The sequence below is a fragment of the Buchnera aphidicola (Schlechtendalia chinensis) genome, assembly GCF_001648115.1.
Taxonomy (GTDB): Bacteria; Pseudomonadota; Gammaproteobacteria; order Enterobacterales; family Enterobacteriaceae; genus Buchnera_B; species Buchnera_B aphidicola_N.
Genome location: NZ_CP011299.1, coordinates 230,687 through 288,357, shown reverse-complemented (window position 1 = coordinate 288,357; position 57,671 = coordinate 230,687). Strand labels below are relative to the sequence as shown.

50 protein-coding genes, 3 tRNA genes, 1 rRNA gene and 2 pseudogenes (2 of these 56 running past the window's edge) are annotated in these 57,671 nt (G+C 25.9%); 26 read left to right on the top strand and 30 right to left on the bottom strand.

The genetic code is table 11. The features are described 5' to 3' along the window. A protein-coding gene (gene cls, locus XW81_RS01290) for a cardiolipin synthase (RefSeq protein WP_075474152.1) crosses the window boundary here: on the top strand, nucleotides 1-289 show its 3' portion. It extends 1,172 nt beyond the left edge of the window; 289 of the gene's 1,461 nt are visible here — the last part of the coding sequence; its start codon lies off the left edge, out of view; the stop codon is at nucleotides 287-289. A 612-nt stretch (nucleotides 290-901) separates the two neighbouring features. Here the strand turns inward: cls and ribA are convergent. Then, nucleotides 902-1,492, bottom strand: a complete 591-nt coding sequence (ribA, locus tag XW81_RS01285; protein WP_075474150.1) for a GTP cyclohydrolase II — start codon at nucleotides 1,490-1,492, stop codon at nucleotides 902-904. Nucleotides 1,493-1,969: 477 nt separating this feature from the next. Between ribA and pyrF the strand changes: the two genes are divergently transcribed. Beyond that, nucleotides 1,970-2,692: an orotidine-5'-phosphate decarboxylase gene (pyrF, locus tag XW81_RS01280; protein ID WP_075474148.1), complete on the top strand. Its 723-nt coding sequence runs from the start codon at nucleotides 1,970-1,972 to the stop codon at nucleotides 2,690-2,692. Here the strand turns inward: pyrF and lipA are convergent. From lipA to mnmA, 9 genes are all read right to left on the bottom strand, one after another. Beyond that, on the bottom strand, nucleotides 2,684-3,658 hold the full coding sequence (lipA, locus tag XW81_RS01275) for a lipoyl synthase (protein ID WP_075474145.1): 975 nt from the start codon (nucleotides 3,656-3,658) through the stop codon (nucleotides 2,684-2,686). The two genes, pyrF and lipA, sit on opposite strands and share 9 nt — an antisense overlap. Nucleotides 3,659-3,773: 115 nt before the next feature. Beyond that, on the bottom strand, nucleotides 3,774-4,412 hold the full coding sequence (gene lipB / locus XW81_RS01270) for a lipoyl(octanoyl) transferase LipB (protein ID WP_075474143.1): 639 nt from the start codon (nucleotides 4,410-4,412) through the stop codon (nucleotides 3,774-3,776). A 128-nt stretch (nucleotides 4,413-4,540) separates the two neighbouring features. After that, nucleotides 4,541-5,188, bottom strand: a complete 648-nt coding sequence (locus tag XW81_RS01265; RefSeq protein WP_075474141.1) for a YchE family NAAT transporter — start codon at nucleotides 5,186-5,188, stop codon at nucleotides 4,541-4,543. Between the two features lie 246 nt (nucleotides 5,189-5,434). After that, entirely contained in the window at nucleotides 5,435-7,378 is a 1,944-nt protein-coding gene (locus tag XW81_RS01260; RefSeq protein ID WP_075474139.1) for an exoribonuclease II, read from the bottom strand. Between the two features lie 239 nt (nucleotides 7,379-7,617). Further along, nucleotides 7,618-8,391, bottom strand: coding sequence for an enoyl-ACP reductase FabI (locus XW81_RS01255; protein ID WP_075474137.1), 774 nt, complete (start codon nucleotides 8,389-8,391; stop codon nucleotides 7,618-7,620). 120 nt (nucleotides 8,392-8,511) lie between these two features. Next, on the bottom strand, nucleotides 8,512-8,985 hold the full coding sequence (locus tag XW81_RS01250) for a transglycosylase SLT domain-containing protein (protein WP_075474135.1): 474 nt from the start codon (nucleotides 8,983-8,985) through the stop codon (nucleotides 8,512-8,514). Nucleotides 8,986-9,238: 253 nt separating this feature from the next. Next, entirely contained in the window at nucleotides 9,239-10,627 is a 1,389-nt protein-coding gene (gene purB, locus XW81_RS01245) for an adenylosuccinate lyase (protein ID WP_075474133.1), read from the bottom strand. Nucleotides 10,628-10,672: 45 nt separating this feature from the next. Then, nucleotides 10,673-11,314 carry a high frequency lysogenization protein HflD gene (gene hflD / locus XW81_RS01240; RefSeq protein ID WP_075474131.1) on the bottom strand — a complete coding sequence of 214 codons (642 nt, stop codon included), beginning with the start codon at nucleotides 11,312-11,314 and terminating at the stop codon, nucleotides 10,673-10,675. Between the two features lie 38 nt (nucleotides 11,315-11,352). After that, complete coding sequence (gene mnmA, locus XW81_RS01235; RefSeq protein WP_075474129.1) at nucleotides 11,353-12,462, bottom strand: tRNA 2-thiouridine(34) synthase MnmA; 1,110 nt, start codon at nucleotides 12,460-12,462, stop codon at nucleotides 11,353-11,355. Between the two features lie 298 nt (nucleotides 12,463-12,760). On the opposite strand from mnmA, the gene lepA reads away from it, so the two are divergent. From lepA to acpS, 5 genes are all read left to right on the top strand, one after another. Next, complete coding sequence (gene lepA, locus XW81_RS01230; protein WP_075474429.1) at nucleotides 12,761-14,557, top strand: translation elongation factor 4; 1,797 nt, start codon at nucleotides 12,761-12,763, stop codon at nucleotides 14,555-14,557. An 83-nt stretch (nucleotides 14,558-14,640) separates the two neighbouring features. Continuing rightward, entirely contained in the window at nucleotides 14,641-15,525 is an 885-nt protein-coding gene (gene lepB, locus XW81_RS01225; protein WP_228860892.1) for a signal peptidase I, read from the top strand. A gap of 94 nt (nucleotides 15,526-15,619) precedes the next feature. Then, nucleotides 15,620-16,300, top strand: coding sequence for a ribonuclease III (gene rnc / locus XW81_RS01220; protein WP_075474128.1), 681 nt, complete (start codon nucleotides 15,620-15,622; stop codon nucleotides 16,298-16,300). After that, nucleotides 16,297-17,193 (top strand): GTPase Era, encoded by an 897-nt coding sequence (gene era, locus XW81_RS01215; protein WP_195182288.1) that lies wholly within the window; start codon nucleotides 16,297-16,299, stop codon nucleotides 17,191-17,193. The genes rnc and era overlap by 4 nt, the downstream gene beginning before the upstream one ends. Nucleotides 17,194-17,274: 81 nt before the next feature. Further along, complete coding sequence (gene acpS, locus XW81_RS01210) at nucleotides 17,275-17,655, top strand: holo-ACP synthase (RefSeq protein ID WP_075474124.1); 381 nt, start codon at nucleotides 17,275-17,277, stop codon at nucleotides 17,653-17,655. A gap of 28 nt (nucleotides 17,656-17,683) precedes the next feature. Here acpS and tadA read toward each other — a convergent pair whose 3' ends face one another. Both tadA and smpB read right to left on the bottom strand, forming a co-directional pair. Beyond that, entirely contained in the window at nucleotides 17,684-18,139 is a 456-nt protein-coding gene (gene tadA, locus XW81_RS01205) for a tRNA adenosine(34) deaminase TadA (RefSeq protein ID WP_075474121.1), read from the bottom strand. 47 nt (nucleotides 18,140-18,186) lie between these two features. After that, nucleotides 18,187-18,666, bottom strand: coding sequence for an SsrA-binding protein SmpB (gene smpB, locus XW81_RS01200; RefSeq protein ID WP_075474119.1), 480 nt, complete (start codon nucleotides 18,664-18,666; stop codon nucleotides 18,187-18,189). Between the two features lie 142 nt (nucleotides 18,667-18,808). Here smpB and XW81_RS01195 point away from each other — a divergent pair, with 142 nt between their 5' ends. After that, on the top strand, nucleotides 18,809-19,090 hold the full coding sequence (locus XW81_RS01195) for an RnfH family protein (protein WP_075474117.1): 282 nt from the start codon (nucleotides 18,809-18,811) through the stop codon (nucleotides 19,088-19,090). An 87-nt stretch (nucleotides 19,091-19,177) separates the two neighbouring features. On the opposite strand, the gene grpE is transcribed toward XW81_RS01195, so the two are convergent. The 4 genes from grpE to dnaQ all read right to left on the bottom strand — a co-directional run bounded on the left by grpE (nucleotide 19,178) and on the right by dnaQ (nucleotide 21,416). Next, complete coding sequence (gene grpE, locus XW81_RS01190; protein WP_075474115.1) at nucleotides 19,178-19,744, bottom strand: nucleotide exchange factor GrpE; 567 nt, start codon at nucleotides 19,742-19,744, stop codon at nucleotides 19,178-19,180. 112 nt (nucleotides 19,745-19,856) lie between these two features. Then, nucleotides 19,857-20,327: a xanthine phosphoribosyltransferase gene (gpt, locus tag XW81_RS01185; RefSeq protein ID WP_075474113.1), complete on the bottom strand. Its 471-nt coding sequence runs from the start codon at nucleotides 20,325-20,327 to the stop codon at nucleotides 19,857-19,859. Nucleotides 20,328-20,556: 229 nt separating this feature from the next. Then, nucleotides 20,557-20,630, bottom strand: a tRNA-Asp gene (locus XW81_RS01180). Nucleotides 20,631-20,699: 69 nt separating this feature from the next. Beyond that, nucleotides 20,700-21,416 (bottom strand): DNA polymerase III subunit epsilon, encoded by a 717-nt coding sequence (dnaQ, locus tag XW81_RS01175; protein ID WP_075474111.1) that lies wholly within the window; start codon nucleotides 21,414-21,416, stop codon nucleotides 20,700-20,702. A 36-nt stretch (nucleotides 21,417-21,452) separates the two neighbouring features. Between dnaQ and rnhA the strand changes: the two genes are divergently transcribed. Both rnhA and gloB read left to right on the top strand, forming a co-directional pair. Then, complete coding sequence (gene rnhA, locus XW81_RS01170) at nucleotides 21,453-21,917, top strand: ribonuclease HI (RefSeq protein ID WP_075474109.1); 465 nt, start codon at nucleotides 21,453-21,455, stop codon at nucleotides 21,915-21,917. Between the two features lie 87 nt (nucleotides 21,918-22,004). Beyond that, nucleotides 22,005-22,766 (top strand): hydroxyacylglutathione hydrolase, encoded by a 762-nt coding sequence (gene gloB, locus XW81_RS01165; protein ID WP_075474107.1) that lies wholly within the window; start codon nucleotides 22,005-22,007, stop codon nucleotides 22,764-22,766. Between the two features lie 4 nt (nucleotides 22,767-22,770). On the opposite strand, the gene XW81_RS01160 is transcribed toward gloB, so the two are convergent. The 3 genes from XW81_RS01160 to XW81_RS01150 form a co-directional block, all read right to left on the bottom strand. After that, nucleotides 22,771-22,843 (bottom strand) — tRNA-Ala (locus XW81_RS01160). Nucleotides 22,844-22,869: 26 nt separating this feature from the next. Then, nucleotides 22,870-22,947: transfer RNA gene (locus tag XW81_RS01155), tRNA-Ile, on the bottom strand. Between the two features lie 57 nt (nucleotides 22,948-23,004). Next, nucleotides 23,005-24,558: ribosomal RNA gene (locus XW81_RS01150) — 16S ribosomal RNA — on the bottom strand. Nucleotides 24,559-24,890: 332 nt separating this feature from the next. Between XW81_RS01150 and argS the strand changes: the two genes are divergently transcribed. Continuing rightward, on the top strand, nucleotides 24,891-26,618 hold the full coding sequence (argS, locus tag XW81_RS01145) for an arginine--tRNA ligase (RefSeq protein ID WP_075474105.1): 1,728 nt from the start codon (nucleotides 24,891-24,893) through the stop codon (nucleotides 26,616-26,618). A gap of 192 nt (nucleotides 26,619-26,810) precedes the next feature. On the opposite strand, the gene flhA is transcribed toward argS, so the two are convergent. After that, nucleotides 26,811-28,907, bottom strand: coding sequence for a flagellar biosynthesis protein FlhA (flhA, locus tag XW81_RS01140; protein WP_075474103.1), 2,097 nt, complete (start codon nucleotides 28,905-28,907; stop codon nucleotides 26,811-26,813). Then, nucleotides 28,904-30,052, bottom strand: a complete 1,149-nt coding sequence (gene flhB, locus XW81_RS01135; protein WP_075474101.1) for a flagellar biosynthesis protein FlhB — start codon at nucleotides 30,050-30,052, stop codon at nucleotides 28,904-28,906. The genes flhA and flhB overlap by 4 nt, the downstream gene beginning before the upstream one ends. Before the next feature lie 226 nt (nucleotides 30,053-30,278). On the opposite strand from flhB, the gene XW81_RS01130 reads away from it, so the two are divergent. After that, nucleotides 30,279-31,988, top strand: coding sequence for a proline--tRNA ligase (locus XW81_RS01130; protein WP_075474099.1), 1,710 nt, complete (start codon nucleotides 30,279-30,281; stop codon nucleotides 31,986-31,988). Between the two features lie 119 nt (nucleotides 31,989-32,107). On the opposite strand, the gene dnaE is transcribed toward XW81_RS01130, so the two are convergent. From dnaE to rpsB, 8 genes are all read right to left on the bottom strand, one after another. Continuing rightward, the gene (gene dnaE / locus XW81_RS01125; RefSeq protein WP_075474098.1) at nucleotides 32,108-35,347 is read right to left on the bottom strand and encodes a DNA polymerase III subunit alpha; all 3,240 of its coding nucleotides are present in this window, start codon (nucleotides 35,345-35,347) and stop codon (nucleotides 32,108-32,110) included. A gap of 55 nt (nucleotides 35,348-35,402) precedes the next feature. Further along, nucleotides 35,403-35,732, bottom strand: a complete 330-nt coding sequence (locus XW81_RS01120; RefSeq protein ID WP_228860890.1) for a hypothetical protein — start codon at nucleotides 35,730-35,732, stop codon at nucleotides 35,403-35,405. A gap of 263 nt (nucleotides 35,733-35,995) precedes the next feature. Then, nucleotides 35,996-36,739: a polyprenyl diphosphate synthase gene (uppS, locus tag XW81_RS01115; RefSeq protein ID WP_075474096.1), complete on the bottom strand. Its 744-nt coding sequence runs from the start codon at nucleotides 36,737-36,739 to the stop codon at nucleotides 35,996-35,998. Nucleotides 36,740-36,785: 46 nt separating this feature from the next. After that, on the bottom strand, nucleotides 36,786-37,982 hold the full coding sequence (ispC, locus tag XW81_RS01110; RefSeq protein ID WP_075474094.1) for a 1-deoxy-D-xylulose-5-phosphate reductoisomerase: 1,197 nt from the start codon (nucleotides 37,980-37,982) through the stop codon (nucleotides 36,786-36,788). Between the two features lie 127 nt (nucleotides 37,983-38,109). Next, complete coding sequence (frr, locus tag XW81_RS01105; RefSeq protein ID WP_075474092.1) at nucleotides 38,110-38,667, bottom strand: ribosome recycling factor; 558 nt, start codon at nucleotides 38,665-38,667, stop codon at nucleotides 38,110-38,112. Between the two features lie 99 nt (nucleotides 38,668-38,766). After that, on the bottom strand, nucleotides 38,767-39,504 hold the full coding sequence (gene pyrH / locus XW81_RS01100) for a UMP kinase (protein WP_075474090.1): 738 nt from the start codon (nucleotides 39,502-39,504) through the stop codon (nucleotides 38,767-38,769). 170 nt (nucleotides 39,505-39,674) lie between these two features. Continuing rightward, a complete protein-coding gene (gene tsf, locus XW81_RS01095) occupies nucleotides 39,675-40,469 on the bottom strand; it encodes a translation elongation factor Ts (RefSeq protein ID WP_075474088.1) in 795 nt (264 codons plus the stop codon). 28 nt (nucleotides 40,470-40,497) lie between these two features. Then, nucleotides 40,498-41,211 carry a 30S ribosomal protein S2 gene (rpsB, locus tag XW81_RS01090; RefSeq protein ID WP_075474086.1) on the bottom strand — a complete coding sequence of 238 codons (714 nt, stop codon included), beginning with the start codon at nucleotides 41,209-41,211 and terminating at the stop codon, nucleotides 40,498-40,500. Nucleotides 41,212-41,534: 323 nt separating this feature from the next. Here rpsB and map point away from each other — a divergent pair, with 323 nt between their 5' ends. Together map and dapD are read left to right on the top strand one after the other, a co-directional pair. Continuing rightward, entirely contained in the window at nucleotides 41,535-42,332 is a 798-nt protein-coding gene (map, locus tag XW81_RS01085; RefSeq protein WP_075474428.1) for a type I methionyl aminopeptidase, read from the top strand. 97 nt (nucleotides 42,333-42,429) lie between these two features. Further along, nucleotides 42,430-43,254, top strand: coding sequence for a 2,3,4,5-tetrahydropyridine-2,6-dicarboxylate N-succinyltransferase (dapD, locus tag XW81_RS01080; protein WP_075474084.1), 825 nt, complete (start codon nucleotides 42,430-42,432; stop codon nucleotides 43,252-43,254). A gap of 104 nt (nucleotides 43,255-43,358) precedes the next feature. On the opposite strand, the gene XW81_RS01075 is transcribed toward dapD, so the two are convergent. After that, the gene (locus XW81_RS01075; protein ID WP_075474082.1) at nucleotides 43,359-44,789 is read right to left on the bottom strand and encodes a Do family serine endopeptidase; all 1,431 of its coding nucleotides are present in this window, start codon (nucleotides 44,787-44,789) and stop codon (nucleotides 43,359-43,361) included. A gap of 486 nt (nucleotides 44,790-45,275) precedes the next feature. On the opposite strand from XW81_RS01075, the gene XW81_RS01070 reads away from it, so the two are divergent. The 12 genes and pseudogenes from XW81_RS01070 to ftsW form a co-directional block, all read left to right on the top strand. Beyond that, nucleotides 45,276-46,298, top strand: coding sequence for an FAD:protein FMN transferase (locus XW81_RS01070; protein ID WP_195182287.1), 1,023 nt, complete (start codon nucleotides 45,276-45,278; stop codon nucleotides 46,296-46,298). A gap of 244 nt (nucleotides 46,299-46,542) precedes the next feature. Then, nucleotides 46,543-48,267 (top strand): biosynthetic-type acetolactate synthase large subunit, encoded by a 1,725-nt coding sequence (gene ilvB, locus XW81_RS01065; protein WP_075474080.1) that lies wholly within the window; start codon nucleotides 46,543-46,545, stop codon nucleotides 48,265-48,267. A 1-nt stretch (nucleotide 48,268) separates the two neighbouring features. After that, nucleotides 48,269-48,748 (top strand): acetolactate synthase small subunit, encoded by a 480-nt coding sequence (gene ilvN / locus XW81_RS01060; protein ID WP_075474426.1) that lies wholly within the window; start codon nucleotides 48,269-48,271, stop codon nucleotides 48,746-48,748. 168 nt (nucleotides 48,749-48,916) lie between these two features. Further along, complete coding sequence (gene rsmH / locus XW81_RS01055) at nucleotides 48,917-49,873, top strand: 16S rRNA (cytosine(1402)-N(4))-methyltransferase RsmH (RefSeq protein WP_075474078.1); 957 nt, start codon at nucleotides 48,917-48,919, stop codon at nucleotides 49,871-49,873. Next, nucleotides 49,854-50,168, top strand: a complete 315-nt coding sequence (gene ftsL, locus XW81_RS01050; RefSeq protein WP_075474076.1) for a cell division protein FtsL — start codon at nucleotides 49,854-49,856, stop codon at nucleotides 50,166-50,168. Before rsmH ends, ftsL begins: the two co-directional genes overlap by 20 nt. A gap of 49 nt (nucleotides 50,169-50,217) precedes the next feature. Further along, nucleotides 50,218-51,935, top strand: a pseudogene (locus XW81_RS01045) (penicillin-binding transpeptidase domain-containing protein). Nucleotides 51,936-52,208: 273 nt separating this feature from the next. Then, nucleotides 52,209-53,387 carry a UDP-N-acetylmuramoyl-L-alanyl-D-glutamate--2,6-diaminopimelate ligase gene (locus XW81_RS01040; RefSeq protein ID WP_075474074.1) on the top strand — a complete coding sequence of 393 codons (1,179 nt, stop codon included), beginning with the start codon at nucleotides 52,209-52,211 and terminating at the stop codon, nucleotides 53,385-53,387. After that, nucleotides 53,384-54,148 (top strand): UDP-N-acetylmuramoyl-tripeptide--D-alanyl-D-alanine ligase, encoded by a 765-nt coding sequence (locus tag XW81_RS02895; protein WP_228860889.1) that lies wholly within the window; start codon nucleotides 53,384-53,386, stop codon nucleotides 54,146-54,148. Before XW81_RS01040 ends, XW81_RS02895 begins: the two co-directional genes overlap by 4 nt. Then, nucleotides 54,138-54,770, top strand: a complete 633-nt coding sequence (locus tag XW81_RS02890; protein WP_228860888.1) for a glutamate ligase domain-containing protein — start codon at nucleotides 54,138-54,140, stop codon at nucleotides 54,768-54,770. Before XW81_RS02895 ends, XW81_RS02890 begins: the two co-directional genes overlap by 11 nt. Further along, nucleotides 54,751-55,828: pseudogene (mraY, locus tag XW81_RS01030) on the top strand (phospho-N-acetylmuramoyl-pentapeptide-transferase). Before XW81_RS02890 ends, mraY begins: the two are co-directional and overlap by 20 nt. A gap of 23 nt (nucleotides 55,829-55,851) precedes the next feature. Next, the gene (murD, locus tag XW81_RS01025) at nucleotides 55,852-57,159 is read left to right on the top strand and encodes a UDP-N-acetylmuramoyl-L-alanine--D-glutamate ligase (protein WP_267471149.1); all 1,308 of its coding nucleotides are present in this window, start codon (nucleotides 55,852-55,854) and stop codon (nucleotides 57,157-57,159) included. Then, nucleotides 57,156-57,671, top strand: partial view of a cell division protein FtsW gene (gene ftsW, locus XW81_RS01020; RefSeq protein ID WP_075474071.1) — the start only. The gene runs 666 nt beyond the window's last position; the window shows 516 of its 1,182 coding nt (coding positions 1-516); its start codon is at nucleotides 57,156-57,158; its stop codon lies off the right edge, out of view. The genes murD and ftsW overlap by 4 nt, the downstream gene beginning before the upstream one ends.

The window sequence follows — 57,671 nt, the reverse complement described above, 5'->3', positions numbered from 1 at the left end:
TGGTGTAAAAATTTACCAATTTAAAAAAGGATTATTGCATAGTAAAAGTGTACTGATAGATATGCAATTAAGTTTAATTGGTACAGCAAATTTAGATATGAGAAGTTTATGGTTAAATTTTGAAATAACATTAGTGGTAGATGATAGTAAATTTGGAAAAAATTTGTTTGTACTACAAAACGAATATATATCTAATTCTACATTGGTAGATCCAAAAATTTGGGCTATTAGATCATTTTGGAAAAAAATTTTAGAAAAAATTTTCTATTTTTTAAGTCCTATACTGTAAAATTATACTAATGAAAATACTTTTATTTAAAAAGACTTTGAAATTATGCTAAAGTATAATTTACATATTATGTAAAAATGTTAGCTTATTATTAAAAAAAGTTTTATATATTATGATTATTAAAATAAAAACATTAAAATTGTACAAATTCGAATTTTAAAAAATTATTTATATAGTTTAAAATTTTTTTTATTATTATAAATAGCAATTTTTTATAGAAAATACTTTATTTCGCGTTCAACGAACAAACATATACATTGAAATTAAAAAATTCCTCTTAATTTTGAGATAATTGAAATATAAAAACAAATCTAATAATTATAATATAATATGACACATATATTTTAAAAATATGAAAATACTAAAATAATAAATTCTGTATCGCTAATATTTTGATTGTTATGTAGGCATTTAAAATAACTGATGTGCATATAAATGCCTACAAGTAATCGTAATTATTCATTATTCATAGTATTTTTTGTTAACTAACTTTATATTTTGAAATTTTGAAAATAAAATGCTATCTTAAAAAAATAGAATACAAACTTTAAATTTTTTACAATAATATTTAATTTATATTCCAATTATTAAATTCTTAATGATAATTTAAATTTAAACTGAGAAAATATGTCCCATTTTTTTTTCTTTAGCATTTAAATATTTAGAATTATTAATGTTCTTTCCTACAATTAACGATATTCTTTCTATAATTTTAATGCCATTTCTGTTTAATACCTTTACTTTTAAAGGATTATTAGTTAATAGTCGTATTTTTTTTATATCTAGTAGTTTAAATATATCAGCACAAAATGTAAAATCTCTTTCATCTTCAGAAAATCCTAAATAATGATTTGCTTCAACAGTATCTAAACCTAAGTCTTGCAATGCATAAGCTCGAACTTTATTGGATAATCCAATATTTCTACCTTCTTGACGATGATATATTAAAATACCACTTCCAGCTTTTACAATTTTCATTAATGCTGATTGCAATTGAAAACCACAATCACAACGCAAACTGAAAAATGCGTCACCAGAAAGGCATTCAGAGTGAATTCTTGACAAAACCGGATTACGATTTTTTATATTTCCATAAACTAAAGCAATATGATTTTTTCCTCCTTTTTTTTCTTCAAAAACAATCATTGAAAATTCACCGAATAAAGTAGGTAATTTAGTTTCTGCTATCCTTTTGAGTTGCATATGTTCTCCGTTTTTATTATTCTATAATTCTTTGTTTACTTATTTTTTCATATTACAAATAACATTAATTACAATTATAAAGTTTAAAAATGTAAACACATATTGCGACTTATAATTTCTAAAAAATTTACTTTTTATGTTTAAAACTATTAACATTTAACATATTGAGCTTAATAAACATAATACTTTTTTTAAATTTTAATCATAGTCATAATTTAATATATCTGTAAAACTAATAAAATACGTTATAATATTATGAAACCTTATAAAAAATTACAATTTTTTATAAAAATAAAGAATATTACATGTAATTTTTCTATTTTTGAGAAATATAAAGATTTTTAAAATAGTAATAATATTCATAATGTCATATTTCTATTTTAAAATCATTAAATGTTTTTAAGATTAATAATTACAATATAAGAAATTTTAATTATCAAAATTTTTAAAATGTAAATTTTGTAAGAGGTTAACGATATGATTACAAAAATTTCAAAAAAAAATCCTAAGATTATTATTGCTTTAGATTATTCCAATAAAAAAAAAGCTATGAAATTAATTAATAATATCGATCCAAACGTCTACGCGTTAAAAATAGGAATAATAATGTTTTATGAATTTGGAAAAATTTTTATAAAAAAATTGCAAAAATTAGGATTTAATATTTTCTTAGATTTAAAATTTCATGATATTCCTAATACTGTATTTAAAGCGATACAATCTATATCTGAATTAAACGTGTGGATGATCAGTGTTCATATTTGTGGTGGCTTAGAAATGTTAAAATCAGCTAAATTAGCATTAAATTATCATAGTTGCAATAATAAAACATTGTTAATGGGTGTAACAACTCTAACGAGTCTTGATATTTCTGATACTGCTGATATAGGAATAAATATGTCAATTAGTAATTATATATTAAAATTATCAAAATTAGCACAAACATGTAGTTTAGATGGTATTATTTGTCCTGGAAAATTCGTTTTAAAAATTAAAAAACACTTAGGAAAAAATTTAAAAATTTTAACTCCCGGTATTCGATTAGAAAGCAAACTTAATGATGATCAAAAAAACATTATTACTCCTAACCTTGCAAAAGAGTATAAAATCAACTATATTGTTATTGGAAGAGCAATCACATCTTTAAAAAGTCCTATTAAAGAATTAGAAAAAATCCAAAGAGAATTAAATTCATTTTAGAAAAATTTCTGAACTAACCGTGTTATATTGTAATTCTGCATGATAAGATGAACGAACAAATGGACCACAAAAAGCTTTTGTGAACCCTATTGATAACGCCTTTTTTTTTAGTTTAGAAAATTCTACAGGATGAACATATCTCTGTACAGGAATATGATTTTTGCTAGGTTGTAAATATTGTCCTAATGTTAGTATATTAACGCCACTATTGAATAAATCTTTCATTACTTGTATTATTTCACTATTTGTCTCTCCTAATCCTAACATTAGTCCAGATTTTGTTGGAATACTTGGATTTTTTATTTTAAATAGTTCTAATAATTTCAATGATTTTTTATAATTTGCACCAGGTCTAACTGACTTATATAATCTTGGCACATTTTCTAAATTATGATTAAATATATCTGGTGGAGATAAACTAATTGTTTGAACTGCACGATTTAATGCACCTCTAAAATCCGGAACTAAAATCTCAATAACAATACTTTTCTTTTTACGAATCTCTCGAATACAATTTAAAAAATGTTGTGCTCCTCTATCTTCTAAATCGTCTCGAACTACAGAAGTAATAACAATATGATTTATATTTAAATCTATAGCAGCTTTTAACAATTGTTTTGGTTCTTTCAGATTAATATCTCTTGGTCTTCCGTGATTTACTGCACAAAATGGGCACCTTCTAGTACAGATTGTACCAAGAATCATAAATGTAGCTGTACCTTGATTAAAGCACTCAAATAAATTTGGACATAGTGCTTGTTCGCAAACAGTACTGAGTCTATTGCTTCTTAATGAAAGTTTTGTATGTCGTATTTCGCATGCGTTAGAAGGATATTTAACTTTAATCCAATCTGGTTTTTTTAAAATTTTTTCAGAAAAATTTGGTAAAACTTTTATTAATATTTTTTTATTATATGACTTTTTTAAATTTGTTTTATTTAAAAAATCTTCTTTATTTTCATACATATATTTAATCTTCTTTCAAACTTTTTTTATAAATAAATGTTTTAGATTAAGAAATTATATTATTTTTTTGTATTAAAAATTTTTTTAAACATGTCACTGATTAAAAATTGATATTTTAAATTTTATGTAATGTCTGAATATAAAACATTGAAAAATATTTTTTAATATTATTAATTAATACTAACTGAATTAGTCTAAAATTCAAATTAGGTTTGATATCAATTACTTGAGTCACATTAATATTGTTGCCACAAGGATTAATATAACTAAAAGGAGATAAATCCATATCAACATTTAACGACGTCCCATAAAAAGAACAACCTTTTTTGATTCTTAATCCAAAAGAGCATATTTTTTTATTATCAACATATATTCCAGGAAACTCTTTCAATACGTATGCTGTAATAGAAAAATACTTTAAAGTAGATAATATTGTTTCTTGTATTAAATAAATGAGTGTACTAATACTTATCTTAAGACGTATTAAATCTAACAAAAAATATACTATTATTTGTCCTGGGCCATGATATGTTGTTTTTCCACCTCTATCACTAAATATAATCGGAATATTTTTAGGAACTTTCCAACTATATTTTCTTTCATTAACTCCAAAAGTATAAACAGGGTAATGCTGAACTAGCCATATTTCGTCTAACATACATTCATTTCGTATGCTAGTAAAATGTTGCATATAATGAGATATAATTTTAAATTGTCTTAATCCAAAATTACGAATTTTAATGTTAACTTTCAAAAAATTTAAGTATCCTAAAAAATAATTTAAAAACTATGTATTCGTTATACAAATATTAATTTATAATTTAAAACAATTTTACATATAAAATAGTTTACAAAATAGTTGAAAAAGTAATGTGACATGATTTAAATATAACCCAAAAAAATAGATTTTAACCCTAATATTATAAGTTCAACACCTATTGCCATTAGTAACAAACCCATGATTCGTGTCATCACATTAATTCCATTTTCTCCAATGATTTCTACAATTAAAGGTGAAATTTTGAATAAACACCAACAAAAACATGAAAAAATAATAATTGTAATTGTACATCCTAATATATTAACCCAACTAGAATAATGAGTACTCCAAATTATAGTAGAACTAATAGCACCAGGACCTGCTATTAAAGGCATGGCTAACGGAACAACAGCAATGTTTCCAGTTACATTTTTGTTTCTATTTTTATTTATATCTTTCTTTATATTTGATATTAATTTTCCATTTACCATAGCAAACGCAAGAGAAATAATTAACATACCTCCAGCAATTCTAAAAGAACTCAGAGAAATATTGAATAAATCTAAAACAACACTTCCAAACAGCAATGAAAAAAATAAAATAAAAGTTACTGCTATATTTGTAGTAAAATTTGTTTGGTTTCTTTCAATCTCAGATTGAGAATTAGTCATGCTCATAAAAATAGGAATCATTCCAATAGGATTAATTAAAGCAAACAAACTGAAAAAAAAACTTACATATGTAGACATATCAAAAATGAAACTATTCATATTTCACCTCAAAATTATCATGTAATAGATATAATATCAATAAATGTAAGAATAGATAAAATACGTAATATTAAATGCAAAATTATAGTAACACGTCAAAATATTTAAATATATTTCAATGTCTTTAATTAAATGTCACAATATAATATTAAATTTTCTAAAAACGTTTTAAAACATATTGTATTTAAAACATATTTGTAAAAATAGGAATTCTCGCTATTACTAAAATTTTAAGAAGAGTTTACATTAAATAACAGGCTTACCTATGATACTTCTTGCATCTAATTTTATATCTATTAATGTAACTTTAATAATACTAGAAATAACATAATATTCTTTTCCCATAATATATACAATTCCTTTTTCTCTATTACATAAAATTTCACTCTTATCAGAGTGCAATAATGTAGAAGGTAAAAAAACATTAGCTCCATTTTCCAAAAGTTTTACTTTTATTCCAGAACGACATATGTCAATAATTTTAGCACTAAAAACTTTATTGCTATGATTTTTTGATTTTAAGAAAATTACATATAACCAATTTTCAACATCTCGTTCTGCCATTTTCATACAACGTCTTCTATTATTTATTTTCATCAAAACTTTATTGTTAGGTATAAGTGCTTCTCCTTCTCCTGTAATAATAACTTTTAAAAGGCGATGATTAATCATATCTCCATATTTTCTAATTGGCGAAGTCCAAGTAGCATAAAATGGAAATCCTAAAGCAAAATGAGGTCCAGGTACGTTATCAATTCCTCCAAAAGACAAAAATCTTTGAATGCGATTTCTAAGATATTCATTAGGAACACTGTCTAATAAACGTTTTAATTTACAAAATCCGTTTAGTGTCATAATTTCATTAACGTCAAATGAAATATTATATTTGGATAACAATTTAACAATACGTTTTGCATTAATAAAATCGAATCCAGAATGTATATTATATATTCCAAATCCTAATTTATCTGACAAAAATTTTGCTGCACAAAAATTGGCTGCTATCATTGATTCTTCAACAATTTTATTAGCTATTCTTTTAGATTCAGAACATATATCTAATATTTCAAAAGAATTTGATAATTTGAAGACATATTCTGGACGCTCGTTGAACAATAACGCATGTTTTTTTCTCCATTGAATTCTAACATGACATAACTCGTTCAACAGCAGTAATTGATTTGCAACTAAATCGGATTCTGGAAACCATTCTCCTTTGTTTTCTAGCCAATCCGAAACAGATTTATACGATAATTGAGATTTAGACATTACCCATGTTAAAAAAAAGTTAGTTTTCTGATGCAATATTGTGCCATCACAATTAAAAAAAATTTTACAAGCAATAGCAGGACGACGTTTATTAATTTTTAGTGAGCATTTGTTTTCAGATAAAATACGGGGAAGCATTGGAACATTAAAACCAGGTAAGTAATGAGTAAATGCTCTATTTAATGCTATCTTGTCTAATTTACTTCCTAAATCTACATATGAAGTAGGATCGGAAATAGCAACAGTTAAAACAAAATTTCCAGACAAATCTCTTTCAATAAATAATGCATCATCAATATCTTTAGTAGAATGATGGTCAATAGTAATAAAATTTAAATTAGTACAATCTGTTCTTGGAAAATCATTATTAAAAACAATGTTCTGTACTTTTGAATTAGGTTCTGAAATTTCTAATTGGTGCTTCTCAAGAGTTGCTAACCATGGAACTAACGGATCATTAGATTTTGCTATAAATTTAATTAATTTAGCACAAAATTTAAAATTACCTCTTAATTTATGATTTGTTAATACAGCTAAAACCCAATCTCCAGTTTTAACATCTTTTGGAAGTATACAGGAAACTGTACATGAAATTAGCTCTTTATAATATGGATAATCAGGTTTTACGTAAAAATTTTCTTGAATTATTTGAATTTTACCAATGAAATTAGACAAAAATGGTTCTATTAATTTTTCTGGATAAACAACTTCTCTGTTATTTTCAATTTTTAATTGTGCTATAACACGATCTCCATGCATTACTAATTTCATTTCTTGAGGAGGTACAAAATAGCTAGTATGTGAATTTATTTCTAAAAATCCAAATCCTTTTCTAGTACTTTTAATTGTTCCTTCAATTCTAGGAATTTTAGAGTGTAGTTTTTTTTTTAATTTTGAAAGTAATGGATGATTATGAAACATAATGATACAACCTATATATACATAAAATGAAATGAAAATATTAATTGTAACGTAATATATAAACTAGATTTGCAATTTTTATTCAATATAGGTATTAAAACGATAATAGTTAATTGAATGTAAAAAATTAATTTATAATTTTTTCTTTATTATGCTTTTTTTAAAACAAAAAATTTATTTTGATATAATACGTATAATAATATATCATACAAAAATTATACGTTTATTAATTGTACAATTTATTTCATAGCAGAAATATTAAATCCACCGTCAACATAAATTATTTGTCCAGTAATACCTTTAGATAAATTAGAACATAAAAATGCTGCAGTGTTTCCAATGTCTTGAACAGTAACTGAATTATTGCAAAGAGATATAGAATTACTGAAATTTAATATATTTTTAAAATTTTTAATTCCATATGAAGATAAAGTTCTAATTGGAGCAGATGATATTGCGTTAACTCGAATACTATCATTTCCCATACTACTTGCCATATATCTTATATTTGACTCTAATGAAGCTTTTGCAACACCCATAACATTATAGTTAGGCACTACTTCTTGAGAACCTATATAACTTAATGTCAAAAGAGCTGAATTTTTTTTTAACATAGATCTACATTCTTTAGCCATGCCTACAAAACTATAAGAACTAATATCATGAACATGTAAAAAATCTTTTCTAGTTATATTATTAATATAATCTCCAGACATTTGATGTTTTGGAGAATACGCTATAGAATGAACAAATCCATCGAATTTTTTCCATCTTTTAGATATTTTAAAAAATAACATTCTAATACTTTCATCACTAGATACATCACATGGAAAAACAATACTAATTCCTAATTCTTTCGCTAAAGAAAGCACTTTTTCTCTCATCTTGTCAAGATGATATGTTAACGCTAGAGTAGCACTTTGTGCTCGCATCGCTCTAGCTATACCGAAAGCAAGAGAACATCGATTTGCTATTCCTGTAATTAAAATTTTTTTTCCTTTCATAAAACCCATAAAATAATCCTATAAAACACTTCAAAACTAATCGAATATAATAAAAATTTAAAATAATAATATTAAAAATTTCTAAAGCATAATATTACTGCATTAAATAATAAATCATTATGATTTTTTTTAAATATTTCCATGCTTGTAATGCTGGATGTTTTTTTTTATGTGATTAAAAAAACCTATTTTTTTCATTTTATTTAGTTTTTTAATTGCCTGATTTCTATCATTAGATAAAGTTTTTAAAAGTGCGCTTGAACCATTTACATATGATACAATCGTCGCATATTGTAATATTTCTTTATTATGCAATCCTGCTAAATACTGATGTTGTAAAACATAAATGTAAGCTGTTCCTATATCAATATTAATTTTAGGATCATACAAATCGCTAATAGATGGTTGACCAATTTTACCTTGAAATTGATACACTTCTTTACCAGCACCGAATGGTTTTACTTGCATTAATCCAATTGCTTTGGAACGACTTACAGCTCTTTGATTTCCTGATGATTCAACACAAATAATAGATTTTATTAATCTTTGATCAACATTATATTTTTTTGAAATTTTTTGAACAATTTTAGACCAAGTTCGCATAATTTTAATTGAACAAACATGATTATAAGTTAACTTTTTATTATTAATTTCATGTTTTTTTTTAAGTTACTAAATCCAAAACTCAATGTTATAAAAAAAATAATATGCATTATTATAGTTGTTTTTTTAATTAATAATTGATATTTATACATAAATGTTAATTTTTTAAAATTTAATTTAATTAAACTATATTTATTTTAAAATTATATTACTATTTAAAATATACAAATTTTGTTTACATAAATTTACAATATTACTCATTATGTTTATAATTTTTAAAATTTTTAGCTAATTTTGTTGATAAACCCAAATAACTCATAGGAGTTAATTGAATTAGCTGTATTTTTTCTTCCTCTGGAATTGTCAAACTGTTAATGTAACTATGAATTATAGCTGAATTAATTTTTTTTCCTCTAGTTAATAACTTTAATTTATCATAAGCATCTCTTATCCCATATTTACACATTACAGTGTGAATTGGTTCTGCTAATATTTCCCAATGCTTGTCTAAATCTTCTAAAAGTTGTACTTCATTAACTTTTAATTTCTGAATTCCTGATATCATAGAATCATATGCTATCATCGAATAAGCTATAACTGAACCCATATTTCTTAATACTGTAGAATCACTTAAGTCTCTTTGCCAACGCGAAATAGGTAATTTTCGTGTAAAATAACTTATTATAGCATTTGCAAGCCCAAGATTCCCTTCAGAATTTTCAAAATTTATAGGATTTATTTTATGTGGCATAATAGAAGAACCAATTTCATTAACGTTATTCTTTTGAACAAAATAGTTTAACGAAATGTATCCCCACATATCTTGATTAAAATTAATTAAAATAGTATTAACTCTCGCTATACAACTAAAAAACTCAGAAATATAATCATGAGGTTCAATTTGAGTAGTATAAGGATTCCATTCTAATCCAAGAGATAAAACAAAATCTTGACTAATTTTATGCCAGTTAATATTAGGATATGCTGAAAAATGCGCGTTATAATTACCAGTAGAGCCATTAATTTTCCCTAATAAATTTATATTTTTAAATTGTATCAATTGACGTTCTATTCTATAAGAAAAATTAACCATTTCTTTTCCTATTGTCGATGGAGTAGCTGGTTGACCATGGGTTCGAGATAAAATAGGAAAATTATAATAATTAGATATAATTTTTTTGAGTTCTTTAATAATATTTTCCCAAATAGGAATAATAAATTTGTCTTTAGCAGCTTTTAACATTAAAGAATATGCTAAGTTATTTATATCTTCTGAAGTGCAAAAGCAATGTACAAAGTTCACAACTCGATGTGCACCTAACATCTTAAACAATTTGTCTTTTAAAAAATATTCTATTGACTTTACATCATGATTAATTGTCTTCTCTAATTTTTTTATATTTTGAGCATCATGTTCATTAAAATTGTTCATAATTTCATCGATTCGACAATTAATACTCTCATTTTCTTTTATAAATACATTTATTTCTTTTAATGTTAATAACTTTTTTAACCAAAGTAATTCAACTTTTACACGAAATTTTAAAAATGCGTATTCACTAAAAATATCTCGTAATTTAACAGTACGATTGCCATAACGACCATCTATCGGTGAAATAGCAGTAAGAGATGATAGCATCATTATTTATTTGTTTCCTTAAAATATAATAAAATCTTAAACCTATCATTAATGGTCAAAAAAAAACTTTTTAAATACATTATTAGCCTGATTATATATTTGATTTCTACAAAAAATAAGTTGAAAAAAATTACCACCAACTTGTCTCCATAAGACTGCCGAACGAATTCCTGCAAGTAATGTACAACGAATTTTATTTTGAACTGATATATTTTTTAATATTTTTTGTGATCCAAAAATTTGAATACGTGATCCTAATTTACTAATAACATCTAAATATATTACTGATAGTAAATCAACTAATGTATCATGAGAATATGAAAAATTTACATTTCTTTCTATTAGCATAGAAATCTTTTTAAATAATATTTTTCGGTAAAAAACGTTTTTTTTTAACTTTTTTTCTAAAATAATGATGTGAAATATATAACGTAACATTACGTGTGATATATTATAATTATTAGAATATTTTAATAAAGATAATAACGTTTCTACTCCTGATTTTAAATTTTTTTCTGAATTTCCATATACAGATAATGTAGTTTCTGGATTAATTTTTAATATACTATTAACACTTACTTTTAACCCATCTTCATTACAAGTTCCTGTTTGAGATAATTGATGCACAAAAAAAACTGATTGACATATTCCAGACAGAGACAACATAATTGAATAAAAATTTTTAATCACAATTATATTTTCCTAATACTTATAATACTATAATGCATTTACAATGTTAGTATGGGTAACCGTGATTTAATTATACCCCCTCCTAAACATAACTCTGATAAGTAAAAAACTACAGATTGTCCAGGAGTTATTGATGAAATTGGATATTTAAATAATACTTTTACCATTTTTTCTTTATATATAGATATTTTACATTCAACGTCTTTTTGACAATATCTTACTTTCACTGAACATAAATAACAATCATTTATCTCTATTTCATTTATCCAATGTAAACGATACGCTATTAATCCTATAGACATTAAATAATGATTATTAACTCCTTGAGCAACAATTAAAGAATTACAAATAATATCTTTTTCTATGACATACCACGGAATATTTTTAACACCGTCCATTCCTCCTATACCTAATCCTTTCCTTTGGCCTAAAGTATAATATGCCAGTCCTTTATGTAATCCTATTATTTTACCGGAAGTAGTAATAATGTTTCCTTTTTTTTGCGGAATATATGTATTCAAAAAATTATTAAAATTTTTGGGATTTATAAAGCAAATTCCAGTAGAATCTTTTTTGTTAAAAACAACTAAATTTAAACGTTTTGCTATTTTTCTTACAACATCTTTCGTCATTTTTCCTAATGGGAACAAACACTTTTTAAGAATATGCTTATTAATAGTATATAAAAAATAACTTTGATCTTTTTTAAAATCAACACCTCGCAATAAAAATGACAATTTTTTAAAATCTTTTCTTCGAACATAATGTCCAGTAGCAATAAAATCAGCACCGAGATTATTAATAGCAAACTCATAAAATGCTTTAAATTTTATTTCTTTGTTACATAATACATCAGGGTTAGGTGTTTTTCCTAATTTATATTCTTTTAAAAATTTTTTAAATACGTATTCCCAATATTCAAAAGAAAAATTAACTTTATTTAAATGGATGCCTAACTGATCACAAACACATTCAGCATCTTCTAAATCTTTTTTCGAAGAACAATAAGTATTGTTATCATTTTCCTCCCAATTTTTCATAAATAATCCCTCTACATGATAATTTTTATTTTTTAAAATCCATGCAGATACAGATGAATCTACGCCTCCAGACATAGCTAACACAACTTTTTTTTTAAATTTTAACATATAATTTTCTTTCTAAAAGTAAAAACATTTTGTAAAATGCTTACAGGTTAGTTTGTTATATGAATTAGAATGAAATTTCTTAACAACATTATTAATAGTAAAATATAGTTATTGAAAACTAATTTAATTATTAAATTATATAAACTTTAAATACATATTTATATTTTTAACATAATAAACACAATTTATGTAAAAATATATATAAAAAAAAATTATAAAGTTATATTAATAATGTTTGATATAAAACCGATTAAATTACGAGAATAATTTGATTATATAAATGGTAATTTTAAATTCAATGAAAAGAATAAGAAATTTTTGTATTATTGCTCATATTGACCATGGAAAATCAACTATTTCTGATAGGTTCATTCAACTTTGCGGAGGATTATCAGAAAGAGAAATGAGTTCGCAAGTTTTAGATTCTATGGATTTAGAAAAAGAAAGAGGCATTACTATTAAAGCACAAAGCGTTACAATTAATTATATTTCAAATAAAAATAAAGAATACCAACTAAATTTTATCGATACTCCAGGACATGTAGATTTTTCATATGAAGTATCACGTTCTTTATCTGCTTGTGAAGGTGCTCTACTAATTGTAGATTCAGTACAAGGAGTAGAAGCACAAACTGTATCTAATTGTCATAAAGCTTTAGATATGAATCTAACAATTATACCTGTTTTAAACAAAATAGATTTACCTAATTCTAATCCTAAAAAAGTAGAAAAAGACATAGAGAAACTTGTAGGAATTTCTGTAAAAAATTCAATACATTGTTCAGCTAAGACAGGAAAGGGTATTAAAAATGTATTAGAACAAATTATACGTGATATTTCTGCTCCAAATGGAAACATAAATAATGATTTTCAAGCACTAATAATTGATTCTTGGTTTGATAATTATTTAGGAGTAGTATCTCTGATTTGCGTAAAGAATGGAATTCTTAAAGAAAAGTCTAAAATAAAAGTAATGAGTACAAATAAAACATATTATGTAGAAAAAATAGGAATATTTACTCCAAAAAGAGTATATAAAAACAGTTTAAAATGTGGTGAAATAGGCTGGATCATTTGTGGAATTAGAAATATAATTGGTGCACCCGTTGGTGATACCTTAGCATCAGTAAATAGCGTTTCAGAGTATGCACTGCCTGGATTTAAAAAAATTAAACCAAACATTTATGCAGGTTTGTTCACTATTAATACAAATCAATTTGACATTTTTAGAAACGCATTAGAAAAATTAAGTTTAAATGATTCATCTTTGTTTTATGAACCTGAATCTTCTATGTCATTAGGTTTTGGTTTTAGATGTGGGTTTTTAGGAATATTGCATATGGAAATTATACAAGCTAGGTTAGAACGCGAATATAATATTGAGATAATATCAACGCAACCTACCGTTGTATATAAAATTATAAAAACTAATAATGATATTTTATTTCTTGATACCCCATCTCAATTTCCGACGGCAAATTTAATTAAAGAAATTCAAGAACCGATAGCTAAATGCAAAATTTTACTACCTAAAAAATATTTAGGAAATATATTATCATTATGTTCGGAAAAAAGAGGAGTGCAAACCGATGTAACATATTATGGCAATCAAATCATGTTACATTATAGCATTCCAATGTCAGAAATTATATTAAATTTTTTCGATCAGTTAAAATCTCAATCTAGTGGATATGCTTCATTAGAGTACAACTTTGAGTCATATAAAACTTCTAATATGAAATTATTAGATATATTGATAAACTATAAAAAAATTGATTCTTTATCATTAATAATTCATAAAACACAAGTAATGATTCAAGCACGCATAATAATAGAAAAAATGAAAAAGTTAATTCCAAGGCATCAATTTGACATTGTCATTCAAGCAATTATAGAAAAAAAAATAGTTGCAAAATCCACTATTAAGCAGTTGAGAAAAAATGTATTAGCAAAATGTTACGGAGGAGATGTAACTAGGAAAAAAAAATTATTAAAAAAACAAAAACTTGGAAAAAAGAAAATGAAAAAAATTGGAAATATAAATATACCAAAAGAAGTATTTTTATCTATTTTAAAAAAATCCAATTCGTCTTAATAATCATTTATAAAAAAGGAAATGTTAATGAATAGCAATCAATTGATTATACTTTTATTAATTTCGATACTAATTACTGGAGTGTGTTGGATTATAATAAAAAGAGAAAACATGCTAAAAAAAAAATGAAAATCAACTTTTCTAATAAATTTGAAACTACGATTTTTCAAAATTGTATACAATTTTTAGCTTCTCTTTTTCCTATATTTTTTATAATTTTTTTAATTCGATCTTTTTTGTTTGAACCATTTAAAATTCCGTCTGAATCTATGATGCCTACATTGTTAGTAGGAGATTATATATTAGTCAAAAAATTTTCTTATGGAATTAGAAATCCGATTACTAATAATATATTAATCAATATTAGTCATCCTGAACGCGGTGATGTAGTAGTTTTTAAATATCCAAAAAATACAAGTTTAAATTATATTAAAAGAGTTATAGGACTACCTGGCGACGAAATTACTTATAATACATTTTCTAAAAATTTTATCGTAAAATTTAAAAGCACTAAATTCAAAAATTGTAAACAAAAATTTATAATTCCCCATATAAATATACAGCCAAGCAATTTTTTTCAAATATTTAAAAAAACTATATACTTTTCACAGAGTAAGAAAAGCCCTAAAAATAAAAAAATATTAAGGAGTATAATTTTCCGTTTAAATATATGTACAGAACAATTAGACAAATTAGCATATAAAATACTATTTTCTAATAATATAGTAGATCAAAAATCAATGTATTTTCAACAAAAAAGTCAAAAAAGAGGAACCTGGATTGTTCCAAAAAATATGTATTTTGTAATAGGCGATAACCGAGATAATAGTTTGGACAGTCGATATTGGGGTTTTGTTCCAGAAAATAATCTAATAGGAAAAGCAACTACTATATGGATGAGTCTCAAAAAAATAGAAAATGGTTGGCCAATCGGAATACGAATAAATCGCATTGGAAGTATATATTAAAATGGATTAAAATATTTTAATGTTTATTACGATAAAATTCATATAAAAAACTAATTTAATATATAATTACCAAATTAGTACAATTGGCAATGATATGAACCATAATGTAGTGAGCAAATTACAAAAAACTCTAGGATATATTTTTACTAAAAAAGATTTGTTAATTCAAGCATTAACTCATAGAAGTGCAAATAGTAAGCATAACGAAAGACTTGAGTTTTTAGGAGATTCTATTCTAAGTTTTGTTATAGCTAATGCTCTATATCATTTTTTTCCTAACGTTAATGAAGGAGATATGAGCAGAATGAGAGCAACTTTAGTTAAAGGAAACACTTTAGCTAAAATAGCATCTGAATTCAATTTAGGTAATTATTTACAATTAGGGCAAGGAGAACTTAAAAGTGGTGGATTCAGAAGAGAATCAATATTAGCAAATACGATAGAAGCACTTATTGGTAGTATATTTTTAGATAGTAATTTAAAAACAGTAGAAAAATTAATCTTAAAATGGTATAAAAAAAGATTAGAAAAAATTAGTCCTGGAGATACTCAAAAAGATCCTAAGACTAGATTACAAGAATATTTACAATCAAAACATTTGCCTCTACCTTCATATCTAGTAGAACAAGTTTATGGAGAAGCACATAACCAATTATTTACTATTTATTGCGAAATTAGTGGAGTAAATGAGAAACTAATTGGAATTGGATCTAGCCGAAGAAAAGCAGAACAAGAAGCAGCGCAAAACGCATTAACAAAACTAGGATTAGAGTGAAACAAAAATATTATTGTGGAACAATTGTTATCGTTGGAAAACCTAATGCAGGAAAATCAACAATAATTAATAGTCTAGTAAAAACTAAAGTATCTATCGTTTCTAAACGACCACATACAACTCAATGCGACATTATTGGAATTCAAAACGATGGATTATTTCAAGCAATTTACATCGATACGCCTGGAATATCATATAAACATTTTAATGTTAATAATGTAATCGAAAAATGCTATATTAACAAATTATGTAATAATGCAACATTAATATTATTTGTATTAGATGGAATAACATGGACATCAGAAGATAATTTAATATTAAATCTTGTAAAACATAATACTATTCCAGTAATAGCAGTAATTAATAAAAACGATAAAATACTACAAAAAAATAATTTATTACCATATATAGAGTCTTTGAGAAAAAAAAAGTTATTTGAAGAAATTGTGCCAATTTCTGGAAAAACAGGAGAAAATATTCATTTACTATCAAAACTAGTTCAAGCATTACTTCCTATATCTAAAATACGTTTTCCAACTACGCAAAAAACCAGTTATAATTTGTATTTTAAAGTTCAGGAAATTATTAGAGAGAAGTTTATATTTTATTTAGGAGAAGAAGTTTCCTACTCAATAAGAATAATTGTTGAAAGTATATGTTTCAAAGAAAAAAAAATGTACGTCATAAAAGCATTGATTGTTGTAAAAAATAATCAACATAAGCAAATAATTGTTGGAAAAAAAGGAACTAAAATAAAATTTTGTGGAACTCTTGCTAGACAAGAGTTAGAAAAATACTTCAAACATAAAGTATACCTTTCATTATTTGTTAAAAAAGATAACAAAAAATATCAAGTTTATAATGTTCATCAAAAAAAGTTTTTACAAAAATAAATTATTGAAATATAAGAAATTTTTAACACTTATTAAAAATATTGCCAATAAAATTTTAAATAATAAAAAATATTAAAATACATGAGCATTTTTGGAATAGGAATAGATATTTTATCTATAATTAGAATAAAAAGTATAATTCGAACGTTAGGAAAAAAATTTGCAAAACGTATATTATCTAGATTTGAATTAAAAGAATATCAAAGAAGTACTAATCCTGTTTATTTTTTAGCGAAGCACTTTTCTGTTAAAGAATCAGCTTCTAAAGCATTAGGAACAGGAATACGAAATGGAATAAAATTTAATAATTTTGAATTACGCCATAATAAGTTAGGGAAGCCATATTTAAGGTTTTTAAAAAAAGCTAAAATAATTACAAAAAATTTAGGTGTACATTGTGCGCATGTTAGCATAAGTGATGAAAAATTATACATTTTAACTATTGTGATTTTCGAAAAATAAATTAAATACATGATTCTTTTAAAAATAATTATTTTCTTTTATTTCTAAAAAAAACTCGTAATATTTTTTTACATTCTTCATTTAAAACATTTTTCGTAATTAATATTTTATTTTTTCGTATTCTTGTTCTAATATTATCTCCAAAAAAAGTACAATGATTTGTTTTGTTATAACATGTTCCAAATACTAGTCTAGAAATCCTACTATTAATAATTGCTCCGTAACACATAAAACAAGGTTCCAAAGTTACATATAATGTTGTACTTAATAAACGATAGTTTTTCAAAAATTTTCCTCCTTTGCGTAATGCTATTATTTCAGCATGAGCGGTGGGATCATGCTTAGAAATAGAACTATTTGAACCTTTTCCAATAATAACATCATTTAATACTAACACTGCACCTACAGGAACCTCTTGCTTTATTTCAGCTAACCGAGCAAATTTAAGAGCTGATTTCATAAAATATTGATCGTCTAAGTTCATTAGTTAATTCCAAATAAAATTTTATTTTCTAAAATAATTTTAATCTGTTATACTAAATTTACTTTTTTCATAATTCTACTTTTCTCGAGATTCCACATAGATTTTTTTTCTTCATCTCGTTTATCACGTTGTGTTTTCCCTTTTGCAATAGCAATTTTTATTTTACACCAACTATTTTTTAAAAAAAATGATAAAACTATAGCAGTATATCCATTTTTATATATTTTATTATGTAAAGAAATAATTTCGTTTTTTTTAAGTAATACTTTTATTTTTCTTTTTAAGTGATGAAACGTATGAAGACTAGTAGTATGAAGAGGATTAAATTGCACACCAAACAAATATACTTCACCTAAATGAAATGAAACATAACTATTTACTATATTTACATTACCCAATTTTAACGCTTTTACTTCCCAACCTAGTAAGACTAAACCGGCATCTAAAGTTGATTCTACAAAATAATTATATTTTGCTTTTCTATTAACAACAATGTTTGTAACTGAATCGTTAACTTTATGTTTCATCTATTTCACATCCAATTCTAATATTTATATTTTACTATAGCTAGTTGAAAAGAACATTTCTGGAAAATGTACGTTTTGAATTTTTTATAATGATTGTTAAAATATTTTTTTACATTAAAAACATAAATAATAATATATGAAAATGAAACTTATTGAAGTCACTATTGTATACGCTTTGAAAAAAACGCAATACTTAAAAAAAATAAAATTAAAAAATCAAATTTCCGTCAAAAAAGCAATATTGTTATCTAATATAATTAAAAATAAAAATATTGATATACATAATAACAACGTAGGAATTTATGGGAAAATAGTAAATTTAAGTGATCTCGTTAATCATGGAGATCGAATTGAAATTTATCGGCCATTATTGACAGACCCAAAAGAGTTAAGACGAAAAAAGTATTATTCAATAAAAAAATAAAATACCAAAAATTTAACTTTAAACATAGTTTAAATACTAAAATTTTTTTACTTTTATTCAGTAAAACGTAAATTTTCAAAAAATTTATCATGGTTGAAATTTAGAAACTACTACCAATGCTGGTCGTAACAATCTTTCATTTATTAAATAACCTTTTTGCATAATGGAAATTACATAATTTTCCTTTTTATTGTCGTTACAAGGTTTTGTAACCATAGCTTGGTGCATTTCGGGGTTAAATGGAACATTAAATTCATCTATTACTTTTATTCCAAACTTTTCCAAAAATTTCAAAAAAGACTGAAAAATATTTTCCAATTCACAAAATATTGGTGTTAAATTCTTATCATTTTTGTCAAATAAATGCAATGCACGCTCAACGTTATCAATAATAGGAAGCAATGAACTGATAAAATTACTTAAAGAAAATTTATGAGTATTACTTATATCCTTTTCTATTCTATTACGAAACAAACGTATCCTTTCTGATCTTAAAATTTTTTTTTTCAAAAGATCTGAATTAAGATCTTCAATATTTTTATTAAGAATATCAATTTTTTCTGAAAGTAAATTACTATCGATTATTGATGAATTTTCGTTTTGATTAATGTTTTCAATATTATCCTTTCTTAAATTTTTTTCTTCTTTTTCCATAACTTTAAACTCCTAAACTCAAAATAATTATTCGAGAAACTCGATATATAAAATTTTATTTTTTTTAAAGAACTTTTTAACAGTTAAAATTTATAAAACTAACTAAAATTTATTAAAAATCTTTAATTAAGGGTTTTTGATAAGAAATCCCCATGTCCCATGGTTGTTCAATCCATACTTTTTGAGGTATATCTACAATATACTCGTCTACTAAAGATTTCCCCATTGGTTTTGCAAAAATAGTAACAAATATTGCTTTCGGATATATATGACGGATAGTTTGAACTGTACCTCCAGTATCAACTAAATCATCTACTATAATAATATCAGAATTATTTTTACCATGTACAGATGCGTGTTTTAAGATTTTTAAATCTCGTAATCTATTATGATCATAACTAGATACACAAATAGTATCAACAAATCTAATATTTAATTCTCTTGCTAATAATGCTGATGGAATTAGACCTCCTCTACTGACTGCGATAATACTTTTCCATCGTGTTACTGGAAGCAATCTGTAAGCTAATCTTCTAGCATAAATTTGTAACATATCCCAAGTAACAATATATTTCCTACTCATAAAAAACCTAAAAATACAATCTCAAAATTAGCTTAATTAAATTAGATAATACAAAATCTATGCTAAAATTATTTCTAAAGTTTTAATTCGATTTTTTTTAAAATAAATAATTTAAAAAACATATTTATATGAATTACATAATTTTCCGATGCTATCCTCATTATACCAGATCAAAATTAAACATGATTTATGAGAAAAAATTACAGTAAAATACTTGAATTTAAATATACGGTGCGGACGGGACTTGAACCCGCGACCCCCGGCGTGACAGGCCGATATTCTAACCAACTGAACTACCGCACCAATTACTGAATTTTTCATTTCAAGTATATAATTTAATATTATTACTGTCAACATAGTTTCATACACATTTTATTCTGTTAACCAAATACATTTTCCTGATATATTCATCATGTATTTTAAATAGTTTTTATGACTAATACTTTCATGCTCTGTTGCTAACAAAATTTTAGATCGCGCATGTTTTGAGTATGCTTTCTTTGACAAATAATTTTCAAAAACGTTATTATCAAATATTGGCAAAGACTTTTGAAAATTAGTCATAAATATGTATACTTTAGCTAATAGTTTAGCATCATAGATTGCGCTATGTATTGTTCTATTAGTAATATCAATTTTATAACGGGTACATAAAGAATCTAAAGTGTTCTTCTTTCCTGGAAATATTTTTCGTGCCATTGACAATGTATCGATAATATTGCAATTTTCTGAAATATTTTTAACATTTAATTTCAGCATACTTAATTCATAATTAATAAAACCAATATCAAATTTAGCATTATGAATAATTAAATCAGAATTATCAAGATATGTTAAAAATGGTACAATGATTTCTGAAAATTTAGGCTTACATGACAAAAAATTACTAGAAATTCCATGAATTTTAAAAGCATTTTTATCTATTGATCTTTCAGGAAAAATATATGAGTGAAAATTATTACCAGTAATATGATTATTAATAATTTCTACTGCTCCAATTTCAATTATTCTATGATTTTCGTAAAAACAACCGGTAAAATTCATACCTGTAGTTTCAGTATCTAAAACAACTTTTCTATCTTTTTTCATATTTTATATATCAAAATCTTTGAGGAAAATGTAATTATGTCAAATGTCGTAAAAATATTTTCAGATGGTTCTTGCTTCGGAAATCCAGGACCAGGAGGATATTGTTCAATAATTCAATGCAATAATCAAGAAATTATCATTAGCTCAGGATTTTATTATACTACAAACAATCGTATGGAACTTATGGGAGTTATAAAAGCATTAGAAAAAATAAAAAAACCATGTATTATCGAAGTAACACTTGATAGTCAATATGTTCAAAAGGGAATTTCACTATGGATCAAAAAATGGAAATTAAATAATTGGAAAACCGCAAAAAACACAAAAGTTAAAAATATTGATCTTTGGGTTCATTTAAATAAAAGATTATGTCATCACAAAGTAAATTGGAAATGGATAAAAGGACATTCAGGACATAGTGAAAATGAACGATGCAATGATAAAGCAAAAGATTCTGCAAAATATCCTACATTTCAGGATTTTGGATATGTTACATACTAATATTACATAGTATTAAATATTTAAAATTACATTAATAATACTTCTCAAAAAATAATCTAATCATCGAAAAAATAAAATAGTTAACACATGAAAATAATATATATACCAATACTAAACGATAATTACGTATGGATAATGATAAACCATAAAAATTTTTGTATTATTGTTGATCCAGGAGGAAACGATGCATTAATTTTGAATTCAATAAAAAAACTCAACATTCATCCTGTAGCTATTCTAGTTACGCATTTTCATAGTGATCACGTTATGGGAATTAAAAAATTAATCAAAATGTATCCCAAATTATTTGTCTACGGTCCAAAGGAAGCAAAAAAATTTGGAGTAAACAAAATATGTAAAAACAATACCTTTATTAAAATTTTAAATTATAAATTCCAAGTGATATTTACTCCAGGTCATACTGAAGGACACGTATCATATTATAAAAATCCTTATTTATTTTGTGGAGACACACTTTTTTCAGGAGGATGTGGGAAAATAGCAGATGGCATGTTATTAAAAGCATACAACTCACTTAATAAACTTAAACGTCTTCCCAATGAAACTTTAATTTATTGTACACATGAATATACATTACAAAACTTAAAATTTTCTAAATCTATTTTTAAAAATAATGCAATTTTATCTAAATTATATAAAAAAACTTATAATATGCGTTTAGAAAATAAATGTTCGTTACCTAGTACATTAAAAATTGAAAAAAAAATAAATCCATTTTTAAATTTAAATACATTAGAAGTAAAAAATTACACTAAAATTCATAAAGACTTAATGTTTGGATCCAATATTTTATATAAATTAAGAAAAATGAAAGAAGAATACAAATAAAATCTGGAGCTAAGCGGGGTCGAACCGCTGACCTCCTGCGTGCAAAGCAGGCGCTCTCCCAACTGAGCTACAGCCCCATTAATTTAAATATTTAAATTTATAGTGGTAGGCCTGAGTGGAATTGAACCACCGACCTCACCCTTATCAGGGGTGTGCTCTAACCAAGCTGAGCTACAAGCCTGTTTTTATGTTAATTAGAAAATTTGTGTGGGTACAACCTAAAATTAAGAATTATTTATAAGGAGGTGATCCAACCGCAGGTTCCCCTACGGTTACCTTGTTACGACTTCACCCCAGTCATGAATCACAAAGTGGTAAGCGCCATCCAGATAAAACTTGGTTAAGCTACTTGCTTCTTTTGCAACCCACTCCCATGGTGTGACGGGCGGTGTGTACAAGGCCCGGGAACGTATTCACCGTGGCATTCTGATCCACGATTACTAGCGATTCCGACTTCGTGGAGTCGAGTTGCAGACTCCAGTCCGAACTACGACATACTTTATGAGGTTTGCTTATCTTTGCAGAGCTGCATCTCTTTGTATATGCCATTGTAGCACGTGTGTAGCCCTGGTCGTAAGGGCCATGATGACTTGACGTCATCCCCACCTTCCTCCGGTTTATAACCGGCAGTCTCCTCTGAGTTCCCGGCCGAACCGATGGCAACAAAGGATAGGGGTTGCGCTCGTTGCGGGACTTAACCCAACATTTCACAACACGAGCTGACGACAGCCATGCAGCACCTGTCTCATAGTTCCCTAAGGCACTCTTCTATCTCTAAAAAATTCTATGGATGTCAAGACCAGGTAAGGTTCTTCGCGTTGCATCGAATTAAACCACATGCTCCACCGCTTGTGCGGGCCCCCGTCAATTCATTTGAGTTTTAGCCTTGCGACCGTACTCCCCAGGCGGTCGACTTAATGCGTTAGCTTCGGAAGACACTTCTCAAGGAAGCAACCTCCAAGTCGACATCGTTTACAGCATGGACTACCAGGGTATCTAATCCTGTTTGCTCCCCACGCTTTCGCACCTCAGCGTCAGTATTCATTTAGGAGGTCGCTTTCGCCACTGGTATTCCTCTAGATATCTACGCATTTCACCGCTACACCTAGAATTCTACCTCCCTCTATGATACTCTAGCCTATCAGTTTCAAATGCAGTTCCTAAGTTAAGCCTAGGGATTTCACATCTGACTTAAAAAACCGCCTACGTGCTCTTTACGCCCAGTAATTCCGATTAACGCTTGCACCCTCCGTATTACCGCGGCTGCTGGCACGGAGTTAGCCGGTGCTTCTTTTTCGGGTAACGTCATAAGAACTAATGTATTATAAAAGTTCTCTTTCTTCCCCGCTGAAAGTACTTTACAACCCGAAGGCCTTCTTCATACACGCGGCATAGCTGCATCAGGCTTTCGCCCATTGTGCAATATTCCCCACTGCTGCCTCCCGTAGGAGTCTGGACCGTATCTCAGTTCCAGTGTGGCTGGTTATCCTCTCAGACCAGCTAGAGATCGTAGCATTGGTAAGCCATTACCTCACCATCAAGCTAATCTCGTCTGGGTTCATCTAAAAGCGTAAGGCCAAAAGGTCCCCTACTTTGGTTTTCCAACATTATGCGGTATTAGCCATCGTTTCCAATAGTTGTCCCCCTCTTTTAGGTAGATCCCCAGATATTACTCACCCGTTTGCCGCTTGCCGACAAGAAAAAAAAATATTTTCTTTCGATGCCGCTCGACTTGCATGTGTTAGGCTTGCCGCCAGCGTTCAATCTGAGCCATGATCAAACTCTTCAATTGAAAATTCTTTTATAAAAAATAAAAAAATTATTTTTTAATAAATAAAACACTAAATAATTTTATTCTTTAATTTTAGCGTACCCACACAAATTTTCTAATATTTTTTTAAAGAACATAACTCCTAAACTTTTTATATAATTACACTTTTTATTTGTCTTGTCAACAATTTTAAAAACAATTTTTTTTATAAAAAATAAAAAATAAAAATTTACAAAAATTTATCGAATACGATATATAATTATTATCTAAAACTATATAATTTTACATTATACAATTAAATAATTATTACAAAAACATTTATTTTAAAGAATGTATATACAAATATATAAAAAATGAATATAAAATCAATTTTAAAAAAACATATAATTCAATCTCTAACAAATAATGGAATAAAAAAATCAAGTGATATTCTAGTTTATAATACTTATGATAAAAAACCATGGAATTATCAAATTAATGGAATAATTAATATAGCAAAACATACAAACCAAGATTCTTACACACTTGCTAAAAAAATTGCTATTAAAATGCAAATTCATGAAATGTATAAAAGTATTCAAGTATCTCAACCTGGATTTATTAACATTTTTTTAAACGAAACATGGATGTTTAAGAAATTAGAAAAAAAAATAAATTCGATACGACTAGATGTTAAACTTCAAAAACCTAAAAATATTGTTATAGACTATTCATCTCCGAACATTGCAAAAGATATGCATGTAGGACATTTACGTTCAACAGTTATAGGAGACGCTACAGCTAGAATTATGGAGTTTCTTGGACATAACGTTATTAGAATGAACCATATTGGAGACTGGGGTATGCAATTTGGAATGATAATAGCCTATTTACAAGAAAATAAAAAAAAATTAGAACTTTTAAAATTTTTAAATTTTAATGCAATATATCAAAAAGCTAAAAAATTATGTGAAAAAAACGAAAAATTTTTAAAAAAAACACAAGAATGCACAATAAAGTTGCAATCTGATGATAAATGCTACAAAAAAATTTGGCAAGAAATTGTTAATATCACTATTCATAGAAATGAAAAAATTTATAAAAAATTAGATGTAACTCTTTCTAAAAAGCACATTTTAGGAGAGAGTTTTTACAAAGATATGTTACCAGAAATAGTAAAAGATCTAAAAAATAAAAGAATTGCAATAGAACATAACGGTGCAATAATAGTTTTTTTGAATACATTTAAAAATAGGAACGGAGATCCAATGGGTGTAACTATTAAGAACGAAGATGGAAGATTTCTTTACGCTGCTACTGATTTAGCATGTTTAAAATATCGGTATGAAGTACTTCATGCTGATCAAATACTGTATTATACTGATAGCAGACAACACCGACATCTTATGCAAATAATAGAAATAGGAAAAAAAGCTGGTTATATTCCTAACGATTTTCAAATAGAACACCATATGTTTGGAATGATATTATCTAAGAATAATCGTCCATTTAAAACTAGATCCGGAGAAAATATAAAATTATCGTTTTTACTTAATGAAGCAATAAATCGTGCTAAAACCATTGCAAAACAAAAAAATCCAGCTATTTCTAATAAAAAACTTAACTTATTAGCTAAAAAAATAGGAATCGGAGCTATAAAATATTTCGATCTTTCTAAAAACAGATCTACTAATTATACTTTTAATTGGAAAAATATATTGTCTTTTAATGGGAATACTGCACCTTACATACAATATGCATACACTAGAATACTATCTATATTTAAAAAACTTGAGATTTCAATGATAAAAATAAAAGGAAAAATACAATTAACAGAATTATGTGAAATAAAATTAGGATTCAAATTATTACAATTTGAAGAAATAATTGTTGAAACTTCTAAAAAAGGTATGCCACACATATTGTGTGGATATCTATATGATCTTGCAACACTTTTTTCACATTTCTATGAAAATTGCTCTATTTTATTTTCTAAAAATATAAAAACTCATAATAGTAGATTAATTTTATCGTTTTTAACCGCAAGAACGATAAAACAAGGATTAAAAATTATAGGAATTTCGACGATTAACTATATGTAAAAAAAGATTATTTAAATTTTATAACATAGAACTATTTCTAATGCCAAACTTTAATATAACATTATTATATATATAATTTGTCTTATATATAAAAGTGATACATACACTCATGTACCACTCAAAATTATTCTAAAATTACAAAAATTATGCAGAGTAAATACAATATAAAAAAAAATACAAAGATATTTGTTATTAAGACCCGACAACACTAGTAACATGTATTGGTTTTTCTGTCTCTTCTAATTCTAAATTAGAAAGAATAGTTAAATTTGAAAACACTTTTAATAATATTTGCGATAAATGCATTCTCAATTTATGACTTACTAAAAGTACTATTGGATTATTAAGTAATATTTGACGATCGATAGCTGTTTTTAATTCTTGTAAAAAATAGTTATATAGTCCTGGTTCTATAACATTGTTACCGTTTGCACCATTTTTAAAAGTTTGTAACAAAATACCTTCTAACTTTACACCTAATCCTATAACTTTTAGTTCATCGTTGTCAAAAAATTTTTGGATTATTAATTTTTGTAAACGTAATCTTACTAAACTAGTTAACATCAACGAATCGTTTTTATGAATAGCAGAATTAGTTATTAAAGTCTCTAAAATAGTTTGCATATCACGAATAGGAACATGCTCAAATAACAAATTTTGAATAACTTTGTGAAAAATTGTTAAGTTTATTGAATTTGGAATTAAATCTTCTACTAATTTCGGAAAATATTTGTTGACATGATCTAACAATTGTTGGGCTTCCTGTCTTCCAAATAATTTACTAGAATTACGTAAAATAATCTGATTTAGATGAGTAGGAATTATAGAATTGTCTTGAATAATATTGTATCCTTTTCGTTTCGCTTGATCTATTAAAGATCGATCAATCCAAAACGATTTAAAATTAAAAACAGGTTCAAGAATTTCTTCTGCTGTTAATGCATCTAACATATTTTTTGAATCAATAGCTAAAAATTTACCACATCTTATAAAACCTCTACCTATTTCAATTCCTTTAATTAATATTCTATAATCTTCTTGAGATAAATTAAAATTATTTCTAACATGAACTAACGGAGGTAAAAACCCAATTTCCTTAGCACATTTTTTCCTTACATTTCGAATTTTGTGAAAGAAATCGTCTTTTACATTATCATTATTCTTAATTATAGTTACGAGTTTACTACCTAACTCAATTCCTAATGAATCTTCCAATTGTACATCGTTCCAAGTAGCATCTTTATCATCAGAAATATTTACTGTGTCATGATTTAAAATAGATTTTTTAAACTTTGGAGGATTGTTATATAACAACCAAGATAATGCAAATAATAAACTTGTAAATAATAAAAATATAAGATTTGGCATACCAGGAACTAATCCAAGAATACCTAGAACAATACCACTTAACAATATAACTTTATGATTGTTAAATAATTGACCAATCATTTGCTCACTAACATTTTGTTTAGTACTAACACGAGTAACGATAACTCCAGAAGCGGTAGAAATGACTAAAGCAGGAATTTGAGCTACTAATCCATCTCCGATAGTTAATATAGTATAAAACTCTGCAGCTTTGGTAAATAACATTTTATGCTGAAATATACCAACAATTAATCCTCCTATAATGTTTATCACCATAATTAGTATTCCTGCTATAGCATCCCCTCTAACAAATTTGCTCGCTCCGTCCATAGAACCGTAAAAATCAGCTTCTTGCGTAATTTCCAGCCTACGATTTTTAGCTTGTGTTTCTCCAATTAATCCTGCGTTTAAATCAGCATCAATTGCCATTTGCTTGCCCGGCATTCCATCTAATATAAATCTAGCTCCTACCTCTGCAATGCGGCCGGCTCCTTTAGTAATTACCATAAAGTTTATAATAACTAAAATAACAAATACAACAATTCCAATTGCAAAATTTCCACCAACTAAAAAATGACCAAAAGCTTGTATCACATTTCCAGCAGAATAAGAACCCATATGTCCATATAATAAAATAATTCTTGTAGATGCAATATTTAAAGCTAATCGCAATAAAGTAGAAAATAACAAAATAATAGGAAATGCAGTAAATTCTAATGTGTGAGTAGTAAACATTGAAACTAATAATATTATAATTGACAAGGCTATGTTAAAAGTAAAAAGTAAATCTAGTATAAACGGAGCTAATGGCAAAACCATCATTGATAAAATAATTAAAATCAAGAAAGGACCAGCTAATATTTGCCATTGAACCAATTTTAACTTTTTTAAAACATTTGACAATGATAAAATATTAATCATAAATCTTTGTCCTCTTTTAAAGTACGTAATTCTAAAGGAATAAAAAAATTGTGAGGTTGTTCAGGGAAAATTCCACCTTCTTTTTTCCAAATTCTAATTTTCCAAACCCACGCTAATACTTCTGCAACAGCTGCATATAGTGTACTAGGTACATATTGACCAATATCTGTGTAAAGATACAAAGTACGTGCTAATGAAGATGAAAAAAGAACAGGAATAGAATGTTCATTGCCTATCTTACGAATTTTTAATGCTAATTTACCAGATCCTTTTGCTAATATTTTTGGAGCACTCATACTATTCTCTTTATATTGAAGAGCAACTGCATAGTGAGAAGGATTTACAATAATTACATCAGATTCTGATACATTGGATATCATACGCCGACGCATTACTTCTCGCATAGTTCTACGAATACGAGATTTAACGTTAGGATCCCCTTCTGTTGTTTTAAATTCATCACGAACTTCTTTTCGAGTCATTCGTAGCTTTTTATAATAGTTAAATCTTTCCCAAAATATATCAAAAAGCACAATAGGAATTATTGTAATTAAAATAGTTAGAACACATGAAAAAATTGCAAAAAAATTTTTTTTTAATACAAAAGAAATACTACTTCCTATAAGTTTTAAAGAAGTTGAAAAACTTTGTAACATGTAAAAATATGAAATACAACTAACTAAAAAAATTTTAAATATTGTTTTAAAAAATTCTACAAAAATTTGATTGGAAAATATTTTTTTTAATCCCTGCAAAGGATTTAATTTCTTAAAATCAAAATGTAATGATTTAATATAAAAATTGTAGTTACTGCATACTATTGACAAAAATATAGTCAAAAACATAGGAAAAAAAATAATTTTTAATATATTCCAAATATCATAGTTTACTGAAAAAATTGTATTCACATTAAATATATTTTTATTATGAATAACAGAACTATTAAAAACTAAACCAGAACGCATAATTTTTTCAAATAACACTACAATATCTTGTTTATTAAACCAAAAAATCATTAATGAAATGATTAAAATTAATAATGAATTTAGCTCTCGAGAAAATCGATTGTTTCCTTCTTTTTTAGCTTTTTTTAAACGATAACTAGTTGGATTCTCGGTTTTTTCTTCGTGATTATTATCATCCACACAAATCGCCCTTTATTATCAAAAAACTTTGTTTATAAAATACACATCTTTACTATAATTATAGTAAAATTTTTATTACAATAAAATTAATTAAAAACATACTATTTTAAAATTCTATTATTTCTAATATATCAATATTAGAAAAAAATATACAAAATACTACAAATCTTACAATCTATACTAATATATTTATTACAAATGATGTTTAGTTTAAGAGAAAAAACATATGCGTGCTAAAAAATATTTATTCTCAACACTTAGAGAAAATCCCCATTATGCAGATAGTATTAGTCATAAACTAATGATACGAGCAGGAATTATTAGACAAAGCTCCTCTGGTATATACACCTGGTTACCTACTGGATTACGTATACTTAAAAACATAAAAAAAATAATAAAATCAGAAATGCAAAAAATAAACGCATTAGAAGTTCAAATGCCTATGTTACAATCTGAAAACTTGTGGAAATTAAGTGATCGTAAAAAAACATATGGAGCAGAATTGTTTAAAATATCTGACCGTAAAAATAATAATTTTGTTCTAGGACCTACTCATGAAGAAATTATAACAAATTTAGTTCGAAACGAATTAAAATCATATAAGCAGCTTCCATTACTATTATACCAAATTCAAACAAAATTTCGAGACGAAATTCGACCACGTTTTGGAGTAATAAGATCTCGAGAATTTATTATGAAAGATGCATATTCTTTTCATATAAGTTCATTATCATTGAATAAGACTTATAACCTAATCAAAAATGTATATAAAAAAATATTTTTAAAGATGAAACTAAATTTTCATATTGTAGAAGCTGATTCCAAAACTATGGGAGGAGTAAAATCACACGAATTTCAAGCATTAAGTTCAAATGGAGAAGATTCAATTGCATTGTCTACTAAATCTAATTATGCTGCAAACATTCAAGTAGCTACTTCTAAAAGAAAAGTTGAAAAGCATACACTAAATCATATAGCAAAAAAAAATTTTTTAAAAACATTACCAGAAATGTCAAATAAGTGTTTTGCATCAAATATGAATACAATTAAAACAATTTTAGTAAAACCAAAAAAAAATACAAATTATGATTTTATAGCTATATTACTTCGAGGAGATCACACCATTAATGAGAGTAAATTATCAAAAATAAAAATTATTTCTTATCCTGTCATATTTGCTTCTAAAATCGAAATTTTAAAATTGACAGGTACTACAGAAAATTTTATAGGACCAATTGGTTTAAATATACCTATCTTAGCTGATTTTTCAGTAATTTCCCTTAAAAATTTTACTATTGGATCAAATGTTACTGGAAAATATTTTAATAATATGAATTGGAATGTAAATTTATCATTTCCTAAAATATTTGATATTAGAAATGTTTTAGAAGGAGATATTAGTCCTGATGGAATTGGAAAATTAAAAATTTTAAAAAGTATTGAAATCGGACATATCTTCCAATTAGGAGAAAAATATTCTAAAACAATGAAAGCGCAAGTACAAGATCATACCGGTTACAAAAAATTTTTAAAAATGGGATGCTATGGAATTGGTGTTACACGTACTGTAGCTGCTATTATTGAGCAAAACAATGATGACAAAGGGATTATTTGGCCTATTTCAGTTGCTCCTTTTAAAATAGCTATTGTTCCCATCAATCTCTATGCATCTAAAATAGTACAAAATGAATCAAAATCCTTATATTATCTTTTTAAAAATAATAATATTTCAGTATTATTGGATGATAGAAATGAACGTTCCGGAAAAATGTTATCCGATATTGAACTTATAGGAATACCTTATATTGTTATAATTAGCGAAAATCTTCTAAAAGAAAACAAAGTAGAATGCAGAAATAGATCTAAAAATACAAAAATAATCGTTTCTAAAGATGATATAATTGCATTAATTCAAGAAGAAATTAAAATATCATAAAAAATGTAAAAATTAATAATACATAATGTCGCTAAATATATAATTTCAAATTGTTATAATCCATAAAATATAAAAAATTTAAAATTAAATATACAAGTTAAATAACTATCTTAAAATACTTACATTTTTTTTGAAAAAACTATTTTACTCATTATAAGCATACGATTATTATTAATTTTATTTATTTTAAAATATCCGAAAACAACAACAATTAACCCATTTTCTAAAATATGCACATATTTTTCTAAAACTTCGCTAAATATTATAATGTCTAAATGAAAAAAATGATCTTCTAATATAAAAACTGCTATTTTTTTATGATTTTTTGTTGTCTTAAACTTTAACATAGTAATCATTCCAAAAACAAAAATGTTTTTATTTACATGTGCATTACTAATTTTTTCTATACGTATACATATAGGATATTGATCTAAAATATACAGATATTTATCAATAGGATGTCCAGTAAGATATATTCCCAAACTTTCTTTTTCCCATTCAAACTTTAAATTTTCAAAGAAAGTAAGTTCTTCGCGAGAAGAATTTCCTATCATTTTTAAGTCTTCTTTTAAAGACCCAAATAATTCTATTTTTCTTAACTTTTTTGAGTTTGCATATTGATGTGCTGATTTAATGATAACATTATAATTGTTTAATAAAACTGACCTTTTCATTCCTAAACAATCTAAACTTCCTGATTTAATTAATTTTTCAATAACTCTTTTGGTCAATATTTTTGAATCAACCAAAACACATAGTTCAAATAATTCAGAAAAAAATCCATTCTGATTCCTAGAAGAAATAATAGCAAAAACTACTGGTTTTCCAATTCCCTTTATAGCTCCTAATCCATATACAATGCTTCCGTGTTTGTCAACTTTAAAATAATAATCACTTTCATTAATACTAGGAGGAACAATATTTAAATTAATTTTTTTACATTCAAGTAACAATGTAACTAGCTTTTTAGTATTATCTATATCAGCGTTCATAGCAGCTGACATAAATTCAGAAGGATAATACAATTTTAGCCATAAAGTTTGATATGATATCAAGGCATAAGCAACAGAATGTGACTTATTAAAAGCATATCCTGCAAAATTTTCTAATAAATCAAAAATATTCATTGCTAATTTAGAATTAATACGATTTTTTTTCGCTCCGGATTTAAACATAATTCTTTGCTTGTTAATTTCCAGTAAATCTTTTTTCTCTATCGCAAGACGTAAGAGATCTGCACTTCCTAGAGTATAGTTTGCTAAAACTTGAGCAATTTTCATAACCTGTTCTTGATATAAAATAATTCCATACGTTGATTCTAAGATAGGTTTTAAAAAAATATGTTGCCATCTTTTATCAGGGTAAGCTATTTCTTCTCTTCCATGTTTTCTATTTATAAAGTTATCTACCATACCTGATTTTAAAGGACCAGGTCGAAATAAAGCTACTAAAGCTACTAAATCTTCAAAGCAATCCGGCCTTAAGCGAAAAATTAAATCTTTCATTCCATAAGATTCTAGCTGAAAAATCCCAACAGTATTAGATAACTGTAAAAAATTGAAACAATTGCTATCCTTTAAAGAAATATCATTTATACTAATTAAACTTTTATTTTTTTTTAATAAATTATTATTTATCATTTTCACAGAATTATGAATTATAGTTAATGTTTTCAAACCAAGAAAATCAAATTTAACTAATCCTATTAGTTCAATGTCTACTTTATCAAATTGAGTTACAGGATTATCACCATTTTCGTCACAATATAACGGAGAAAAATCAGTAATTTTCCCTGGAGAAATTACTAATCCACCAGCATGTTTTCCAACATTTCGTGTTATGCCTTCTAAATTTTTAGAAATATCAATTAATTCTTTTACCTCTTCTTCGGAATTATAAAGTTTTAATAACTCTGATTTTTTAGATAAAGCTTTTTTTAATGTCATTCCAGGATCTAATGGAATTAATTTAGATATACGATGCAAAAATCCATAAGGAAAGCCCAAAACTCGACCTACATCTCTTATAACTGCCTTAGCTGTTAAAGTTCCAAAAGTAATAATTTGAGATACTGATTCTCGTCCATACATTTTTGAAACATGTTCAATAACTTTATCTCGATTGTCCATACAAAAATCGATATCTAAATCTGGCATAACAACGCGTTCTGAATTTAAAAATCTCTCAAATATTAAATCAAATCGTAATGGATCAATCTCAGTGATATTTAAAGAATATGAAACTAAAGATCCAGCACCCGAACCTCTACCTGGACCAACAGGAATGTCATTATTTTTTGACCAATTAATAAATTCCATAACTATTAAAAAATATCCAGGAAAACCCATTTTATTAATAATATCAAGTTCAGAAAATAATCGAGATATGTATTTCTCTTTATTAATGTTACGAATATTTTTATCAGGGAAAATACGTTTCAAACGTTTAGATAATCCAGATTTTGCTTTAGTTACCAAATAATTATTAATTTTATATCCATTTGTTTTAAATTTTGGAAGAAAATGTTTATTAAACTGTAAAACAACATTACACCGTTTTGCTATTTCTACACTATTTTCAAGAGATTCCGGAATATCTGAAAACAATTTAAACATTTCTATTTCGCTTTTTAAAAATTGTTCTTTTGTATAATCGAAATTAGAACTTTGATTAACAATTGTATGTCCCCTACTAATACAAACTCGGATTTTATGAATATAAAAATCATTTTTGTTTAAAAAGCATACTTCATTGGTCGCTACTAAAGGTATTCCTTCTCGTATAGACAAACTTTTTATTTCATCAATATATTCTTCTTCATTCGGCTTTCCAACTCTCGTAATTTCAAAATAAAAAAAATTTTTAAAATATTTATTGTAAAAAGACAAATTTTTATACAACTTTAATTTATTACTTTTTAATATACTAGTTCCAATATCACCAAAACAACCCCCTGAAAGAACAATAACATCTTTGCAGTATTCAGTTAGCCATATTTTTTTTATTGTTACTCCAATTTTTTTATCATATCCATTTTGGTAAGCACGAGATAATAATAAAATTAGATTTTTATATCCTATATTAGTAGATGCTAATAAAGTAATTTTTTCTAATCCATCATATATAGAATATTCACTAGAATACATATTAATATCAATTCCAATAATAGGCTTTATACCTTTTTCAAAAGCTTTCTTGTAAAATTTAATAACACCATATAAATTACTAAAATCCGTAATAGCTATTGCTGGCATATTTAATTCTAATGATCTTTCTACTAATTCCACTGGTTTCGCTAATCCATCAATCATAGAAAAATCACTATGTACTTTAAGATGTACAAATTTTGGATATAACATGAAAATTTTCCAAGTGAAAATATTTTGAAATAGTACAATTTAAATGTGCTTGTATTTATGAATTATACATAAAAGACATTTTTGTATCACATGCAACTATATTATTTACTGATGCAATTCCCTGAAATCGTGTAATATTTTTACGAATAGCAATAATGCTTACACATATTTTTATATTATCACCAGGAAATATTTTTTTTTTAAATTTTGCATAATAGATACTAGAAAAATAAAATAATTTTTCCTTATTTGTAATACAAATACTTTTTCTTATTAAAATACATGCTGTTTGCAAAATGGATTCTAAAATTAAAACTCCAGGAACTATTGGATAACCAGGAAAATGACCTTGAAAAAAATATTCATTTGATTTTACATTTTTCATAGCCACTATATACTTTTTTTTTTATATTTAATAATTTCATCAACAAATAGAAAAGGATAACGATGCGGTAATAATGTTAAAATATCTTTCAATTCTAGTTTACACATTTCAAAACCATATAATGTTTTTATAAAAAATTAATGTTGTAAAAAACTATATAATTAATTTTCTTATAAAAGTAATTTAATTATCTTTTACATAGAGTATCTCAGATAAATGTCTAAAATTCAATTATGACGAATTTCGAAGTTATCTTTGCAAATCTAAGTTATAGAACCAAAGCGACGTTTTCTGTTTATAAATGAAATAACAGCTTTTTCAAAATTTTTTCTATCGAAGTCTGGCCATAATACATTCGTAAAATATAATTCCGAATACGCAATTTGCCAAATAAAAAAATTACTTAAACGATATTCACCACCAGTACGTATTACTAAATCTATAGGAATACAATCGTTCATAGATAAACATTTAGAAATAGAAAACTCATTGATATCCTCAAAAGATAAAAAACCATTTTTCACCTTATATACTATTTTTTTTACTGCTTCGATAATATCCCACTTTCCTCCATAATTTGCTGCAATATTTAGTATAAGACCACTATTATTTAACGTTAATTTTTCTATAAAAAAAATTTTCCTTCTTAAAATAGAACCAAATTTTTTTAAGTCTCCAAGTACTTTTAAACGAATATTATGTTTATTAAAATTTTCAATCTCACTATGTAAACCAAAAAAAAATAATTCCATCAAAACCATAATTTCTAAAAGTGGTCTATTCCAATTTTCGCTACTAAATGCAAATAATGTTAAAACTTTTAATTTATAAAATAAAGAAAAAGATATTGCTTTCCGAACTGCTCTCAATCCTGCTTGATGTCCAAAAATACGTGATTTTCCTTGTTTAGTTGCCCATCTTCCATTACCATCCATTATTATAGCTACATGTTTTGGTAAAATTTTTTTATAATTTTTATCTACAATTAACAATCTTTTTAACAACATAAACTATATTGCATCACCTTTGATTTAATTCATTAACTATTTCGTTTTATTTAACAAAGTTAGAAATTATTTTTTTAACTTGTATTCGAATCATTTTATCCATTTCTAATATTTCATCACATGTTTTAGGATTAGGAAAAACTAATGAATTTAAGGAAGAATCGATAATTTTATAAATATCTGTAAATTTAATCTTTGAACATAAAAATTCAGAAACAGCTATTTCATTAGCAGCATTTAATATTATTGTAGAAGCATGACCACTAGAAAAAGCATGTAATGCTAGTTTTAAACACGGATATTTTTCAAAATTTGGATTTAAAAAAGATAATTTTTTAATCTTTAAAAAATCAAGATGAGGTAAAGAAGAAATTTTACGATATGGCCAAAACAATGCATATGAAATAGATACTCTAATATCATTAATTGACAAATTTGCGATTATACTGCCATCAACATATCTAATCATAGAATGAATAACAGATTGAGGATGAATGACCAATTCTATTTTTATATCATGCGCACAGAACAACAATTTTGCTTCAATATACTCTAATCCCTTATTCATCATAGTAGCAGAATCTACTGAAATTTTTTTTCCCATAGACCAATTCGGATGCTTACAAGCCTGATTAGGAGTAATCTCATTAAACTTATGTATTGGTAAATTTAAAAAAGGACCTCCAGAACCAGTCAAAATTATAGATTTAATTCCACATTTACTAAGTTTCGAAAAACCTATTTTTTTTTGAATATCAATAGGTAACATTTGAAATATTGCGCTATGTTCGCTATCAATAGGAAGCAACACTGAGTTGTAAACTTCTAACTCTTTTATCAATAAATGATTTCCGATAACAAGAGATTCTTTGTTTGCTAACAATATTTTTTTTCCAGATCTAATAGCACATAACGTGGACATAAAACCATCAGCACCAACAATTGCAGCAATTACATAATCTACTGATTTTAAATTAACAAACCTGCAAATTGCGTCATCCCCTGAAAGCACATGAATCTTGAAATTTCGAATCTTAAGTTGAATTTTTAATTCTTTAGCTGCTTGTTCATTTTTTAATGATACCCATTTAGGAGAAAATATTTCACATTGTCTTATCATCATTTTAACATTCTTATTAGCAGACAAAGAAATTACTTTAAATAATTTAGGATATTGATGAATAACTGATAAAACACTAACCCCAACTGATCCTGTAGATCCTAAAATAGCTAAATTTTTCACGACTATTTTCCAAACTATATAGAGAAACTAATAACGTAATATTTTTATTAAAAGACATTAATAATAAAATCTACATAACTATAATGTACTGTATTAAAGTATATTTTGTAAAGTGTATATGAAATAATTACATATTAACTAACTCTTCTTCTTTGTTTTTTAAAATTTTATTTACATTTTCGATATATTGGTTTGTTATATTTTGAATTTCGTTTTGTAAATTCCGTTCTATATCGCTATTAATCAACTTGTTTTTTAAAAAACGTTTTAACTTTTCATTTGCATTACGACGAATATTACGAATACAAACTCTACTTTTTTCTGCAGTATTCTTTGCTAACTTAATATAACTCTTTCGTCGTTCTTCCGTTAAAGCAGGAAATATTATTTTTAAAGAACTTCCAGTAGAAATAGGGGTTAAACCTAAATCAGAATTTATAATAGATTTTTCAACATTTTTTTTAATAGTAATATCAAATAAATTAATTTTTAAAGTGTTAAAATTTTCAACTACTATACTAGATAATTTACATAACTGTGTACTTTTTCCAAGATAATTAACATAAATGGTATCTAAAATTGAAGGAGATACTCTGACCGTGCGCAACGTGTTAAGATAACTTACAAACGTTCTTATGCAATCATCCATTTTTTGTTGTGTAATTTTTTTAATTTCATCCATCATTAAACACCTTTATAATTTTGTAAACTTTGTTTTGAAAAAATATAAATTCTAAAAATTTACATTATAATAATTTTATTAACATTTTTTTACGCTATATTTTTAACAAGAAGATTGAATTAATGTGCCTTCATTTTTCCCTTCTACTATTCTACGTAAAATCCCTGGAATACATATGTTAAAAATACAAATTGGCAATTTGTAATCACGTGCCAATACAAACGCAGATAAATCCATTACCTTTAATTCTCTTCTTAAAACCTCATTATAAGTAATTTTTTTATATAATTTTGAATTATTATTTTTTTTAGGATCACTAGAATAGACTCCATCTACTTGAGTTCCTTTTAAAATAATATCAGCTTTTATCTCTATTGCACGCAAACAAGCAGCTGAATCTGTAGTAAAAAATGGATTTCCTAAACCACCAGAAAATATCACTACATGATTTTTATTTAACAAACGTATTGCCTTTTCAAAATGATATATTTCACACATTGAATTAATTGGAAATGACGACATCAAATGTACATTTACACTACCACGACGCATCACATCATGTAGTACTAATCCATTAATAACAGTTGACAACATCCCAACATTATCAGAAATAACTTTATTAACTCCAAAATTTACTAATTCTTTTCCTCTAAATATATTACCACCACCAATTACAACACCTACTTGTATTCCTAAATTTACAATACTTTTAATTTCACAGACAACACGTTTTAATTCATTTATATCTATTCCAAATTTACTTCTACCTTGAATAGACTCACCGCTTATTTTTATTAGTACACGCTTAAATTTACACGTTATATTATGTTTCTTTTGCATTTAAAAACTCATCAAAAATTAAACTTTAGAAATAAAATACAAAAATGATTATTTTACAAAATTATATGAAGTTATATTTAAGAAATAACAACCGCCATCAGGCGGTTTATTAAAATTTTTATTATCATTTAAAACTAACTTTTTATATATTAACATATTGTATTGTATATTCATTCTCCAACTTCAAATCTAGTAAATTTAACAATATTGATATCATTTTCTAAAATAATATCTCTAACATTTTTTTCAGGATTAAAAATAAAACTTTGACCAAGAAGACATTTTTCGCTAGCAAATTTAAGCATTCTTCCTTTAACTATTTTTTCAACTATAGATTCAGGCTTCTTCGATTTCTTAGCTAATTCTAACTGTATATTATATTCACGTTCTATGACTGTGTTAGGAATAAGATCTGATCTTAAATACTCAGGTTTACTAGCAGCTATGTGCATAGCAAGATTTTTAGAAAGTACTTTATTATTACATAATGTAGTTTTCAGTAATACACCAATGCGATTATGGTGTAAATAACTACTAATATTGTCTCCTTCAAAAATTTCTATTCGACGCAGCACAACATTCTCATTAATTCTAGAAACTAAGTCAACTCTTTGTCTTTTAAAAACGTCCTGTATAAATTTTATATCTTTAACATTTTCAGAGGCAACGTAATTTATTATTTCTTTTCCAAAGGAGAGAAAACAATCTTCTTTTGAAACAAAATCAGTTTCACAATTTAATTCTAACATAGCAGTTCGCATATTGTGAACTTTAATAAATATAGAACCATTAGAAGCAATACACGATTGCTTTCGAGATGCTTTTACTTGTCCAATTTTTCTTAAAAAATCAATAGATTTTTCTATATCTCCTTTTGTTTCTATTAAAGCTTTCTTACAATCAACTATTCCAGCACCAGTTTGAGAACGTAATTTTTTTACTAAAAGCGTTGTGACTGTTTTCATTAAAAATGTCCTTATACATTGTATTCTCTTAAATATTAGATTTTACATTATTTTCCTGGTTTCGAATACGACTGCTCAATATTGCCTTAGATACATAATTTAAATATAAGTCAATTGCTCTAACAGCATCATCATTGCCAGGAATTATAAAATCTACCCCATCAGGATCAGAATTAGTATCTACTATGGAAAAAACTAGAATTCCTAAATTATTAGCTTCCCTTATAGCTATCTTTTCGTGTTCTGCATCTATCACGAACAATGCGTCAGGTAATCCTCCCATATTCTTAATACCGCCTAAACTATTTTCTAGTTTAGAAAGTTCACGCATGCGTAACAAAACTTCTTTTTTAGTTAATTTTTCAAAAGTTCCGTCTTCGGACTGTAGCTCCAAATCTTTCAATCGCTTTATAGACTGACGTACTGTTTTCCAATTTGTTAACATACCACCTAACCAACGATGATTAACATAAAACTGTTCGCATGAAATCGCAGAATCTTTAACAATCTTTCTAGCTGCTCTTTTTGTTCCTACAAATAATATTTTCCCTTTTTTTAATGAAATTTTTCTTAATTCAGATAATGCATAATTAAACATCAAAAGAGTAGTTTCTAAATTTATAATATGCACCTTATTTTTAGATCCAAAAATGAAAGATTTCATTTTTGGATTCCAATATCGAGTTTGATGACCAAAATGCACGCCGGCTTTTAACATAGATTGTATTGATACAGAAAACATAAACACTCCAAAAAAAAACAAAAATCTTAAAAATAATGTAATATATTAACAAAGTTTATGTAATATATACGACATTTTCTGAAAATGTTTCAAAAATATTTTTTTAGAAAAATTAATTTTATTAAAAAATTATGCATATTAAGACAAAGATAAAAAATAAAATATTCAAAAAATTATTGAAAAATCATAAAAATATAAAATAATCAATACACTTTTTAAATCACGACAACTTTTTAAAAAGAAATAAACTATCTTATAATATATACTTTATCTAAAATTGCTTATAACTACATTCATAAATACTAAAATATAAAAAAATTATGATTACTATTCCCATAAAGAAAAAAAATGAAATTGAAAAGATGCGCATAGCAGGAAAACTTGTAGCAGAAGTTTTGGAAATGATCGAACAATATGTAGTTCCTGGGATTTCTACAGGAGAACTAGATTTTATTTGTCATAATTATATAACAAAAATACAAAAAGCTAAACCAGCATGTTTAGGATATAATGGTTTTCCGAAATCTGTTTGTATTTCTGCGAACAATATTGTCTGTCACGGTATTCCTAATAATAACCATATATTAAAAAATGGAGATATAGTTAATATCGATATTGCAATCATTAAAAATAAATATTATGGAGATGCATCCAGAATGTTCTTTGTTGGAAAACCAACGAAATTAGGTAAATTATTATGTGAAACTACACAAGAAAGTTTATACTTATCATTATATAAAATTAAACCTGGAATACAAATAAATCAAATTGGAAAAACAATACAAAAATATATAGAAGAACAAAACTTCTCTATAGTAAGAGAATATTGTGGACACGGAATTGGAAGTAAATTTCACGAAGAACCTCAAATACTACATCACAATTATTACGATAGCGAAAAAATTGTACTACAATCTGGTATGACATTTACAATAGAACCAATTATAAATGCAGGAAGACCTGAAGTTCACTGTATGAACGACGGATGGACAATTAAAACGAAAGACAACAGTCTATCAGCTCAATATGAGCATACTATCTTAATAAATGAAGAAGGATGCGAAATACTCACAATACAAAAAACAGAAAAAATACCAAAAATACTAAAAAATTTATATTAAATTTTATAAAAAATATTATCTTATTTTAAAAATATTAAATACAAATTTATAAAATACAACTTTTATTTCTAAAAATAAATAGAATCCAAAAATTTCCATGAAAAACTTAAAAAAAATAATTGAGAATGCATTTGAAAATAAAAACAATATTAACTCTAATACAATTGATAAGACTACAATTGATTCTATTCGTCAAGTAATAGAAATGTTAAATCAAGGAATTTTAAGAGTATCAGAAAAAATAGAAAATAATTGGCATACTCATCAATGGATAAAAAAAGCTATTTTACTTTATTTTTGTATACAAAAAAATAATGTAATTAAAAGCAATGAAACAAAATATTATGACAAAATAAAATTAAAATATTCAAAATACCAAGAAGAGCATTTTATTAGAGATGAAACTAGAATAGTACCTCCAACATCAGTTCGATATGGTTCTTACATTGGAAAAAATACGATTTTAATGCCTTCTTTCATAAATATAGGAGCATATGTTGATGAAGGTACTATGATAGATACATGGGCTACTGTTGGATCTTGCGCTCAAATAGGAAAAAATGTACATTTATCAGGTGGAGTAGGAATAGGAGGTGTCCTAGAACCTTTACAGAATAATCCAACAATAATTGAAGACAATTGCTTCATTGGAGCTCGATCAGAAATTGTTGAAGGAGTAATCGTAGAATCTGGGTCGGTAATCTCTATGGGAGTATATATTGGGCAAAGCACTAAAATTTATAATAGAATTAACAACACTATTTCTTATGGAAGAATTCCAAAAAAATCCGTAGTTGTTCCAGGTAGTTTGCCATCTGAAAATAAAAATTATAATTTGTATTGTGCAATTATCGTAAAACGCGTAGACGAACAAACGTTAAAAAAAACTAAAATTAATAAAACTTTAAGATCTTCTGATTGATTGTATCAAAAATATTTTTTTTGAATTTTAAAAACATTTAAAAATTTTAAAATATAAAATCCTACCTAAAAATATTTTTACTATTTTCTAGGTAGGAAAATTCATTAATCTTGAGTCAACAAATATACAATTTCAGAACCTCTCCTAACTTTAAACACTAATATTTCTGGATTAGAACTAAGTAATTTTTTGAAATCATCTAAGCATGTTATAATACATTTATTAGCACCAACTATAACATCATTATTTTTAAAACCTATACGAAAAGCCGCTGTATCTTTTATGACATTTTCAACGTAGATTCCTTTTTTGTGACTATTAAAATAAAAATCACTTAATTCAGCACCTTCAATTGCTAAATGTAAATTTATAGACTCAACTTTATTTTTAGTTCTAAGTTTTAGTTCTACTTTTACAATCTTAAAATACCCATCTCTTAATAACCCTAGTTCCATGCTTGTATTAGCTGGCAAGGCAGCTATTTCTGCACGTAATGATAAAAAATCAAAAATAGGTTTTTTATTTAAAGAAATAATAACATCTCCCGGCTTAATTCCTGCAATATCAGCTGAAGACTTCGAAACGACTCTACTAACAAAAGCACCTCTATGAATGTGAAGTCGCATAGCTTTTGCTAAATCAGAACTTAATTCTACACCTGTGATACCTAACTCATTACGATAAACTTGACCATGTGCTATCATTTGATTAGTTAAGCTTGTAACTACATTTGATGGAATTGCAAATCCTATTCCTACATTTCCGCTATCCGGAGTTAAAATTGCTGTATTAATTCCAATTAATTCACCCTTTAAATTGACTAATGCACCCCCAGAATTTCCTCTATTAATAGCCGCGTCAGTCTGAATAAAATTTTCATAATTTTCAACATTCAATCCGTTGCGATTTAAAGCAGAAACAATTCCAGACGTAACAGTCTCTCCTAATCCATAAGGATTACCAATAGCAATAACAGAGTCCCCTACTCGCAACAAATTTGAATCAGAAATTTTAATTTCTTTTAAATTTTTAACTTCTTCTAATTGAATTAAAGCAATATCAAAACGCGAATCTTTTCCAACTATTTTAGCATTATATCGATGTCCGTTACTCAACTGAACTTGTATTTTAGTAGCATTATTAATTACATGATTATTAGTAACTACATATCCCTTTTTAGCATTTATAATAACTCCTGATCCTAATGCATGAAATCTTTCCTGTAAAGAATTCTTTTGATACGTTGTTTGATAACGTTGAAATTTTTTAAGAAAAACATTTTTTTTACAAAGTAAATTATTATTTTTACAAAAAGATTGAAACTGATATGGCGAATAAACCTGTTGAACAATAGTATTTCCTTCAATATCTATACTAACTACAGAAGGTAAAACCTCTTCTAACATAGATGCTAAACCAAAATTCGTAGATTCCAAATTCGAAACATTATTTCTAAAAACTGGATTTTTCCATGAAAATCCAAAAATTAGTAATAAAATAGAAAATGTAGAAATTATTCGTAGTATTAGCGTCATACTTTTTACTCGTTCTCACTTTAAAATTAAAATTGATTATTATAAAATTAACACTAAGTTTTTTGAGTTAAAAATTATTAAAATGATGCATTTAATTATGAAAATAAAAAACACCAAAAAATTTAACAGAATAATTCCGAATTATAAAACGTTTTTCATTTAACGTATACTATGCATTTAAAATATATAAAAATAACACAAATGTATAAAATATGAAATTTAAGTTGTTTTTTTTAAATGTATATCTATAATTTAAATTGATATAAAAATATAATTTATGTTCTAAAAAATTAGTCTACACATTATGATAAAGGAAAACTGTTAATATTACATTTCTTAAAACTTATAATTTAACGATTTTAAAAATAACGATTTAAAAAAAACTATAAAAAACATGTTAACAAATAAAATCTCATTAAATTATTGAGATCGTTATATTTTACAACATACATTAAAAGAATATATTGCAAAATATGTAGAGGAACTGTGAAAACATTATTGAGGAATGCATTTTTTTTTTTAACTTTTTATATAAATAAATATAAAAAAGAAGAAAATGAACCAATTTACATATTTGGGAAAATTATTGGTACAACATGGAAAATAAACTTTATAAACAAAAATATAAATAAAAAAATATTAATCGAAGATATTAAAAAACAACTAGAAAATGATAATCAAGAGCTATCTTTTTGGGAAAAGAATTCTATCATCTCAAAATTTAACAACCGTAAAAGCACTTATCCACAAAAAATTAGTAAAAATTTGGCAAAAATTATATTAACAGCTTTACTTATAGGAAAAAAAACATCTAATGCCCTAGACATTACTATAGGAACGTTAGTTAATATATGGGGATTTGGACCTCAAACTCCACCAACTAATATTCCAAATCCACAAATCATTAAAAATGCTCTTTCATTAACTAATTTAAAATATTTAAAAGTTACTAAAAAAAATAAACAATATTATCTTCAAAAAAACAAAAAAAATATAATAGTAGATTTATCGACATTAGGAGAAGGATTTATTGCAGACCACTTAGGAGAGTTACTTCAAAAAAAAGGAATAAAAAATTATACTATTGCAGTTGGAGGAGCAATTATTACTCATACAAAAAATTATATTGACAAACCTAAAATAATAGCTATCCAAAAACCAACAGATAAAGAAATTAAAGCATTTATAACGGTAAAATTGTATAATCATGCTATCAGTACGTCAGGAACTTATAGAAATTACTACTACCTTAAAAAAAAAATTGTACATTTAATCAATCCAAATACAGGCAATCCTATCAATCATAATTTAGTTTCGGTGAGTGTAATCGCAAAATCAGCGTTAGAAGCAGATGCATGGGATACAGGATTAATGATATTAGGTTTTGACCAAGCAAAAAAAATTGCAATTAAAGAAAAATTAGCTGTATGTTTAATCAAAGAAGAAAAATTAAATCTATTTACATGGATTTCTCCTCAATTTCATATATTTCTCAAAAAAATATTTTAAAAAAATTGTTTTTCAAACATTAAAATTTTTAATACATCTTAAATATTAAAAAATAATAAGTTAAATCATTAATAAAATATAATAAAATAAACAGTACTTTCAAGTTGAAATTAAAATATATTGATTTACATTTAAAAATAAACATTTTATCATAAACTGATAAAATCAATCAAATCTTCAAACTTATATATCTGTCCATCACAAAGCATATAAAATAAATATGAAAGTTAACAGTGGAGAAACAATGGAAATGCTATCAGGATCTGAAATGATCATTCAATCACTGATTGACCAAGGTATCAAGTACATTTTTGGATATCCTGGAGGGGCAGTATTAGATATATATGATTCCTTAAAATCAACAAAAAAAATAAAACACATTTTAGTACGTCACGAGCAGGGAGCTACTCACATGGCCGATGGGTATGCACGAGCTACTGGGAAAATTGGAGTTGTATTGGTTACTTCTGGTCCTGGCGCAACTAACTCTATTACAGGAATTGCTACAGCATACATGGATTCTATTCCAATAGTAGTAATATCAGGACAAGTATCATCGTCTTTAATAGGATACGATGCTTTTCAAGAATGTGATATGATTGGAATTTCACGACCAATAGTTAAACATAGTTTTTTAGTAAAAAAAACAGAAGATATTCCCATAACGTTCAAAAAAGCGTTCTGGTTAGCTTCAAGCGGTCGGCCAGGACCAATTGTAATAGACCTTCCTAAAGACATTTTAAACTCATATAACAAAAAGCCGTATATATGGCCAATCGAAGTTAATATAAGATCTTATAATCCAATTACGAAAGGACACTCTAGACAAATAAAAAAAGCTATTGATATTCTAAAATTATCCAAACAACCTGTGATTTACGCTGGAGGAGGAGTAATTAGCGCAAACTGCCACAACGAATTAAAAGAACTAGCAGAAAAACTAAATATTCCTGTCACTACATCTCTAATGGCACTTGGTGCATTTCCAGGAAATCATCCCCAAAACCTTCAAATGTTAGGTATGCATGGAACTTACGAAGCAAATATGGCTATGCATTACGCAGATGTAATCTTAGCAATTGGAGTTAGATTTGATGATAGAACTACTAACAACGTGAAAAAATATTGTCCCAACGCTACGATTATACATATTGATATTGACCCTACATCTATATCGAAAACTATCACTGCACATATACCAATTGTTGGAAACGCAAAAAATGTTTTACAACAAATATTAGTATTTATAAATAGCAATATGTTTGTAAAAGAATTTTACTGTTTAAAAAAATGGTGGATAAAAATCCAAAGCTGGAAAAACAAAAATAGTTTGAATTTTGATACAAATAGCGACAACATTAAACCGCAGAGCGTTATTAAAACTATTTGGAAATTAACTAAAGGAAAAGCTTTTATTACATCAGATGTAGGCCAACACCAAATGTTTGCAGCACTATATTACTCTTTTCAAAAACCTAGAAGATGGATAAATTCAGGAGGACTTGGTACTATGGGGTTTGGTCTTCCTGCAGCACTAGGTGTTAAATTAGCGTTTCCAAATGAAACTGTTATTTGTGTCACTGGAGACGGAAGTATACAAATGAACATTCAAGAACTTTCTACAGCAATGCAGTATGAATTACCAATACTAATACTAAATTTAAATAATAAATCTTTAGGAATGGTGAAACAATGGCAAGATATAATTTATTCAGGTCGACATTCTCACTCTTATATGAAGTCATTACCAAACTTTATAAAATTAGCTGAATCGTATGGTCACTCAGGAATCTCTATTAATACTCCAAAAGAACTAGAAAAAAAATTACAGTTAGCTTTAGAAAAATTGCAAAATGGACACTTAGTTTTTGTTGACATAAAGATTGATGCTTCCGAGCATGTATACCCTATGCAAATTCGAGATGGAGGAATGAATAACATGCTATTAAGAAAAAATGGACAAAAATAATATGAAAAGAATTATATCTGTTTTACTAGAAAACGAATCTGGAGCTCTATCAAGAGTTGTAGGCTTATTTTCACAAAGAGGATATAACATAGAAAGTATAACAGTTGCTCCAACAGAAGACTCATCCATATCAAAAATAACAATACAAACAATGGGAGACAAAAAAATTATTGAACAAATTGAAAAACAATTGCACAAACTAATAGATGTATTGCGAGTTACAGAAATAGAATACGAAAATCATTTAGAAAGAGAAATTATATTAATAAAAATCAAAAGTACAACAAGCAACACCCGAAAAGAAATTAAACAAATTACAGACATTTTCGAAGGCATAATTGTAAACGTAACTTCCTTGTATTATATAATACAATTATCAGGAACTAGCAATAAAATAGACTCATATCTAGCAGTTATACGAAATATATCTGAAATTATTGAAATTTCTCGTTCAGGAGTTATAGGCATTTCTAGAAACTAATAATTTATAAGAATATATTTTGAAAACTACAAAACTATACAAAAAAAATATTAGTACTTTATGTATAGAATAAAATTTTATTTTCTTAAAATAATTTGTGTACTTATTTGTCTTTTAAAATGCGAATATATAAATTACATAAAAATAACACTTAAATACTGAAAAATTGTGAATAATTTAAACTTAACTCATATTCCTGTTTTAAAAAAAGAAACAATAAAATTTTTAAACATTAAAAAAGACGGTATTTACATTGACTGTACTTTTGGATTTGGAGGCCATTCGAAAGAAATCTTGAAAAACTTAAATGAAAACGGAATATTGTATGCTATTGACAAAGATCCGTATTCTATTAATGTAGCAAAAAAAATAAAAGATCATAGATTTCATATCATTCCTGGTAATTTTTCTAAAATTTTAAAAAGTTTTCAACAAAAAAAAATTCAAAGAAAAGTAGATGGAATATTATTTGATTTAGGAATGTCATCTATGCAAGTAAACGATCCTAATCGAGGATTTTCGTTTCTACTAGATGGACCATTAGATATGCGAATGGATCCAAAAAAAGGAATTACAGCACATAGTTGGTTAATTAAGTCTAACAAACAATTAATTTCAAAAGTATTATATGAATTTGGAGAAGAACGTTTTGCAAAAAAAATAGCTTTAAAAATTGTTAAACAAAGAAAAAATCGACCTATTGAAAGAACTAGCGAATTATCTAATCTCATTTCAAAAATTGTTCCAAGAAACAAAAAACACCCTGCAACACGAACTTTTCAAGCTATTAGAATATATATAAATAAAGAACTTGATGAGTTGAAAATAGCTCTCAAATATGTATTCAACATTTTAAAAAATAGAGGACGATTATTAATTATTACTTTTAACTCGCTTGAAGACCGTATAGTTAAAAACTTTATGTCAAAAAATAGTAAACTTGCATCTGTCCCATATGGACTAGCTATTAACGAAACGCAATTAAAAAGTTTACAAGAAATAAAATTAAAAATTATTGGTAAAATAATTCCAACAAAATCCGAAATCAAAAATAATCCAAGAGCGCGAAGCGCAATTTTGAGAGTTTCTGAAATCCAAAATATTTATGAACAAAAGCACTTATAATTTACAAAAAATTATTGTAAACGATTTTAAAAGATATTATAAAAAGTTAATGATATTACTTTTAATGATTACTACTTCTGCAATTTTAGTCATTACCATAGTTCACAAAACGAGATTACTAATTTCAAACGAAGAGCAACTAGATATAATGCAAAAAAAGATAACAGCACAATGTAACAATTTAATTCTAGAAAAAAATATCCTAAAATCGCATAGAAAAATCGAACAATATGCTAAAGAAAAGTTAAATATGACTTATTCTAACCCATTAAAAGAAAATATTATCATAAAATAACTAATGAAATTCTGAGGATTTTTTACTCATGAAATGTATTCTTAACGACATGCGATTTAAAAATTTTATAAAAAAAAAGTACAATTTCAATCATCGATTTGTAATTTTGTGTAGTATAATTATCATCTCAATTGTTATAATTGTATTAAACATAACTATATTGCAATTGTTTAAAGCTAAACAATTAATAAAAGAAAGTGACTCACGATCATCTAGAATACAAATAGAACCAAACTTGAGAGGAATGATTAAGGATAGATTAGGACATTTATTAGCTGTAAGCATACCTGCTAATAATATTTTTATTGACTCGAAACTATTTTTTTTAAAAAAAAAACAAATTTAAATAAAAACATATTAAAAAAATTATCTCAAATATTATCTGTTCCTGTAAAAAATATTACACAAAAAATCAACCATTTTCAAAAAAGTCACTTTACATATTTGGCACGAAAAGTCAGTCCAGAAATTGGAGAATATGTAAAAAAACTACATCTTCCAGGTGTGTATGTTAACGAAGATTTTCAAAGATATTATCCCTTTGGAAAACTAATTTCGCAATTAGTTGGAATAACTAATATAGACGGAATAGGTATCGAAGGAATAGAAAAAAAATTTAATTCCATCCTCTCAGGAACTCCAGGAAAACGAAAAATAAGAACAGACAAATTCGGAAATATAGTAGAAAATACAACATTAATTAAAAAAAACATTCCACACGATATAAATTTAAGTATCGATATTAGATTACAAACTATCCTATATCGTGAATTGAGTCATGCTGTCAATTTTAACAAAGCTAAATCTGGAACAGCCATATTAATAAATATAAAAACTGGAGAAATTCTAGCTATGGTTAACAGCCCGACTTACAATCCTAATAATTTTAAAAAAATACCTATGGAATTTCTGAGAAATCAAGCTGTTACTGACATGTTTGAGCCTGGATCTACCGTAAAACCAATGGTAATTATGAAAGCTTTACAAAAAAAAATTATAACTCCAAAATCCATAATAAATACAACTCCATTCATAATAAACAAACATATAATACATGACGTTTCGCAACACGAAAAACTATCAGTTACCGAAATCTTAAAAAAGTCAAGCAACATTGGTATATCTAAACTAGCACTATTAATGAAAGCATCTGAATTAACTGATATCTATTCTAAATTTGGTTTAGGAAAATTAACTACTCAAGATCTTCTAGGAGAAAAAAGTGGAATATACCCTAAGCGAAAATATTGGTCTGATTTAGACAAAGCAACATTTTCTTTTGGTTATGGTCTTATGGTAACTCCATTACAATTATCTAATGTTTATACAATTATTGGAAGATATGGACTATCTAAACCATTATCTATTATTAAGAATAAAAAAAGTGCTAGCACACAGGTATTTCCAAAATTTTTTGTAAAAACCGTTCTCAAAATGCTTGAATCAGTATCTGAACCAGGAGGTATAGGAATTAAAGCAGCAGTCGAAGGATATAAAATCGCAGTAAAAACAGGAACAGCAAAAAAAATTAACTCAAAAGGAAAATATGTTAATAGATATATAGCATATGCAGTAGGAGTAGCTCCAGTTAGTAATCCGAAATTTTCTTTAATAGTAATGATTAATGATCCACGTTCAGGACAATATTACGGTGGTACAATTTCTGCTCCAGTTTTTAGTTCAATTATGAGATCTGTATTGAGAATAACTAATACTAAACCAGACAATTTATCTCAATATAATAAAAACCAAATATTAAAACGATAAAAAATTAATTAAAAGCATTCTGAATTTCATAAAAATGCAATAAATTTATATATAGTTACATTGACAAAGGTAAAAATTTCAAAATTATTTAAAATCTATATTTTAAGTATCAAAATATTTTATTTTGTTAAAAACTATTGCTTAAATTTTTACCTTTGTCAATGTAAAATAAATTTTACGAAATAAAGATATATTGTTTATAATGTTTTTAAACTATATATACAAATGTTTTATACTTTTTTTTTAAATAATATAAATTAATATCACAAAAATATGACACAAAAACTCGTTCTTATTGGAGTTACTGGAACAAATGGAAAAAGCACAGTAACCCATATTATTGCTCAATGGAATCAATTATTAAATAACAAAACTGGAATTATGGGAACATTAGGTAATGGAATATACAACAATCTGAAACCTTCCTTAAACACAACTGAATCTTATGAAAATATACAAAAATTTCTTAAGAAAATGTTAATAAAAAATATAAAAACAATTACTATGGAAATATCGTCTCATGGAATAGTACAAAATAGAATAGCAAATTTACAATTTTCTATAGCAATACTAACTAATGTAACATCAGATCACTTAGATTATCATAAAAATTTTACAAACTATGCACAATCAAAATGGCACTTTCTATCTAATTATAAAATAAAAACATTTATAATTAACGTTGACGATTACATTGGGAAAAATTGGATTAAAACATTACCAAAAAAAAATACTATTGCTGTAAGTATTCAAAAAAAATTCAATTATTCATCTTTTAAAAAATGGATATTTGCATATCGTATTGTACGTTGTACAAATTATACTTATATATATTTTAACTCTAGTTGGGGGTCAGGTTTACTAAAAAGTAAATTAATTGGACTTTTCAATGTTACTAATTTATTATTAGCCTTAGCAGCATTGCTAAAACTGGGAAATTCAATTTTCAAATTAACAGAAACATGTAAAAATATAATACCTATTTTGGGAAGAATGCAAACTTTAAAAGTTCTAAATAAACCATTAGTTATTATTGATTACGCACATAATGAAGATGCTTTTAAAAATGTTCTAAAAACTATTCGTAACTTATATCATCACAAAATATGGTGCATTTTCGGATGCGGTGGTGAAAGAGATACGTTAAAAAGACCATTTATGGGAAAAATTGCAGAAAATATAACTGATAAAATAATTCTAACAAATGATAACCCAAGAAATGAAAATCCAATACAAATTTTTAAAGATATTGTAAAAGGATGTAATTGCAAAAAAACAACGTACATTATACCGAATCGAAAGAAAGCTATTTATTTCGCTATAAAAAATGCAAAAATTTGTGACTGTATCGCAATATTAGGAAAAGGTCACGAAAAATATCAAATTATAAACAATAAAAACCATTTTTTTTCCGATTATAAAATAACTAAAAATTTATTAAGAAAAATATGATTCCAATATCTCTGAAAAAATTATGCAAAATTACTAATGGAATTCTTGTAAATAAAAATACACTAGAAAATAACAATATAATAATTAACAATATCAGTACCAATTCTAAAAAAATTGTCTCAGAATGTTTATTCATCGCTTTAATTGGAAAAAATTTTAATGCACATGATTTTATTAACGAAGCAATAAATAAAAGAGCTTCCGCATTATTATTAGAGCATAGAGTTAAATCAAAAATACCACAAATAATTGTTAAGAACACTACATCAGCCTTAGGAAAAATAGCGTCTTGGATTAGAAAAAAATGCAAAGCGAATATTATTGGAATAACTGGATCTTCTGGAAAAACATCTGTAAAAGAAATTACCGCATCTATACTTAAGTGTTATGGAAATACTCTATCAACATTCAAAAACTTAAACAATAACATTGGAGTTCCGTTAACATTATTAAACTTAGACAATTCACATAAATTTGCGATCATTGAAATGGGGGCTAATCAACCTAAAGAAATTTTATATTCAACAAAACTAACAAATCCCGACATAGTATTAATAAATAATATTTATCACTCACACTTAGACGGATTTAAATCATTTCTAGGCGTCTCTAAAGCTAAGCAAGAAATTTGTTCTGGATTATCTGAAAAAGGTACAGCTATATTCAATTCAGAAAGCCACCATTGGTCAAAATGGAAAAAAAACGTCTTAAATAAAAATGTTTTTTGGTTTTCAATAAAAAAAAAGTCAATTGTTTGCTAATCGTATTTCTATTAGCAATCAAGGTTCTTCTTTCTCACTTCATTCTCCGTATTGGACAACAATTGTTAATTTACCTCTTTTAGGATTTCATAATATTTCAAATGCTCTGGCTGCAATATCAATAGCAATAATTTTAAAAATTCCGATTAAAATAATTAAACTCGGATTATCTAAAATCCCAAAACTTCCAGGAAGATTAGAAATTATTAAATTAGATAAAAATAAAACAATTATAGATGACACTTATAACGCTAATGTAGCGTCTATGATCACAGCAATTAAAGTTCTAGAAAACATGCCAGGCTACAAAATTTTTATTTCTGGAAACATGTCTGAATTAGGAAAAGATGATATTTTATATCATAAAATCATTGGAAATTTCATGTATATTTCAAATATAAATGAAGTCTTAAGTATTGGGGAACTCAGTAAGAACATAAGCGTGTATAGTAATAAAGGAAACCATTATTACTCTTATCAAACACTAGTTAATTATTTAATTAAAAAAATGCTCTTGCATAAGGAATTTACAATCTTGGTAAAAGGATCTAGAAGTGAGAAATTAGAAAATTTAGTAAACAAAATAATTCAGGAATATAATTATGGCTTTAATCATCATTAAATATTTTCATTATATAAATTCAACCAAATTTACATATTTAATTTACCGTTTTATTATCAGCTTGTTAACTGCATTATTCATATCTTTTGCGTTTGGATCATATGTTATTAATTTTTTAAACAAAAATAAAATTTATCAAAAAATTAGAAGTAATACTCCAAAAACACACAGTGTAAAAAAAAATACACCTACTATGGGTGGACTACTCATATTGTTTTCTGTTACTATATCAGTTTTATTTTGGTCAAACTTATCAAATATATATATTTGGTACACCTTAACAATTTTTCTAGGATTTGGAGCAATAGGTGTTGTAGACGATTTTAAAAAAGTTTATTTTAAAACATCAAAAGGTTTATCGTCTGGATGGAAATTTTTTTTTATCTGTAATTACTATTATTTTCATTATTTTGATTTGTTACAATACTAACAATAATTTCTTTTTGCAGGTAATACTTCCAATTCAGAAAAATTGTATAATAAAAATTGGTATTATATACACATTCTTATTATATTTAACACTATTAGGATCTAGCAATGCAGTGAACTTAACAGATGGATTAGACGGATTAGCTATTGTTCCAGTAATTGCTGTAACTTCAGGACTATGCTTATTATCCTTAATTTCTGGAAATTTATATTTTTCTAAATACTTTAATATCGTGTATGTAAGTCATATAAACGAATTAGCTATTTTCGGCGCAGCTATTATAGGTTCAAGTTTAGGATTTCTTTGGTTTAATACTTACCCTGCAAACATATTCATGGGGGATAGCGGTTCACTTTCTTTAGGAGGTGCTATAGGAACTATAGCAATATTGTTACATCAAGAAATAATATTTTTTATTATGAGTGGTACTTTTGTTATTGAAACTATATCAGTAATCATTCAAATAATATATTTTAAAATTATGAAAAAAAGAATATTTAAAATGGCACCAATTCATCACCATTATGAATTACAAGGTACTCCTGAACCAAAGATAGTAATACGATTTTGGATAATTTCTATAATATTTACATTATTAGGTTTTACTTTTATATTCAAGGTTAGCTAAATGAACTATTATCATAAAAAAAAATATTAATACTTGGAATGGGAATTACAGGAATTTCTTGTTTAAAATTTTTTATTTCTAGAAAAATTTATCCTAAAATAATGGATTTCAATTATAAACCACAGTGCATTGCTCACGTCCTAAAATTTAAAGATATTATTTATCATGTAGGTTCAATAAACTATCAATGGATTCAAGAATCTAATTTAATTATTACCAGTCCTGGAATACCATTATTCCATCCAGCATTAATATATGCACGAGAAAAAGGAATTAAAATTATAGGAGATATCGAAATATTTGTTAAAGAAACTAATATTCCAATCATTGCAATTACAGGGTCTAATGGAAAAAGTACAGTTACTATAATGGTTAAAAATATATTAAAATCAGCAGGAATAAAAGTTTATATAGGAGGTAATATTGGAATTCCTGCATTAAAAATACTGAATTATCCTGCAGAAATATATATATTAGAACTATCTAGTTTTCAATTAGAAACTACTTACAGTTTAAAAGCAAAAGTTGCTATTATACTAAATATTAGTCCTGACCACATGAATAGATATCCGATAGGAATGATGGAATACGTTAAAACAAAATGTAAAATTTATCAACATGCAAAAAAATATATTATAAACGTCGAAGATGAATTTTTAAAAAATAATAATATTGATAAAAAAAATTGCATTACATTAGGTATAGAAAAAGGAGAATATCACTTAACAAAAATATTAAACGATTTTTGGTTATGTTACAAATCAAAAAAACTATTAAACACCAAAGAATTACTAATATCAGGAAAACATAATTATATGAATGCATTGTCCGCTTTTTCAATTGTTCATAGTTTAAATGTAAACATTGAAATTATCTTAAAATCTTTAAAAAAATTTTGCGGATTACCTCATAGACTTCAACTGATATATGAAAAAAATAATGTAAAATGGATTAATGATTCCAAATCTACAAATATAGGAAGCACAAAATCAGCTATTGAAAATTTTCTACCAAATATAGAAGGAAAAATCAGATTAATATTAGGAGGAGATGGAAAATCAGCTAACTTTTCTCCATTAATACCATATTTAAAAAATGAAAAAATAAAAATTTATTGTTATGGAAAAAGCGAACAAGAACTAGCAAAGTTATGCCCAAAAAAATCTATATGTTTAAAAACACTTAAAAATGTAATAATATCCATAAAAAAAATAGTTAAATCTGGAGATGTAGTTTTACTTTCTCCATCATGTAGTAGTTTAGACCAATTTTCAAGTTTTGAAGAACGAGGAAACATGTTTACAAAATTTGTCAAAGAGCTATACAAATGATACTGAAAAATTTTTTATCAAGAATTCTTAAAACAAATTTTAAAAAGCGTAAAACATATCATATGAATATACTATATGACATTCAATTAATATGGTGCACCATAAGTCTTCTATTAATTGGACTAATCATGGTTACTTCTTCTTCTATGTCGATTGCTCAACATATGTACAACGACTTATTTTTTTTTACAAAAAAAGAACTTTTATATTTAATATTAGCTTTATTATTAGCAAAAATTTCCCTTCAAACTTCGACATTATTTTGGAAAAGAAACAGTGGGAAAATTATTTTAACATCAATTATGCTATTACTATTAGTATTAACAATAAGCAATCCAATTAATGGTTCTTTGAGATGGATAAAAGTCGGATTTATACATATACAACCAGCTGAATTATCAAAACTTGCTATGTTTTGCTACTTATCTAATTACTTATCACGTAAACATCTGAAAATTACTAATAGTCTTTGGGAATTTTATAAACCTATAGGAATAGTATTTATTATATCA

What these genes read in the sequence shown, in the direction of transcription:
- XW81_RS01075 (WP_075474082.1), bottom strand. Translation starts at nt 44,789, where the DNA reads ATGACGCTAATACTACGAATAATTTCTACATTTTCTATTTTATTACTA.
- gpt (WP_075474113.1), bottom strand. Translation starts at nt 20,327, where the DNA reads ATGAGTAGGAAATATATTGTTACTTGGGATATGTTACAAATTTATGCT.
- mnmA (WP_075474129.1), bottom strand. Translation starts at nt 12,462, where the DNA reads ATGTTAAAATTTAAAAAAAAAGTTGTGTTAGCTATGTCTGGAGGCGTA.
- dnaE (WP_075474098.1), bottom strand. Translation starts at nt 35,347, where the DNA reads ATGTTATATCCAAAATTTGTACATCTTAAAGTACATAGTGATTTTTCT.
- XW81_RS01260 (WP_075474139.1), bottom strand. Translation starts at nt 7,378, where the DNA reads ATGTTTCATAATCATCCATTACTTTCAAAATTAAAAAAAAAACTACAC.
- ribA (WP_075474150.1), bottom strand. Translation starts at nt 1,492, where the DNA reads ATGCAACTCAAAAGGATAGCAGAAACTAAATTACCTACTTTATTCGGT.
- XW81_RS01130 (WP_075474099.1), top strand. Translation starts at nt 30,279, where the DNA reads ATGCGTGCTAAAAAATATTTATTCTCAACACTTAGAGAAAATCCCCAT.
- tadA (WP_075474121.1), bottom strand. Translation starts at nt 18,139, where the DNA reads ATGAACTTAGACGATCAATATTTTATGAAATCAGCTCTTAAATTTGCT.
- dapD (WP_075474084.1), top strand. Translation starts at nt 42,430, where the DNA reads ATGAAAAACTTAAAAAAAATAATTGAGAATGCATTTGAAAATAAAAAC.
- ftsL (WP_075474076.1), top strand. Translation starts at nt 49,854, where the DNA reads ATGAACAAAAGCACTTATAATTTACAAAAAATTATTGTAAACGATTTT.
- pyrF (WP_075474148.1), top strand. Translation starts at nt 1,970, where the DNA reads ATGATTACAAAAATTTCAAAAAAAAATCCTAAGATTATTATTGCTTTA.
- gloB (WP_075474107.1), top strand. Translation starts at nt 22,005, where the DNA reads ATGAAAATAATATATATACCAATACTAAACGATAATTACGTATGGATA.
- grpE (WP_075474115.1), bottom strand. Translation starts at nt 19,744, where the DNA reads ATGGAAAAAGAAGAAAAAAATTTAAGAAAGGATAATATTGAAAACATT.
- smpB (WP_075474119.1), bottom strand. Translation starts at nt 18,666, where the DNA reads ATGAAACATAAAGTTAACGATTCAGTTACAAACATTGTTGTTAATAGA.
- rnc (WP_075474128.1), top strand. Translation starts at nt 15,620, where the DNA reads ATGAACCATAATGTAGTGAGCAAATTACAAAAAACTCTAGGATATATT.
- uppS (WP_075474096.1), bottom strand. Translation starts at nt 36,739, where the DNA reads ATGTTGTTAAAAAGATTGTTAATTGTAGATAAAAATTATAAAAAAATT.
- acpS (WP_075474124.1), top strand. Translation starts at nt 17,275, where the DNA reads ATGAGCATTTTTGGAATAGGAATAGATATTTTATCTATAATTAGAATA.
- lepA (WP_075474429.1), top strand. Translation starts at nt 12,761, where the DNA reads ATGAAAAGAATAAGAAATTTTTGTATTATTGCTCATATTGACCATGGA.
- rnhA (WP_075474109.1), top strand. Translation starts at nt 21,453, where the DNA reads ATGTCAAATGTCGTAAAAATATTTTCAGATGGTTCTTGCTTCGGAAAT.
- tsf (WP_075474088.1), bottom strand. Translation starts at nt 40,469, where the DNA reads ATGAAAACAGTCACAACGCTTTTAGTAAAAAAATTACGTTCTCAAACT.
- XW81_RS01195 (WP_075474117.1), top strand. Translation starts at nt 18,809, where the DNA reads ATGAAACTTATTGAAGTCACTATTGTATACGCTTTGAAAAAAACGCAA.
- frr (WP_075474092.1), bottom strand. Translation starts at nt 38,667, where the DNA reads ATGATGGATGAAATTAAAAAAATTACACAACAAAAAATGGATGATTGC.
- XW81_RS02895 (WP_228860889.1), top strand. Translation starts at nt 53,384, where the DNA reads ATGATTCCAATATCTCTGAAAAAATTATGCAAAATTACTAATGGAATT.
- XW81_RS01250 (WP_075474135.1), bottom strand. Translation starts at nt 8,985, where the DNA reads ATGCGAACTTGGTCTAAAATTGTTCAAAAAATTTCAAAAAAATATAAT.
- argS (WP_075474105.1), top strand. Translation starts at nt 24,891, where the DNA reads ATGAATATAAAATCAATTTTAAAAAAACATATAATTCAATCTCTAACA.
- ilvB (WP_075474080.1), top strand. Translation starts at nt 46,543, where the DNA reads ATGGAAATGCTATCAGGATCTGAAATGATCATTCAATCACTGATTGAC.
- ilvN (WP_075474426.1), top strand. Translation starts at nt 48,269, where the DNA reads ATGAAAAGAATTATATCTGTTTTACTAGAAAACGAATCTGGAGCTCTA.
- XW81_RS01120 (WP_228860890.1), bottom strand. Translation starts at nt 35,732, where the DNA reads ATGAAAAATGTAAAATCAAATGAATATTTTTTTCAAGGTCATTTTCCT.
- purB (WP_075474133.1), bottom strand. Translation starts at nt 10,627, where the DNA reads ATGATGCTATCATCTCTTACTGCTATTTCACCGATAGATGGTCGTTAT.
- pyrH (WP_075474090.1), bottom strand. Translation starts at nt 39,504, where the DNA reads ATGCAAAAGAAACATAATATAACGTGTAAATTTAAGCGTGTACTAATA.
- dnaQ (WP_075474111.1), bottom strand. Translation starts at nt 21,416, where the DNA reads ATGAAAAAAGATAGAAAAGTTGTTTTAGATACTGAAACTACAGGTATG.
- XW81_RS01265 (WP_075474141.1), bottom strand. Translation starts at nt 5,188, where the DNA reads ATGAATAGTTTCATTTTTGATATGTCTACATATGTAAGTTTTTTTTTC.
- XW81_RS01040 (WP_075474074.1), top strand. Translation starts at nt 52,209, where the DNA reads ATGACACAAAAACTCGTTCTTATTGGAGTTACTGGAACAAATGGAAAA.
- rpsB (WP_075474086.1), bottom strand. Translation starts at nt 41,211, where the DNA reads ATGTTTTCTGTATCAATACAATCTATGTTAAAAGCCGGCGTGCATTTT.
- lipA (WP_075474145.1), bottom strand. Translation starts at nt 3,658, where the DNA reads ATGTATGAAAATAAAGAAGATTTTTTAAATAAAACAAATTTAAAAAAG.
- XW81_RS01255 (WP_075474137.1), bottom strand. Translation starts at nt 8,391, where the DNA reads ATGGGTTTTATGAAAGGAAAAAAAATTTTAATTACAGGAATAGCAAAT.
- flhA (WP_075474103.1), bottom strand. Translation starts at nt 28,907, where the DNA reads ATGATTAATATTTTATCATTGTCAAATGTTTTAAAAAAGTTAAAATTG.